Raw genomic sequence first — 57,671 nt, 5'->3', positions numbered from 1 at the left:
CAGTCCCATTAAACAAATGATGAAGCAAAAAATTGGAAGTGCTGCGATTAGAGCAGATAACCAAATATTGTTTAATGGGTCATAAATTTGTGTCCAAGTACTCATAATAATGACAACTCCTATCTATTTTATGTGAAGAAATTCACATTATTTGTGAAACTATTCACAATCAACTTACATGCTTAGTATATTCTCCTTCAACACTATTGTCAACGTAAAAAAGTATAATTATTCCATAATAGTGTTAAAAGAAATGCTTTGTTCATAAAGTAGACAAAAAGCCCACTCAAATCTATTTGAGTGGGTGAGATAAATGATTTGCATATTCTTTTCTTAGAGTTGTTTATACATTATTGATCTTACAGCTCTATAATAGAGACCGTCTTTGTTTTAAATATAGAGTTGCAGAATGTAGCGCTTGCCCTATTTGATCAAATTAGGAGTGGGACAGGAAATGTATTTAATAGGAAGTATTCCATCATAGTTCAAGCTAGTGAATATGAATTAAAAAGTAATAAGTTAATATTTAATGTTACGGCAGCTTTTTTTACTGAAAATTCCTTTTAGCGTAACAAAGAGGTTAAATATAACCCAAATACGTTACGATAGGTTATCAATTATAGACGGTATTTTACAATATCATTACTGCACATTGCAATGAGGTAAAAATATAACAAAAAGCCTGATAAAACAACGTTTGCAAGCAAAGTATTTGCAGCCCGTTGTTTTGCTTTTTCGTTATATCGTATAGTATAATATTCAAAATCAGCAAGGAATTTTTCCTGAGTCCTTTGCTGGTTAAGGTGGAAAAAATTTTCAGCTTTATAGGTTGATAAAGTTATGTCGTAACAGGAAATATAAGAACAGATATATAAATAAATAAAAAGAAAATAAAACGAAAATGAGGGGAACTTTATGAGCCAAAATCAATTCGAATGTCGTATTTCAGAAGAAGATGTACAAATGTTAAGAGCGTTAGCGCATCCGTTGCGTCTACGCCTAGTAATGGAACTAATGCAACGTGGAACATGTAATGTAACACAATTACAGGAAGTGTTAGAAATTCCGCAATCAACAGTTTCGCAACATTTAACGAAATTAAAACAAAATAAAGTAGTACGCTTTGAACGACGAGGACTAGAAGTGTATTATCAAATTCATAATGATAAAGTAAGTGAAGTAGTAAAAACATTATTTTCTTAAAATTTGAATATTATGGAAAAAGACGTATGGAACATGCGTCTTTTTTTATTTGTCAGAAAGGTAACATGAGGGAAAATGTTGGAATGTAAGGAAGAAAAGACTATTAATTAACATGCTGGCTATATGGAATATATTCTAAAGGGAAAAGAAAAGATAGAAAGGAGTGTAGCAAGTAAAAGGAGGAATGGTAGTATGGATGTAAAACGTGTGAAACAAATTTTATCTTCTTCAAGTAGAATTGACGTTACATATGAGGGCGTACCAGTATGGATTGAGAGCTGTGACGAGCAGAGTGGAGTTGCTCAAGTGTATGATGTATCTAATCCTGGAGAAAGCGTCCACGTGAACGTGACGGCTTTAGAGGAGAAGTAATAGAAAAGACGCTTCTAAATGTTTAGAAGCGTCTTTTTATTTCTTATTCCATCATATGTGCAATTTTCTTAGAGAACATAAGAAGTACTAATCCGAGTACGATTACGATAATACCGATACTTGCGAATACTTCTAAATATCCTAAAGATTGAGTGAAAGCAGCTAATTGTCCTGCTAGTAAGTTTGCAAAGCCAGTACCAGCTAACCATACACCCATTAATAATGATGCTAATTTAACAGGAGCGATTGCACTTACCATAGATAATCCGATTGGTGATAAGAATAATTCACCAATTGTATGGAACATGTAAGTGAATACAATGAATAGTAAGTTTGCTTTCATTGTAATGTTACCTTCGTCGCTACCAGTTTTTAATACAGCTAAAGTTAGAACTAAATATCCAATCCCTAGTAAAATCATACCAAATGCCATTTTTGTTGGGATTTTTAAATCACCATTTTTTGTTTTCGAAAGTTTAATCCATAATGCAGAAACAGGTAATGCTAGTAAGATAATGAATAGTGGGTTTACAGATTGGAACCAAGGTGTTGGAATTGTAAATCCACCAATTGTACGATCCACAAATTTATCTGTGTAAAGTGTTAAAGAACTACCTGCTTGCTCAAATCCTGCCCAGAAGAATACTACGAAACAAGTTAAAATTAAAATTGCAGCAGTACGTTTTTTCTCTTGTGTTGTTAAAGGTTTTTTCTCGATTGCTTTTGCGTTTTTTTCTTTAGATTTTTTCCCTACAACAGTTGTTCCGATAGAACCTAAGTAACGAGGTGCTAAGAAATTAAAGGCAAGTTGTCCAATAATCATACCGATACAAGCTGTTAAGAAACCGTATCTATAATCTGCGAAGTAACCGCAAATGAAAGGAGCGATAAGAGCACCTAAGTTAATTCCCATGTAGAAGATAGTGAAGGCACTATCACGACGAGAATCGTTTTCGCTATATAATTGACCTAATAAAGTCGAAATATTTGGTTTGAAGAATCCGTTACCAATAACTAATAATCCTAATCCTAAAAATAGTCCAGTTTTTGTGTTCATTGAGAATAGTACAAAGTTACCAATTGCCATGATAATACCACCAATAGTAATGGCATGGCGCTTCGTAATGAAATGGTCAGTTAACCAACCACCGATAATCGGTGTGAAGTATACTAACATTGTGAAAATACCGTAAATTTGAACTGCAACTGCTTTATCAAATCCTAAACCGCCGCTTACTAAGCTCGTTGTTAAATAAAGAACTAATAAGCCACGCATTCCGTAATAACTAAATCTTTCCCATGCTTCTGTAAAGAACAACAAGTATAACCCTGGTGGATGTTTTTTTGGTGATTGTTGCTCTCCAGCTTTGTCTAATTTTAAAGCTGCATCCATTTTTGTTTCCCCCTAATCCTGTATAACGGATATTTATGTAATCATTTTAATTTACAAAATATTTAGAAGTCAATAGAATTATATGGAAATAGAAAGAAAATTTCTAAAAAAGTTCTATTTTACTTCGGCCGTTACTGTATTTTGCCCTGAAAACAAGATGATAAGCGTTTTCAAATGTAATAATTGAATTCTAAAAGAAAATAAAATAGTGATTAATCAGAAAATTTAGATTAAAATATTTATTCTGATATAGAGAAAATATATTCTATTTACTTTTATAATATAACATATTGGGAATAAAAATACAAAACGAAATAATGTGACATTTAAGTGAATTGAAAAATAACCAGCTCCACAGAATGGGAGCTGGTTAAGGAAATACTATTTAACAAAGCGTTTTTCGATATCATCTAATAGTAAGTTAGCAGCCATTACGCCACCAGCTGTATTCCAAATCACATCATCAACTTTGTATGCTTTACCATTTTTCACTGCATTTAAGTTTTTAAATAGTGGATCATTGATATATTCTTTTTCTAATTCAGAGCCTTTTTTCTCGTTTCCTTTATCGAATGTGAAGTAGAACAATACATCGCCATCCATTGCAGAAATACGTTCTTTAGATACGTTACGCTCTGCGAAGTCATCTTTATTTTGATCGCCAGGACGTTTAAATCCAAGTTCTTTTAAAATAACACCAGAGAATGTATCACCATGATAAATACGAACATCACCAGGCATGAAGCGAACCATAGAGATTTCTTGATTTACTTTATCACCTAGTTTGGCTTTTAAATCTTTCATACGTTTATCGTAATTAGCTAAAACCTTTTCGCCTTCTTTTTCTTTATTTAATGCTTTCGCATAAAACTTGAAGTTATCTTTCCATTCACCGCGTAATGTTTCAGAAAACACAGTAGGTGCAATTGCTTTTAGTTGCTCGTACACTTTTTCGTGACGCATTTTGTTACCGATAATTAAGTCTGGTTTTAAAGAAGCGATAGTTTCTACGTTCACTTGTCCTTCATCACCAACAACTTTTACATCTTTCATTTTATCTTTAATATGTGGATACCACGGATCACCAGTCCAAGATTTTACAGCCCCAACTGGTTTAACACCTAATTCAAGTAAAGCTTCAGTACCTTCATTTGTTAAAATGACTACACGTTTTGGATTAGCAGGAACTTCTGTTTTACCCATTGCATGTTCCACAGGAATCATTTCTTTTTTCGTATCTTCTTTTGTTTCTTCTTTCGTATTTGATTTTCCACAAGCACTTAAAAGTAGTGAAAATGCTAATAAAAATACAAATACTGTAAACGATTTCTTTCGCATGAATTTCATTATGTACCCCCTACATATTGAGAAGTTTTTTCAATAGCAAGCATGATATTAAGCCTTTATCTTCTGATTGTCAATACATATGGTTGAAAATAATTCTCATTTCCGTTGACAATGCGAATTAAGTTGAAATACACTTACAACGTATCATTATACATTGAAGGGGAAACGCTGCATGTTATTAAAAACAAATCGAGCAAAATGGATTGGATTATTTGTTGGGATCATTGCAGTCATTACTTGTATTTGGGGAAGTATTATTTTCGGATATACAAATACGAGTTGGAAATTAGCGTTAGATGCTTTTTTCCATTTTAATGGGTCCAATGAACATATTATTATTCAAAATGTGCGTCTACCAAGGGCATTAATTGCAGCGAGTGTTGGTGCTAGTTTAGCCATTGCAGGTTGTCTTATGCAAACTTTAACGAAAAATCCACTTGCTTCTCCAGATTTTATTGGATTAAATTCAGGTGCTGCTTTCTTCATAGTTGTAGCAATTGTTATTTTTTCCGTGACATCATTATCAGCTTTCACGTGGATTGCCTTCTTAGGTGCAGCAATTGCAGCTGTACTTGTATTTGCTTCTAGCTCTTTAGGAAAAGAGGGGACAACGCCTCTTAAATTAACGTTAGCAGGGGTGGCAATTAGTGCGTTATTTTCATCATTAACACAAGGATTACTTGTTTTAAATGAAAAGGCGCTTGAAGAAGTATTATTTTGGCTTGCCGGATCTGTGCAAGGAAGAAAGTTAGAAATTTTACAATCAGTATTCCCGTATTTATTAATAGGCTGGATTGCATCTATTATGATGGCAGGGAAAGTAAATACATTGATGATGGGGGAAGACGTTGCAAAAGGACTTGGTCAAAGAACGATTTTAATGAAATCATTCGTACTACTTATTATTGTCCTGTTATCCGGTGGTTCAGTTGCGGTCGCTGGTCCGATTGGGTTTATTGGTATTGTTACTCCGCATTTTGCCAGATTTCTTGTTGGGGTCGATCACAGATGGAGAGTACCGTATAGTGGTTTGTTAGGTGCAATACTATTGATTTTAGCTGATATAGCAGCAAGATATGTCATTATGCCACAAGAAGTACCAGTAGGGGTTATGACAGCATTTATTGGGGCCCCATTCTTTATTTATATTGCACGTAAGAGAGGGCTTAGCAAATGAAGAAGTATATTCCGTTTCGTATAGGAAAAGGCGGGCTCTCGTTTTTAATGTACAAACGAGCTTGTCTCGTCTTATTCAGTTTACTAGTTGTTTTAATAGGATTGTTTTTTGCGAGTGCAGGTATGGGAGACATGAAAATTGCTCCTTATGATGTATGGCAAGCGATTACTGGAAATGGCGATGCGATGTCCAATATGGTTGTAAATAAGTTTCGTATGCCTCGTATTTTAATTGCTATCCTTGTAGGAATCGCACTTGCTGTAGCAGGATGTATTTTACAAGGCCTCGTTCGAAATCCACTTGCTTCACCTGATATCATCGGGATTACAGGTGGTGCAAGTGTTGCAGTTGTATTATTTTTAGCTCTATTTAGCGATAAAAATAACGCGCTAACTGTAAGCATTCATTATATGCCGTTAGCAGCCTTTGCTGGGGCAACGATTGTAGCGCTTTTTGTATATTTATTTGCATGGAGAAATGATGGGTTATCACCGATTAGCCTTGTTTTAATTGGTGTTGGGTTTTGGGCATTAACGAAAGCAGCAACGACTTTGTTTATGTTGTTAGCACCAATTTATCAAGCGAGTCAAGCGAATGTATGGATTACAGGTACTGTGTACGGTTCTTCATGGCAAAATGTTATGGTACTTGCGCCGTGGGTTCTCATCTTAACGGTAATATCATTTATAGTTGCTAGACATTTAAATGCGCAAGAGCTAGGGGATGATATTGCGGTAGGACTTGGTGTTCCTTTAACGAAATCACGAGTATTCATGTTATTACTTAGTACAGCTTTAATTGGTGGAGCAGTTGCCTTTGCCGGAGGAATTGGATTTGTCGGTTTAATGGCACCTCATATTTCACGAAGACTAGTTGGTTCTTTATACGGTGCATTACTCCCAGTTGCGGCGATCGTTGGTGCAATTTTAGTACTTGCTGCAGATTTAATTGGGCGTACAGTTTTCACGCCACTTGAAATTCCAGCAGGGGTATTTACATCAGCAATTGGTGCACCTTATTTTATTTATTTACTTTATAAAAGTCGGAATTCATAAAGGGAGATGAATATGCAAAAAGCATTGGAGACGAAACGTTTGACGTTGTCTTATGGTGAAACAATTATTATTGATGAGTTGAATTTAGAAATTCCAAAAGGCGAAATTACAATCTTTATCGGTTCTAACGGCTGCGGGAAATCAACTTTATTACGTTCGCTAGCTAGATTATTAAAACCAACAACTGGTGACATTTTGTTAGATAATCAAGCCATTCAAAGTATGCAAACGAAGCAAATTGCTCGCCAAATGGCAATTTTACCGCAAGGACCGCAAGCGCCAGAAGGGCTTACAGTATTGCAACTTGTAAAGCAAGGACGTTATCCGTATCAAACTTGGTTGAAACAATGGTCAGAAAAAGATGAGGAAATGGTACAAAAAGCACTTGCTGCAACAGGTATGACAGAATTTGCTGAGCGTGATGTGCATGCTCTTTCAGGTGGACAACGTCAACGTGCTTGGATTGCAATGACGCTTGCACAAGATACAGATATTATTTTACTGGATGAGCCTACTACCTATTTAGATATGACTCACCAAATTGAAGTGCTAGATTTATTATTCGAATTAAATGAAACAGAACAAAGAACAATTGTTATGGTACTACACGATTTAAATTTAGCATGCCGTTATGCAGATAATATTGTAGCCATTCAAGATAAACAAATATATGCACAAGGTAAGCCAGAAGAAGTAGTGGATGAGAAACTAGTACGTGATGTATTCCGAATGGAATGTCAAATTAGTACGGATCCGTTATTTGGGACGCCACTTTGTATCCCGCATGGAAAAGGAAGACGTGTACGTAAAGAAGTTGCTCATGCAATGAGATAATGAAAAAGACGATGAGAGGTTCATCGTCTTTTTATTTTCGGCAAGAGAATAAGAGGAAGAGGGGAATACGTAAACGTCGTTCATATTCTTCCGTATTTTGAAAATAAGTTTGGTTTGGTGTAGCTTCTTTTATGTTTGTAATCGTAAATCCAGTTTGTTGTAATAATGAGAAATATTCTTCCATTGTACGATGATATTTAATAACTTCTTGATTAATCCAAGGTTCAACGCGTTTACCCAGTTTAAAATAATCATCGACGAGCCAGTTCGTTCTTTTCTCGCTCGTTTGTAAGCTTTCAAATGAAGAGGTAATAATAGGATGTTGAACGCTAAAAGTAAAGGTTCCATTTGTTTTTAAAGTTTCGTACACATTTTGAAAAATGATAGGAAGATGTTCAATATAATGTAAGGCGAGTCTAGATGTTACTAAATCAAAAGTAGCAGGAGGGTATGTGTAGTCTTTGAGGTTTAAAAAATGGACGATCCCATTTTTATCTTCTAGTTGTTTTTTAGCTTTTTTATACATAAGTTCGGAGCCTTCAATACCAGTGTAAGAGTGGCAGTCTTTTTCTAATAATTCCTTGCCAAATTTTGCGTCACCGCAGCCTAAATCGAGAATTCGCTTTCCTTTCACATCACCAATGAGTTGAAAAAAGGCTGGCTTTTCAAGTGATTCATTTGGGCTATTTTCTCGGTATCTTCGTTTCATATATTGTTCAAAAAATGCTTCGTTATTATACACATCAGATTCAGTAAATGCCATGATTGAAGCCCCCTTACATATTTTTTTTATTCTACCAAATATGAAAAGTAAATGATAGATTTCTTGTAATGAATCATATATAATCTAGAATTGTAAGCGGTTACTTTAAACTATTTTTCTATAATAAATTCTGAAAACGTGTTAAGCTAGTAGAGGGATTATTAGAACTATTAAGACAATAATTCGCTTACATGAATGATGGGAGGCTTCACGATGTCTAGTAAAACACTTGCAAAATTTTTAGAAGAAAATTTAGAGGATTTAAAATCAAAGGGGCTTTATAACGTAATTGATCCGCTCGAAAGTTCAAATGGACCGATTATTACAATTGGCGGAAAAGAATATATTAACTTATCTTCAAACAACTATCTTGGATTAGCAACAGATAGCCGTTTGCAAGAAGCTGCAATTGGTGCAATTCATAAGTACGGCGTTGGAGCAGGAGCGGTTCGTACAATTAACGGTACTTTAGATTTGCATATTAAATTAGAAGAAACAATTGCAAAGTTTAAACATACAGAAGCAGCGATTGCTTATCAATCAGGATTTAATTGTAATATGGCAGCGATTTCAGCTGTTATGGATAAAAATGATGCGATTCTTTCAGACGAGTTAAACCATGCTTCTATTATTGATGGTAGTCGTCTATCAAAAGCAAAAATTATTGTTTATAAACATTCTGATATGGAAGATTTACGCCAAAAAGCAATCGCAGCGAAAGAATCAGGACTTTACAATAAATTAATGGTAATTACAGACGGTGTCTTTTCAATGGATGGAGATGTTGCAAAACTACCAGAAATTGTTGAGATTGCGGAAGAATTAGATTTAATGACATACGTAGACGATGCACACGGTTCAGGTGTACTTGGTAAAGGGGCAGGAACTGTAAAGCACTTCGGTCTGTCTGATAAAGTTGATTTCCAAATTGGTACATTATCAAAAGCAATTGGGGTAATTGGTGGATATGTAGCAGGGAAACAAAACTTAATTGACTGGTTAAAAGTTCGTTCACGTCCATTCTTATTCTCTACAGCATTAACACCAGCTGATGCTGCAGCTTGCATGAGATCAATTGAAATTTTAATGGAAAGCACAGAGTTGCACGATCGTTTATGGGAAAATGGTCGCTATTTAAAACAAGGGTTAAAAGAACTTGGCTTTAACATCGGAGAAAGTGAAACGCCAATTACACCTTGTATTATTGGTGACGAAGTATTAACACAAGAATTTAGTAAACGTCTAAATGAAGAAGGCGTATATGCAAAATCTATCGTGTTCCCAACTGTAGCTAAAGGAACAGGACGTGTTCGTAATATGCCAACAGCAGCTCATACGAAAGAAATGTTAGATGAAGCAATTCGTAAGTATGAAAAAGTAGGGAAAGAAATGGGCATCATTTAAGTAACGACATCTTTTGAATAGCTTGCAAATGAGGAGTGGGGAAAATGAAAAAAATTCTAGTAACCGGTTCTTTAGGGCAAATTGGTTCTGAACTAGTAATGAAACTTCGTGATGTATACGGCGCATCAAATGTTATTGCAACAGATATTCGTGAAACAGATAGTGAAGTAGTAACGTCTGGTCCATTTGAAACGTTAGATGTAACAGATGGACAAAAACTACATGATATCGCAAAGCGCAATGAAGTAGATACAATTATTCATTTAGCAGCTTTACTTTCAGCAACAGCAGAAAAAAATCCGTTATTTGCATGGAATTTAAATATGGGCGGACTTGTAAATGCATTAGAAGCAGCTCGTGAATTAAACTGTAAGTTTTTCACGCCAAGTTCTATCGGTGCATTCGGTCCATCAACACCGAAAGATAATACACCACAAGATACAATTCAACGTCCTACTACGATGTATGGGGTAAACAAAGTAGCAGGGGAATTACTATGTGATTATTATCATCAAAAATTTGGCGTTGATACGCGCGGTGTACGTTTCCCAGGTTTAATTTCTTACGTAGCTCCTCCAGGAGGCGGAACAACTGACTATGCAGTTGAAATTTACTATGAGGCGATTAAAAAAGGCACATACACCTCATACATTGCAGAAGGAACATACATGGATATGATGTACATGCCAGACGCTTTACAAGCGATTATTTCATTAATGGAAGCTGATCCAAGTAAGCTAGTGCATAGAAATGCATTTAATATTACAGCAATGAGCTTTGAGCCAGAGCAAATCGCAGCGTCAATTCGTAAACACATCCCGACGTTTACAATGGATTACGCTGTAGATCCAGCTCGTCAAACAATTGCTGATAGCTGGCCAAACTCTATTGATGCAACAGCGGCAATGAAAGAGTGGGGCTTTAAAGCAGAATATGATTTAGACAAAATGACAACGGACATGTTGGCTAAGTTAAAAAAAAAGCTCACAGCTGAGTTAGTGATGAATTAATAGGAAGGGTCGATTCTTAGGAATCGACCCTTTTAATTGAAGGAGGAAAGCAACATGCAAAGAGTTGACGTCGTATATGCACTAATACATGATGAAGAAACAGATAAAGTATTAATGGTACATAATGTAGAACAAAACGTTTGGTCATTGCCAGGTGGGGCTGTTGAAAAGGGTGAAACGTTAGGGGAAGCTCTAGTAAGGGAAGTAAAAGAAGAGACAGGTTTAACTGCCGCGCTTAGTGGACTTGTTGCGATCAATGAAAAATTCTTTGAAGAGTCAGGAAATCATGCGCTACTTTTTACATTCCGAGCAAATGTAGTAGCAGGTGAACTTATTGCAGAAGATGAAGGAGAAATTTCCGCAATAGAGTGGGTGGACAGAGCAATTGCAAATGAACGATTCCCATTCTACGATGGAGGATTCGATTCATTATTAGAAGTAGCCATTCCATACAAGTTTCAGCCAGAAACAAAGTGATTGAAATAAAAAAACAGGAGCGACAACGCTCCTGTTTTTCTATTCAATCGTCTTCAGTAATAATTTTTTCAATAGTGGTTTAATCTTCAGACGTAAATCTTCAGCGTGATTTGCAACTAAGAAGTGATGGTTATAAATGTTCTTCATTAATTGATAAGTTGCTTCTTTCGCTTCGCCTTCTTCGATGAAAATTCCGATTACTTCCATACCACTTTTACGAGCAAGTTTGACAGCTTCATGCGTATCTAAAATACCGTCTTGTTGGTAGTCTAGCGCAGAAGGTTCACCGTCTGTGAAGACAAGTAAGAATTTATGTTTTTCTGGTCTTTTTGCAAGCTTTTCAGAAACGATACGAATAATATATCCGTCGCGGTTATCTTCTTCTTCGCGAAGCTGCATAATTTCTGGACCAACGTTTGGTAACGTTGAGTTTTTATACGTTACAACTTCATGGATAACGTTCGGCTTATCTTCAGGTTTAGCACTAGAAGCATCTTCCCAAAATCCGCTAATAGCGTGCGGGATTTTTAAAGATTTCAACGCTTCATGGAATAGGACCACACTCTTTTTCGTTTCTTCCATTTTGTTATACATAGAACCAGAGCAGTCTACTAATAGTTGGAATGCAACGTCGAGCTCTTGCGATTCTTGCCCTTTTTTATAAAACATGCGAGGCTGCTTTTCAGTATAAATACGAAGGAATTTCTTACGAAGTCTTCCGTAATATTTATCACTATTTGCATTCGTTTTATTTTCAATCGTTTTTTCGATAATTTTCTTTAATTCTTTTACATCTTTATTAACGACTGATTTGATAGCTTGGTAATCCTTTTTCTCATCAGGATTTGGTTTACGTGCTTCTTTAAATGTATGAGAAGCGCCAGTGTTATATTTACCATATGCACCATCATTTTGACTAGAAGCGTGAGAAGCTCTTGCTTCTTTTGTGTCAGCACCATCAAAGTTAGATTGTGTACTTTTTTGAGAAGTACCTTGTACAGAGCCAAGTGCTTGGTCGCCATCTTCTGATTCGCGAGCAGTGTCACCCATCATATTTGTTTTTGTTCCGCTTTCTAATTCAAAGCGTAAAAAGTTCTCGTTTTCATTGTTTTTATTTTCACGGTGCCATGTTGAGAAGCTTTCATCCATTTTGTTTTTATTTTCATCGTCATCTATGAGCTGCGTATCATCGTTTGCTAAATCTTCGACGCGACAGTTTTTTTCATCTGCAATGACAGATAAATAAAGCGGTGCATGCCCGAAATAGTTGTTCAGCATATCACTTTCAAGAAGCTCCTCTAAGCGATAGCGAATTTTCTCAACGATATACATAATATCTTCCGTATTACGAGCTTGGAATGTTTCATGCAAAATAGCTTCAATTTGCTCGAAATATTCATTATTAAACATTTCATATTTATCGCTCGTTAATGAAAGATAGCATAGACAAAATAGACGATCACCGTGATAGTTACGAACGCGATTGATTTCATTTTGTGAGCTAAAGTAATTGCGATACATTTCTTTTCTTCTTTTAAAAACATGCTTTGTGCCAGGGCGTAAGTTTTTTACGATTTCCTCAACACGTAAATCTTCTAATAGAACAAATAATTGTGTTAAAAACTTTTTTAAGGGTGATTCTTGCAATTCAATTGCATAAGAACGAATTAAAGTCATGTCCGAGTAATGTTTATTACCAAGTGCTTTTAAAAACACTTCGCTTTTTAATCCGATTACTGTATCCTCTTCTTTTCGATCATCCCAAAAGTGACTAATGACAACCTTTTTTTCAATTTCGTCGTAGTATGCTTTATAGCCATACTCAAGGTAGGCATCATCTTCTTTGAGAAGGGCATACATTAAGTTTTCCATTTGTAGAAACAGCGACGCATCAATTTTTTTGTCACTAAAAATTTGTCTCATGAATTATCCCTCAAAGAAATAACTTTCTGCTAATTCACGGACAGTCATTTGTTCTGTTTCATCGTTTAATTTTGCGATAATACTACGTTCAATTGCACGCATAACGGGAATATATACACCTAAATCACATGCATCGATAATGCCACGAATACTTGCTGCTTCTTCACTTACGCGGCCATCACGAGCTAAAGGCATAAGATCGCTTGCAAATGCAACAAACTTTTCAATTGTTGCAACATCTTTTAATTTTGATTCTGCTAATAATAATTCTTTTAATGTATCACCTTGAATGTAAGGAACTTCAATAATAACGAAACGGTTTTTTAACGCTTCGTTTAGTTCACTTGTACCAACGTAACCTTCATTAATTGCAGCGATTACGCGATATTCGTCATCACCGTATACAACTTCTTGTGTAAACGGGTTTGTAATCATTTTACGGTAATCTAATGCACCGTGAAGAAGTGGTAACGTTTCAGGTTTTGCCATATTGATTTCATCAATATATAGGAAATGACCGTTCTTCATTGCTTTCATAAGAGGACCGTTAACGAATGCAACTTCAGATGCGCCATCTTTCGTTTGTAGTGTGTTGTATCCTAAAATACCTTCTACATCTAGGTCGACAGAACAGTTAATGCTATGCATTGGTTTTTGGAATAAAGAAGAAAGCGTTTCAGCTAGTACTGTTTTACCACTACCAGTCGGTCCTTTTAATAGAATGTTTTTACCAAGAAGAAGTGCTGTAATGGCATCTTCTATAATGCTATTATCAGATGCTTTATATATTTTTGTACCGATTAAATGTGCATTTTCACCAGCTTCTTGCTTATTCTTTTCGTGAATTGTAGAGAGCTGTTGTTTTAAATCAGCATGTATATGAAATTGTTCTAACATGTATGTCCCACCTAACATTATTTTCATAAAGTAATACATCTTATGATAACTTGTTTTAATATGGTATGCAAAGAAAAGGGGAGGGGACAAATATAAAAGAAAAAGCAATCAATTGTACATTGATTGCTTATAGTAAAGGAGAAATGAGCCTCATAAAAGACTCTAATATTCGTTTTTTGATACTTCTTTTTTGGAAAGCGTTCCATTTAATTTCAGTGGAATGCTTAAAGTCTTCTTCAAAATCACGTTTAATATCATGAACAGTTTCTGATTCATACAGTACGCTAATAATTTCATAATTCAATTCAAAGCTTCGTACATCCATATTTGCTGTTCCGATTGTTGCAATTTTATCATCAACAAGTACAAGTTTTGCATGCATAAAGCCATCTTTATAACTATAAATGGAGGCACCAGCTTTTAAAAGTGGAGTGAAGTAGGACTGGGATGCTTGATCACTAATAATACTATCACTTTTACCAGGATATAAAATGCGTACATCTATGCCAGATATTGCACTTAAACGTAATAATGTTAAAGTTTCTTGATCTGGAATAAAATATGGTGTAGCAATCCAAATAGATTTTTTTGCAGAACCCATAATAGCTAATAACGTATTACGAATGCTCTTATCATCTGAGCTTGGCCCGCTCGCTACAATTTGCACGGCACCTTTTGCACTTGAAATTTCTTTACCTGGGAAGTATTGTCTATTCATAAATTGATCCCAAGAATAGGTTTTCAAACCACTAGATGCATAGAGCCAGTCCTCTAGAAAAATTGCTTGTAATTTATATAACGCTTTTCCTTCGATTTTTAAATGACTATCACGCCAAACGGGAAACTTTTTTGAACGGCCAAGATATTCATCACCGACGTTAAGTCCTCCAGTAAAACCGATTTCTCCATCTACAATGACGATTTTACGGTGGTTACGATAATTGACGGTTTCAAGTAACCAAGCTGAAAAAATAGGATCAAATTCAACAATTTCAATCCCAGCTTCTTTCATAGGTTTTAAAAAGCGTCTTCTTAACGTATTACTTCCTAATCCATCATAAAGGAAGCGTACAATAACACCAGCTTTTGCTTTGTTTATTAAAGCATCCCGGACTTTTGTACCAATCTCATCAGATTTATAAATATAGTATTGAATATGTATATGATGTTTTGCTTGCTCGATAGCTTGCAAAATTGCTGAAAATGTTTGAGCTCCGTTTGTTAAAAGTTTTGTAGTTGTTCTATCTGCGGCAGGCCCGCCTCCAAATTTTTGTACAACTTCTGTTAAATGGGTAGAGCGTTCATTTAATGGGACTTTGAGTGATAACTCTAGTCGTCTTCCTTCTAATATTTCACGGAATAATTTTCTTTGTTCTTCTGAACGATGGAGATGCTTTTTTCTTCTCCAACGGCTACGCCCGAAAATAGAGTATAAAAGTACACCTACAACGGGAAGAAGTGCTAATACTAAAAACCATGCTAAGGTGCTTTGTGGAGATCTATTTTCGATAAAAATAACGAAAGATATTCCTATGATTGTAAGAGACCATAATACACCGAAAAAGGTATATAGTGAGAGGATAGACGTATCTAAAAGTAAGAGTACGATAGATACAATTATAAATATCAATAATAATTGAACGATAGGCTTCTTCATTGCTATAAAATTCCTCTAATCTTTCTTAAATATAGACTTCTCATATAAGAATGTACAATCCGACATTCTTATTATAAAGTGTTTTGTTTTTTTTACAAAATATAGACATTTTCCCCATGCTTTCCGCATTTGTCCTACATATAGTATATTGTTACGTTATTAGCTCGCTATTTGCTGGTTAATAAACAGTGTAGGAGGGAGAAAATCCTTGCCCCTTATATAGGAAAGGGGATAACCATATTACATGGATTCTTCCTATTATATAGGTTACCAACAAGGTCCGTACTATTCATACAATATCTATTAAGATGAGAAAATGGAAAAGGAGCGGGGAAACATGAATTATATAGAAAATAACGGATTGTATTATCGTAATCATCATCATGGAGGGCACAATTATAACGGTGGGCATCACCACCATGGAGGACACAATCACCATGATCATCACCACCATCACGGAGGTGGATGGGGCTGGGGTGGCGGCTCATGGGGCGGTGGATTTTTTCCTGGAAGTTTTGCTGGAGGTGTTTTAGGGGGACTTACAGCTGGCGCGTTAACGGGTGCAGCAGGTGGAGGCTACTATCCAGCACCGTATCCAGTAACTTATCCAGCGCCATACCCAACGCCATATCCGGGTTATCAGCAAATAACTTATCCATATTAAACTAAAAAAAGAGGCTTTCCTCTTTTTTTAGTTTAATAAAGTATTTATGAAATATTTCCAAAAAAATGGTGAAAATATGTTAATATTTTGTTATTGTAATTTTAAAACATATATACTAATTTTAATTTTTATATTCTTATTTAGGAATAGTTGTATAGTGTGCTCAAATGTCTATTTCGCTAGTAAAGTAAAAAGGTTAGATGTAAGTAGAATTAGTAGGAAACTAGGATTGTATAGAGCTAGTTATAAAGGTATGTAAAAGAATGAAGAGGTTATAATAAGGTAAGTTAAGTATAGCGATAAGAAACAACTATTTATAATCGAAACGGTATTATATTGCTTTTTATTACAAATAATATTATGTTATTTTAATCGACATATTTCAAAATGTGATTTATGTAAAGGACGATTATTAGGAAATGAAATATCTCTATTTCTATAAAAAGAAACAAGTTATGTTTTAGTCAGATAGGAAGCAAGGAGAGATGCGCATGCTAGAACAAAGAGGTCATGCATTATATGAATCTTCATTGCGAGATTTAAAGTTAGCGTTAGATGAGTCTTCAATTGTTGCGATTACAGACCGAAAGGGTCTTATTACATATGTAAATGATAAGTTTTGTGAAATATCCAAATATACACGGGAAGAGTTAATAGGGAAAGATCATCGTATTTTAAATTCAGGACATCATCCGAAAACATTTTTTCAAATGCTATGGAAGCGTATTTTGAGCGGAAAAGTATGGAGAGGTGAGATTCGAAATCAAGCAAAAGATGGTACATATTATTGGGTTAAAACAACAATTGTTCCATTTTTAAATGAAAAAGGAGAGCCATATCAATTTATTGCGATCCGAAATGATATTAGTAGTAGGAAAGAAGCAGAACAGAGGTTACGGTTAAGCGAAAGTCGTTATAGGGAGCTTGCGTATCATGATGCTTTAACGAGTTTGCCGAACCGACTACAGTTAATAACGACTGTCAACGAGATGATTGCAGGCAAAAAAGAATTTGGTATGATTTATTTTGATTTGGATCGTTTTAAATTTGTAAATGACACGTTAGGCCATATGATAGGGGATTTACTTTTAAGCGAAGTTGCTTCACGGTTGCATTATGTGCTAGGAGAGAAAGATGTTCTGGCTAGGCTGGGGGGCGACGAATTTGTGCTGTTAACAAAAAATCATACGCAAGATGAAATGAGGCAGCTGGCGACATCTGTGTTGTCGTGTTTTCAGGCACCATTCATGCTTGAAGGGCATGAAGTATACATTTCAGCTAGTCTAGGACTTTGCTCATATCCGCAAGACGGACAAGATGTGGAAACGCTATTGAAAAATTCGGATTTAGCTATGTACAGTGCGAAAGAACAAGGCAGAAATGCCGCATGTTTCTTTACAGATGAGTTACGTGCGAAAATAAATCGTAGAATGAAAATTGAATTTGCTTTGCAAAAGGCAATTCGTGATGAAGAGTTAGATGTGGCACTGCAGCCTATTATTGATTTGAAAACGAAGAAATATACTGGTATTGAAGCTTTAGCGCGTTGTTCGACAGAAGAAGGACCTATTTCACCAGGCGAATTTATCCCAGTAGCTGAAGAATCTGGACTTATTATAAAATTAGGAGACTGGGTATTAGAAAAGTCATGTCGCTTGTTTAAAACATTGCCAGAGTACGAAGAAGGACTAAAGTTATCTGTGAATTTATCCATACAACAATTAATGCAAAAGCGTTTTATTTTATCTGTACGTAGCATTTTAAGGAGAACTGGATTTCCACCGAATCGTTTAATTTTAGAAATAACGGAAAGCATTGCTGTTCGTCATTTTGATTATATTATTGCTACATTACAAGAATTAAGAAATATGGGTATTTTAATTGCTTTAGATGATTTCGGAACGGGTTATTCTTCCTTATATTATTTAAAACAACTACCGCTGGATATAGTAAAAATTGATCGTAATTTTATTCGTGAATTTCATTATGATCATGCACAGCCAGAGCGAACGATTGTAAAATCTGTTATTGAAATTGCCCATAGCTTACATTTAGCAGTAGTTGCTGAAGGGGTAGAGACAGTAGAGCAAGAAAGTTTATTACAATCTATGGGTTGTGATTATGTGCAAGGATTTTATTATGCGAAACCTTTATCTGTAGGAGAGTTAAAAGAAAAATTAACTACAGATTTCATATAAAAAAGAGAAGCGTAGCTTCTCTTTTTTAATTCATTTTTTGTGAGTTTTTCATTAGTATTGGATAGAGAATAAGACCTAATACGAACAATCCGATTCCTAAGAAGAACGTTTTTAAATCAGCAGTTCCCGTTTTGATAACCCAAATAGAATATATGAATGCTAATGTAGTAATGATGCCGTCCTTTATTCGAGAGCCAGGTATTATATCATACGTTTCTCCTGTAATAACTAATTTGAATTGGTACAGCGTAGAAACAAGGTATGGAATTAAATAAGCTAATGTTGCTACAACGATAGCGAAATTATAAGCTTCTGATACGGTACCAGAAATCGTTGAGAACAAGAAAATCTGCGTCATTACATTTGTAATCAATAATGATTTTGAAGGACTACCCTTTTTATTCGTTTTCGCGAAAAGCTTAGGGAAAAGTCCGTTCTTTGCAGCCTGGTAAGGTACTTCTGAACTAACAACAATCCAGCCCACTGTAGATCCAAATAAAGATACAAGTGCAAGTAGAGCCATGATATAGGCACCTTTATTGCCAATTGCTAAATTTAATGCGTCTACTAATGGTTTTTGAGACTCTTTTAAAGCATCTTGCGGGAGAGCGCCCATTGTAAGTAGAGTAATTGACATGTAAATAAGAAGAGCGATAATTAATCCAAAAATGGTAGCTTTTTTTACATCGCGCTGAGATTTTGCACGATTAGAAAGCATGACAGCCGATTCAATACCGATGAACGCCCAAAGTGTTGCAATAGCAGCTGAATTGATTTGTCCACCTAAAGAAATGGGTTGTCCTGCTTCATTCATAAATGTTTGCCCGTCTCCGAAATTAGAGGCGTTGAAAATGAATAATGTGATTACAATAAACATTGTAAATCCAATAATTTTTGCAATAGTAGCAAGAAGATTCATATTTCCAGCACGATCAATATTTTGAGAAAGAATATATTGAATTCCCCATAACATAAGGCTACATACGAGGAACGTTAATCCTTTTCCAAGTTCTAGTGAAAATCCGTTCGTTGAAAAGAGAATTTGCTTACTTTGTAAAACTGGAAAGAATGTTGATAAATATCCAGTAAAGGAAATAATAACAGATGCTGTTGCAGCCCAGTTCGCAGCCCAATATCCCCATGCCATACTATAGCCTGCAACTTTACCCGCTTTTTTTGAAGGGAACATCGCTTGAGCGTAACTTTGTGGCCCCGCTTTTAATTCTGGTTTTCGGATTGCTAAATTTCCAAATACGAGTGCAATCATAAATACGCCAAGTCCTGTAATACTCCATGCAAGTGTAGAACCCATTGGACCTGATACTTGTGCTAAATTTGCTGGGAGCATAAATACGCCACCGCCAACCATATTCCCGATAACAAAAGCTGTTAAAACCCATAATCCCCATTTTTTCGTTTCCATTTTTGTTAACTCCTTTGTAGTAAGATTTGCTTAAACATCATTTTTTACTAGCTTTTTGGCAATAAAAAAGAGCCATGTAGATAAAAAATACCTACATGGCTCTTCGCCTAACGTAGGTACAACGGGAATAACCCTTGTACCTACGCGTAATTTTTCCGCTAGGTTTCAAGGGTTACGTATGATGATGATGTTTTTGTGCAAATGTAACTACAATTGTTGTATAAGTAAGCATAGTTCTTTGCTCCCTTTCTCCTCTGATTTTGAAGTTAGTATACTACATGTTTTTTTGAATGAAAAGAAAAATATAAAAATTTTTATAAAAATACGTTTTAGAGATTAAATATTTACCTTTATTTTTCCTATACTGGAAAATAAGTGAGAGATTGGCAGAAGAGTGTAGCATGGTATAATACATATAGAATTAGAAGGTGACAAGGGGCTATTGTAGATGATGAGCAAGTATGAACAAATTTATACAGAAATCAGTAAGTCTATTGATAATAAACAATTAAAAGAGGGATGCAAAATCCCATCAGAAACTGAATTAATGAAACAGTATGAGGCAAGTCGAGGTACTGTAAGAAAAGCAGTGGATTTATTACAAGAGCGTGGATATGTTCAAAAGATACATGGAAAAGGTGTTTTTGTTTTAAAGCGAAAAAACATTGAATTCAACTTTGGTGGCATTGTAAGTTTCCAAGAAGAAAATGAACGTTTAGGACGCCATTGTATTACAGAAGTCGTGGAAATGGAGAAAGTAAAAGCGACAAAAGAGGTTGCAAAGCTATTAAATGTGAAAGAGAAAACAGAAATAGATCATATTAAACGCGTACGGAATATTGATGGAGAAAAAGTAATTTTGGATATTAATCATTTTGTATCGGAATATATTCCTGGATTAACGAGTGAAATTGCAGCGCAGTCCATTTATAAATACATTGAGAAAGAACTAGGTCTTCATATTAGTTATTCGCAGAGAGTAATTGAAGTACAGCCATGTACAGAGGACGATAGAAAGTATTTAGATTTAAATGGAACAGACTATGTTGTTGTCGTGAAAAACTTTACGCATTTTTATGATGGAAGTCAGTTCGAATATACAGAATCCCGCCACCGCTTAGATATTTTTCATTTTTCAGATGTGGCGCGGAGAAAATAAGGAGATGGAACGTAATAACGTTTCATCTCTTTTTTTATAAAAAAATCGCAAACTCGTATATACGAGTGTTGACTAACTTATATATACGAGTTAATATGTAATTGTAAACGGTATCAAAAAAAGAAAAGAGGGACGGGAATATGGGGAAAGACTATCGTAAAACAGCAGAGGAAGTGTTGCAGTATATTGGTGGGAAAGACAATATTGAACAAGCTGCACACTGTGTAACGAGACTCCGTATCGCTTTAAAAGATGAAAGTAAAATAGATAACGATAAATTACAATCTGTTTCATTAGTGAAGGGAGCGTTCCATAACGCTGGGGTATTTCAAATTGTAATCGGTCCAGGAGATGTTGATCGAGTATATGCTGAATTGATAACGCTTGCAGGTATGAAGGAAGCGACAGTAGCTGATGTAAAAGATTCTGGAAACCAAAAGTTAAATCCAGCTCAAAAGTTTGTAAAAGTATTTTCAGATGTATTTATGCCGATATTACCAGCAATCGTAACAGCTGGTTTACTAATGGGAATTAACAACCTATTAGGGGCGAAGGACTTATTTTTTGAAGGTAAAAATTTATTAGATGTGTATCCAAACTTAGGCGGGCTTTGGGATTTAATTAATATGATGGCCAATACAGCATTCGTATTCTTACCAGCACTTGTCGGTTGGTCAGCAACAAAACGCTTTGGTGGTAGTCCGATATTAGGGATTGTTATGGGATTAATGCTTGTGCATCCAGCATTATTAAACGCGTGGGATTACGGAAAAGCAGCAACTGGTTTAGATGGACAAAAGATTGAGTACTTCGATATTTTAGGATTATTTCAAATTGAAAAAGTAGGGTATCAAGGTCAAATCTTGCCGGTCTTAGTAGCAGCATTTGTATTAAGTAAAGTAGAAATCTTTTTAAAGAAACATGTACCAAATGCAATTCAATTATTAGTTGTACCAATTACAACAATCGTTGTGACAGGTGTATTAGCATTAGGAATTATCGGTCCGGTTACACGTCATATTGGAGATTTATTAACAGTAGGATTAGTAGGTGTATATGAAACAGTACCAGTAGTTGGAGCAGTATTGTTTGGAGCATTATATGCACCGCTTGTCATTACAGGTATGCATCATATGTTTATTGCTATCGATTTACAATTAATTGCGCAGCACGGTGGTACATTCATTTGGCCAATGATTGCCCTTTCTAACATTGCGCAAGGTAGTGCGGCACTTGCGATGTTCTGGATTTCTAAAAATCAAAATGATAAAAGCATGGCATCTACATCAGCAATCTCAGCATATTTCGGTATTACAGAACCAGCTATGTTTGGTGTAAACTTACGAAATAAATTCCCGTTCTATGCAGCGATTATAGGATCTGCTGTGGCGGCGATATTCATTACATTAAATGGTGTATTAGCACCTGCTATCGGAATTGGCGGATTACCAGCATTTATTTCTATCATTCCGAAATCGATTCCGATGTTTATTGTCGGAATGGTTATCGCAGTTGTCATCCCATTCACGTTAACGTGGTTATTTGCAAAACGAGTAAAACAGAAGTAGGAGGAAGTTAAACATGAAGGATTGGCATAAAAGTGTAGTTTATCAAATTTATCCGAAGAGCTTTAATAGCTATTACAATAAAGAAACCGGTGACATAAAAGGGGTTACAGAGAAACTAGATTATTTAAAAGAACTCGGAGTAGATTATATTTGGTTAACACCGATATACCAATCACCACAAAATGATAATGGATACGATGTAAGTGATTACTACAGCATTGATCCATCTTACGGGACAATGGAAGAGTTTGAAGAGCTTTTAGAAGAAGCAAAGGCACGTAACATTGAAATTATGCTCGATATCGTTGTAAATCATAGTTCGACGGAGCATAAGTGGTTTAAGGAAGCGAAGGAAGATAAAAATAGTCCATATCGTAATTACTATATTTGGCGTGATGAAAAGAACAATTGGCAATCTAAGTTTGGCGGGTCTGCTTGGAAATATGATGAGAAGACAGAGCAATATTTTTTACATCTATTTGATGAGACGCAAGCTGATTTAAATTGGGAAAATGAAAAACTTCGTGAAGAAGTGTATGAAATGATGCGCTTTTGGCTTGATAAAGGGGTAACTGGATTCCGATTAGATGTTATTAATTTAATTTCAAAAGATCAACAATTCTTAAATGATGATGGAAGTACGGCAACAAGCGATGGACGTAAATATTATACAGATGGCCCGCGTGTTCATGAATATTTACAAGAAATGAACCGAAATGTTTTTGAAGGGAAAGAGGTAATTACAGTTGGAGAAATGTCATCTACGACAATTGATAATTGTATTAAATATTCAAACCCTGAGCGTAATGAATTAAGTATGACGTTTAGTTTCCATCATTTAAAAGTAGATTATCCGAATGGTGATAAGTGGACGAAAGCGAATTTTGATTTCATTAAATTAAAAGAGATTATGTCTAATTGGCAAATTGAAATGCAAAAGGGCGGGGGATGGAATGCATTGTTCTGGTGTAATCATGACCAACCTCGTATTGTATCACGCTTCGGTAATGATGGAAAGTATAGAAATGAATCTGCAAAAATGTTAGCGACAGCTATGCATATGTTGCAGGGGACACCTTACATTTATCAAGGCGAAGAAATCGGTATGACAAATCCTAAATTCGAATCCATTGAGCAATATCGCGATGTGGAATCGTTAAATATATACGATATCAAGCGAGAAGAAGGACTATCAAAAGAAGAGATTATCGGGATTTTAAAACAAAAATCTCGTGACAACTCCCGTACGCCGATGCAGTGGAATGAAGAGATAAACAGTGGCTTTACAACAAGTACACCTTGGATTTCAGTGGCTGAAAACTTTAAAGAAATAAATGTAGAGAAGGCACTAGAAGATAAAGAGTCTGTATTTTATCATTATAAAAAACTAATCCAACTTAGAAAAACGTATGATGTAATTACAGAAGGAGAATATGCTATTTTAGATGAAAACCATCCTAACATTTGGGCATATACTCGCATTACAGAGAGTGAAGTGCTGCTTGTTATTAATAACTTCTATGGAGAAGAAATAACGTATTCAGTACCAGCGCACGTTCGATTAAATGGAATGAAACAAGAAGTACTACTTTCGAATTATAAGGATTGCAGCAAGGATATTGCAAAACTTAACTTAAGACCATATGAATCAATTGTATATCGATATACGAAATAAAAAGGTTGTATGCCTGCGTGGCATACAACCTTTTTACTTTAAGACACCACTATACAAAATATTTACGTCTACTTCTGGTTTAAACTTTACTTTTGCATAATCTTTATTCCAATTTTTTTTCTTCCATAAGTCAGGATGATAAGCGATAAGATGTCTTCCGATTCCGAAAGCATCACAATTTGCCTTTTGTAAATTTTTCGTTATTTTTTTAGCTTCTTTCGTAAGCTGTTTAGACAGTTCTTTATTTAGTTTTTTTCTTTCATCCATTTTGTAAAGATTATCTCTCGGAGCTTCAAGTGCTATAACTTTTAATTGAAGCTTAATGTGAGCATAAACATTTCCTTTTTTATCTGTTGTTATTTTCAAGTCTCGTTTTAACTTTCGATTGCTAATTTCCATTGTTAAATAATCAGATGTCTTTTCGGATTCATCGCTAGTAAGTTTTTGGGTTATACGGGCACTTGTTCCCATTTTTCCGGTTAATAACACGAATAAAACAGATTGTTTCAAAGGTAAATGCCCAGTTAATTTATCATTGTTAAATAAAGCTAACCCGTTTGTAACTACTTCTTTTCCTTTTATTTTTATAGAAGGGAGGGTAAAGTCTTTACCGGGATCTAACATTTTTGTAGCAGCTGTTTCTAAAGTTTCTTTTGGAAATACACTCATATCTTCTAAGCTTTTCACTTTTTTCTTTAAAAAATCTCCAATTAATAAATTTCCTACTTTCTTTTTTTCGAGTACCTCGGACGTTTCACCATCTACTGCAATAAGCTTTACTAAGGCAGTTGGGTTTGTTGGGTCCCGAAAGCTGACATCTAAATAAGGTAGTACCCCTTTTTTTAGAATTTTGGTTCCTAGTAATTGAACACCATATTTGAAATAACGAATGTTCCCGGTTACATTTTTTTTCAGTGCATCGCTCGTATCCCTTATGTTATGCCCGGTTGCTGAATGTATTTCATTCTCGAATGAAGATTGTTCTCCGTTTGAACTTTTTACGAGCTCGATTGTTTGTTGAAGTTTATTCTCTTCCGTAATATCAGATCCAATACTATAAGCTAACCTTGCCTCCCTTAATGGTTCTTGATCCCAACAGCCAGAAAGGAGGGAACTCGTACATAATATAAAAAGTAATTTAACTCTTTTTTGGAACATATTGTTCTCCTTTCTTCTTTCTTATTACTGAATAAAGTAGAAATAAAAGAGGGAGGACAACGATGAAAATATAGGTGAACTTATCAGTGAAAGTAGAAATTACTTTTAATTCTTCAGGTGTATCTATAAATAAGGCTACGCTAAAAGCAATAATACCAACGATTGGAACAGCTTTTTTATGATTAGCAAGGTTGAATATGTGTCCGATGCCGATAGAAGCAGCACAATAATAACTAGCAATAGAGGCAGCAACAGTTATCATCCAAATTGGTATGAAGATTAGGTCCGTTCGGTCTATAATTCCAATATGCAAGGAGCGTAATAAGTAAGCAACTGGCTCTGGAATAAGCTCAACTTGTTTTGGACTAAATACGATAAAGCAAATCCAAACGGTAAAAGTATAAAAAAGTGTTACAAATCCATTAGCGATAGAAATGGCCTTCAGTTTTGCCACAGAACTCCCGTTTACTTTTGGAAAGGCAATAAGAATAATTTCAAACCCATACATGGCTGTAATTGTTTCTTTCGATGCTTGAATAATATTCCACCACCCAGCCTCTGTAAGTGGGAAAATATAAGAAAAATCAGCTCGGGAAAACCCTAGGGCAATTAACAGGGCCATTGGAATAATGAGAATAGAGGCCATAACATAAAATCGTACGATGACTTTAAATGTATTATAAGCGACATAACAACAAGCTACTGTGCATAATATGAGAATTGCAGACCACGGAGTCGCTTGTAAAACCCATACTTTAATGACATTACAAGCATTTAACATAACCGTCATACCAATAAGGATAAAATAAAAAACATAAGCAAAACCTAATAGTTTTCCAAACTTATTACCAAATAGCATACAAACACTTTCATACATATTTGCATCAGGAAATCTTTTTAAGAAAAGCCACATCAGTAAAATAATAAGTTGAATTGCAAGACCAGCGATAAGAGCAGAAATCCATCCACCACCTTTTGCTATTAGGTGAAGACGGTTCGGTAGAGAAAGTATGCCCACTCCGATTTGGCATTGAATAACGAAAAAGGTAAATTGAACTAGCGAGATTTTACTTTGCGTGTTTGTCACCGTCCTCATCCTCTCTCGTTACATGTTGGCGTTGCATTTTTTTCGGCTTTGGATCATGTGGTCTTTCCCAAAATGACCAAATTGGTAGTCTTACGAAAGAATCTTTCATATCTTTTATCCGCATCGGGGCAACAGGAGAAAGATATGGTGTATGAAATGAATGTAGCTGACATAAATGAACGAAAGTTATAATGAGGCCAAATGATATTCCTAAATATCCGAATATAGCAGCAAGAATCATTAATGGAAAACGGAGAATTCGAACTGCTGAGCTCATATCATTTGATGGAACGAGAAAAGATGAAATTGCAGTTAAAGCTACAACGATAATCATTGTGTAAGAAACAAGGCCAGCTTTTACAATTGCATCACCAATTACTAAACCACCTACAATACCGATTGTTTGTCCCACTCGGCTCGGCAAGCGAATACCAGCTTCTCGTAATAATTCAAAGATTAATTCCATTAAGAGAGCTTCAAAAATAGGAGGAAGCGGTACTTTCTCTAATGAAGCTTTAATTGTATATACAAGTTCAAGCGGCAACACATCCGGATGAAAAGCGACAGTTGCAATATATAAAGCTGGCAAGAGAAAGGCAATTAAAAAACTTACTAAGCGAATCATTCGGACGAAAGAACCGACAATCCAGCGGTTATTATAATCATCTGGTGATTGATAAAAAGCGAATAACGTAACAGGTACGATGAGCGCTGTTGGATCTCCGTCAGATAAAATGGCAACCCGTCCTTCCATTAAATTAGCAGCGGTCCTATCTGGACGCTCTGTATTTAATTGCTGCGGAAATGGCGAGAAGGACGTATCCTCTATAAATTCTTGTATGTATCCTGGAGGCATAAGTGCATCTGTCTTAATTTTTTCTAACCTTCTTTTCACTTCTGCAACTAGATCGTCATTGGCTATATTTTGCATATAAGCAATTGCCACTTTCGTGTGCATCTCTTCACCGATTGTAAAATACTTAACAACTAAATTTGGACTCTTAATGAGTTTACGAATAGAGGTTAAATTTGTTGCTAGATCCTCTACAAAACCAGTATGTGGACCGCGCACAATTCCTTCATTATCAGGCTCTGCTATATCTCTCTTTAAAGATAAAGCTGTTTCGAAAATACAAAAACTATTGACATGTTCATGAAAATATAAGGTTTTACCTTGTAATAAAACCTGTACTCCATAATTTAAATTCGTTTCTTTTTTCATATTTAACGTAGAAAAAGCTTTATCTAAAGATAAATCCGACCGCGTTAATAATGGCTCAAGAGCTAATTGATGAATTAAATTTGGATCTGCTAAAGATTCAATATATATGATCGTTCCTTTTCCGTTTTGAAAAGGGACATCTAATTTTTTTATATCATCTGAGTGGCAGAGCTTATTTTCAATGTAATTCATATTTTCCGGAAGTGATGGAAACATATGCTTTTGGTTTTTACTCTCTTGCTGTTCTTTTTGCTCTGTCATAAATTCCACCTCTTTTAGAATAAAGTTACTTCTGTTAATTTTTGCTTTTTGTGAGAATTTTATGCTTGGGTTATATGAGAAAACAAATTCTATTTTATCGGCTATGATTGCCCACGCATTATTCAATTTCATAGCAGTACTTTTAACATTTGTGTCGAATTAAGAAGATATATAGGAGGGATACATATGGAAATAGCTGTAGAACGTGTTTTTACGAAAGAGATTGTAAAAAGAGCAGTGAATTTGTTTCATGTAACAGTGGACGAAAAGCCGCTTGGAGATTTTGAGAATTATATTTTTAAGGCGAAGGGTGATAATGATGAAGATTACGTATTACGTTTAACACATTCTTCTCATCGCTCTAAACAAGAGGTAGAGGCTGAACTAGATTTTTTACGATATGTTGCGGAGAATGGGGCAAAGGTAGCAGGACCTCTTTATTCAACGTCTCAAAATCTCGTAGAAGAAATCATAGCAGAGGATGGGACTTTCTTTTTTGCTTCTTTATTTACATATGCAAAAGGTGAGCAAGTAAAAGGTGAAGAATCACCCTATTGGGGCGATATTTATTTTGAAGCATGGGGAAAAGCGATTGGTCAACTGCATCGTTTAACAATGAACTATCCTAAAACGAATCATCGTGATACATGGGAAGAAGATGAGAGTGGGATTGTTAATGAATTAGAAGATGATCAAGTGAAAAAGATTGCTATTGTATTAATGGATGAGATAAAGGCTCTTCCCATTGAAAAAGAAACGTTCGGCCTTATGCACGGTGATATTCATCCAGGTAATTTTCATTATGATGGAAAAGAACTAACAATCTTTGATTTTGATGATGCAACCTATAATTACTTTATTCATGATTTGGCAATGGTTCTTTATTACTCCGTCCTTTTTACACCTTGGACAGCGGAGGAGAAGACTACATTCGCTCGTAAACAGTTACAGGTATTAAGAAAAGGATATGAATATGAACATTGTCTCGCAGATAGTTGGTATGAATCGTTACCGTTATTTTTACGTTTACGCGATATAGGTTTATATGGCACGATCCAAAAGAAGTTTAAAGGGAAAGATATGCCAGATAATTTCCGAAAGTTATCAGAAGAGCTATACGAAAGAATTATAAAAAAAGAAGCAATTGTGAATATATAATACATTCTGTTCAAAACAAAGTATATAAAACAAATATATACTTTGTTTTTTTATACAAAAATATGTTTGTTTTATTAAAATAATATTGTCATAGATTCGGTATACACTTATAATTTTTATATATTCTGAATATTCTTGATAAAAAGGAGGGGGAATATTGGAAGCTTTCGTAAATTGGTTAAATAATATTGTTTGGAGTCCAGCACTTGTTTATTTATGTTTAGGAGCAGGTTTATATTTTTCTATTCGAACGAGGTTTTTACAAGTAAGGCACGTAGGAGAAATGGTGAAGCTGACATTTCAAGGAGAAAAATCAGAGGCTGGTGTTTCTTCATTCCAAGCGTTAGCACTTTCATTATCAGGGCGCGTTGGGACAGGGAATATCGCTGGGGTAGCTACAGCGGTTGCCTTCGGTGGACCAGGGGCTGTATTTTGGATGTGGGCAGTAGCTTTTTTAGGAGCAGGATCAGCTTATGTAGAATCAACACTCGCGCAAATATATAAGACGAAACATCAAGGGCAGTTTCGTGGTGGACCTGCTTATTACATCGAAAAAGGTCTAGGAGTTAAATGGTATGCTTTAGTATTCGTTGCAGCGACAATTCTTGCAACTGGGCTTTTATTACCAGGTGTGCAAGCAAATAGTATTGCTGTAAGTTTAGAGACAGCTTTTGGAATTAACACTACATTATCAGGGGCTTTATTAGTTGTTGTATTAGCTCTTATCATCTTCGGTGGAGTAAAGCGAATTGTTAACGTTGCACAAGTTGTCGTACCGTTTATGGCTGTTGGGTATATTTTAGTAGCTTGCGTTATTGTTGCTATGAATATTGAAAAATTGCCAGAAGCATTTATGTTAATTATAAGAAGTGCATTTGCATTAGAAGCAGCATTTGGTGGTATTATCGGTTTAGCAATTTCTTGGGGAGTAAAACGTGGTATTTATTCTAATGAAGCAGGGCAAGGAACTGGGCCACATGCAGCGGCAGCAGCTGAAGTATCACATCCAGCTAAGCAAGGCTTAGTGCAAGCATTTTCCGTTTACATTGATACATTATTTGTTTGTTCAGCAACAGCATTTATGATGATTATTACAGGCATGTATAACGTATTTGATGCAAGCGGAAAAAACTTTATCGTAAATAAATTAAATGGTGCACAGCCAGGACCGGGATATACACAGGCAGCAGTAGAATCAGTTTTCCCTGGATTTGGAAACGGTTTCGTTGCAATCTCGTTACTATTCTTTGCATTTACAACAATTATGGCGTATTACTACATTGCAGAAACGAATATCGCGTACTTAAATCGTGATAAAGACCGTCCTTGGATGTCTATGGTATTAAAATTTGTATTTTTAGGAGCTGTATTCTACGGTTGTATAAAAACAGCAGCAACAGCTTGGGCTTTAGGTGATATCGGTGTAGGAATTATGGCGTGGGTAAATATCATTGCGATTTTACTGTTACAAAAACCTGCATTAGTCGCATTAAAGGATTATGAAAAGCAGAAAAAAGAAGGAAAAGATCCAGTATTCGATCCAGGGCCATTAGGCATTAAAAATGCTGATTTCTGGGAGCATGAATACAGAAAAGATAAGAAAGAAGAAGTATCTTAATAAAATAGAAATGAAAAAGCAAAGGGAAAATCCCTTTGCTTTTTTTATGGACAAAATGAGGCTGTAAGTTATTTTTTTGCCTATTTTTGAATATAAAAAGAATGTACATGCTTTGTTAGGGGAAGGGGGGAGTATGTTGATAGAGTTTCGTAACGTAAATAAATATTATGGCAACTTTCAAGTTTTAAAAGATATTAATGTGCAAGTGAAAAAAGGTGAAGTAGTAGTAGTTGTTGGGCCTTCAGGATCAGGAAAAAGCACGTTGCTTCGGTGTATAAATCAGCTAGAGTCAATTACAGATGGAGAGTTAATTGTACAAAATACAGAGGTACACAATGCGAAAACAGATATGAATGAATTACGCCGAAATATTGGAATGGTCTTTCAACATTTTTATTTATATCCACATAAAACTGTTCTTCAAAATATTACACTAGCACCTATTAAAGTAAATAAAATTTCAAAAGAGGAAGCTGAGAAAACGGCGATGTTTTATTTAGAGAAAGTAGGAATCCCTGAGAAGGCCAGTGTATATCCACATCAATTATCTGGTGGACAACAACAACGGGTGGCAATTGCTAGAGGACTTGCGATGCAGCCGGAAATTATGCTATTCGATGAGCCTACGTCTGCTCTTGATCCAGAGATGATCGGGGAAGTACTTGATGTTATGAAAACGCTAGCTAAAGAAGGGATGACGATGGTCGTTGTCACGCATGAAATGGGATTTGCACGGGAGGTAGCTGATCGGATTTTATTTATGGATGATGGCAAGATCATTGAGGATACAACACCGGCACAATTTTTTGCGAGCCCTGAACAAGAAAGAGCACGTTTATTTTTAAGTCGAGTGTTAAATCATTAAAGGAGGAATTTTATGCTTAAAATGAAAAAGTTGTTTACCTTAATTGTATTTTCATGTTTATTCGTACTTGTCGTTACTGGGTGCGGAAGTAAAAAAGATGAGGCAAAAGAAACGAATACGAAGCAAGGCGGGGCTGTTGAGCAAATTAAGAAGCGCGGGAAATTAATAGTTGGGGTGAAGAATGATACGAACTTATTTGGATTGAAAAACCCTTCAACAGGGCAAGTAGAAGGATTCGATGTTGATGTTGCAAAGGCGCTTGCGAAAAAAATTCTTGGTGATGAAAAGAAATTGGAGCTGAAGGAAGTAACGTCAAAAACACGTATTCCACTATTGAAAAACGGCGATATTGATGCAATTATCGCAACGATGACAATTACAGAAGAACGTAAAAAAGAAGTGGATTTTTCAGATGTATATTTTAAAGCAGGACAATCGTTACTTGTGAAAAAAGGGAGCGATATTAAGAGTATTGATGATGTGAAAAAGGGCGTGAAAGTGTTAGCTGTCAAAGGTTCAACGTCTACAAATAACATTCGCCAAAAATCACCGGAAGCGACTGTATTAGAATTTGAAAATTACAGTGAGGCATTTACGGCGTTAAAAGCAGGGAAAGGTGATGTGTTAACGACAGATAATGCAATTCTTTACGGCATGGCAAAACAAGATTCGAATTATGAAGTTGTAGGGAAAATTTTCACGGATGAGCCGTACGGAATTGCAGTTCAAAAAGGTGCAGATGATTTAACGAAAGAGATCAATAGCTTAATTAAAGACATGAAAGCAAGCGGAGAGTATGACAAATTATATGAGAAATGGATTGGGCAAAAACCAGAGAAGTAAAGTGATAAATAGTAAAAGTGAGAGGATGAGAGTACTCATCCTCTTCTTGTAAAGAAAGAGGGGAGAATATGTGCCTGATTTTTCTATATTAACGAATAACATTGATATGTATTTAGAAGGATTTAAATATACAGTGATGTCTAGTGTCATCGCATTAATAGGCAGTTTTATTTTAGGCATAATATTAGCGGTAATGCGTATTGCACCGATTCGCATTTTAAATTGGTTGGGAGCAACTTTTGTAGAATTTGTAAGAAATATTCCACTCGTATTAATTGCATTTATATTCTATTTCGCTTTACCTGTAGTAGGAATTACTTTAAATGGTTTTGTAGCAGGAACGGTTACCCTTACCGTATATACTGCAGCGTTTATTGCGGAAGTCATTCGCGCTGGTATTTTATCAGTCGCGAAAGGTCAGATGGAAGCAGCACGTTCTTCAGGATTGACGTATACGCAAGCAATGTACCATGTCGTTTTACCTCAAGCGATGAAAATCGTAATCCCTCCTCTAGGAAATCAATTTTTAAATTTAGTAAAAAACTCTTCCATACTCGGAATTATCGCTGGAGCTGATTTAATGTATCAAGGAGACTTAATTTCAACGAAGACATTTGTTACGTTCGATGTGTATATATTTGTCGGGATGTTTTATTTAATATTAACAATTCCGCTCAGTATGCTAGTGCGTTATTTAGAAAAACGCTTAGCAAAGGAGGCGGTGTAAATGGATTTTAAGGGAGCAATAACAGGTGATCATATTCTATTTTTATTAAAAGGATTACTTATAACGCTAGAGGTAGCACTCATAGCAATTGTACTTAGTTTTATTATTGGTAGTGTAATAGGGATATTGCGCTACATGAAAATCCCTATCGTCTCACAAATATTAGGAATTATCGTTGAAGTCATTCGAAACTTACCACTACTTTTAATTATATTTTTCACATATTTTGCACTTCCAGAAGCAGGCTTGAAATTAGAAATTATAACAGCTGTAATTGTTGCTTTAACAATATTTGAAGCAGCAATGATATCTGAAATTGTTCGAAGTGGTCTATTATCTATCGAAAAAGGGCAAATCGAAGCAGCGAGGTCTTCCGGATTAACGTATGTTCAAGCGCTGTGGCATATTATTTTGCCACAAGCATTAAGAAGAATGGTCCCGCCGCTTGTTAGTCAGTTTATTTCATTACTGAAAGATACGTCGCTCGCAGTTGCTATATCATTACCAGAGCTTATGCATAATGCTCAAATTATTAGCGGACAAAATGTAAATTATATGATTCCAACGTTTATAGTAGTAGCTTGTATGTACTTTATTGTAAACTATAGTTTATCAATTTTATCGAGAAGGTTAGAACTCCGTTGACTCTTACAATATATGTAAGGGTTTTTCCTTGTTTCTCCTTATTTTCCTCTAAATAGAATCTAAATCTTGCAATAATTCGATTTTTTATATTATTTTATCAGAAAAGTTTTAATTTTATATAGAAAATGTAATCGCTTTCGTGTATATTTTTATTATCAGAAAATTTTAACAAGATATAGGGGTATTTGTAGGGGGAGGATTTAGATGCAGCAACCAACGAATGAGAAATTACATCGTACGATGAAGAGTAGACATTTATTTATGATCGCACTAGGTGGTGTAATCGGGACTGGTTTTTTCTTAGGTTCAGGTTACACCATTAATCAGGCTGGACCAGGGGGAGCCATCCTTTCCTATTTAGTGGGCGGATTTATTATGTATTTAACAATGCTTTGTCTTGGAGAGTTAACGGTAGCGATGCCAGTTTCAGGTTCTTTCCAAAAGTATGCGACGAAGTTTATTGGACCAGGAACGGGCTTTATGATCGGCTGGCTATATTGGCTTGGTTGGGCAGTAACAGTAGGACTAGAATTAACGTCAATCGGTTTAATGATGAAAAGATGGTTTCCGAATGTTGATGTTTGGGTATGGTGTCTCGTATTCGGTGTTATTTTATATGCGTCAAACGCAATTTCGGCGAAAAGTTATGCTGAATTAGAATTTTGGTTTTCTAGTATTAAAGTAATTACAATTCTTGCATTTGTTGTTCTTGGTGGTAGTGCATTATTAGGGTTTATATCATATGACGGAAAAGAAGCAGCACCTCTATTTTCTAACTTTGTAAGCGATGGCGGATTATTCCCGAATGGACTAGCTGCCGTATTACTTACAATGATTACAGTGAACTTCTCGTTTCAAGGAACAGAGTTAATCGGGATTGCAGCGGGAGAAAGTGAAAATCCAGAAAAAACAATTCCACGCGCGATCCGTAATACAGTATGGCGCATTATGTTATTCTTCATTTTAACAATGACGATTTTAGTAGGATTAATTTCTTGGAAAGAAGCTGGCGTAATTGAAAGTCCGTTCGTAGTTGTATTTGATAAAATCGGTATTCCATATGCAGCTGATATTATGAACTTCGTTATTATTACAGCGTTACTATCTGTAGCGAATTCAGGGTTATATGCGGCAACTCGTATACTATGGTCACTTGCAAATGAAGGAATGGCACCAAAGTCTTTCCAAAAAGTAAATAAACGTGGTATTCCAATTACAGCGTTAGTTGTAACAATTGCTGTAGCTGCGTTATCTTTATTAACAAGCTTCCTTGCAGAAGATACAGTATACATGTACTTATTATCTATAGCTGGTTTATCAGCTGTTTCAAGTTGGATCATTATTGCCCTGTCGCAACTTCGCTTTAGAAGTCAGTATATAAAAGGCGGAGGAAAGTTAGAGGACTTAAAATATAGAACACCGTTATATCCAATTGTTCCTATTTTAGCTTTAATTACAAATAGTATCGTCGTTATTAGTTTAGCGTTTATTCCAGAACAAAGAATGGCGTTATATTGTGGTATTCCATTTATCATTTTCTGCTACATATATTATTATATAAATAAGAAACGGCAGAAACCGATGAAGGTGGAGACAACAAATGAAACTAACCATCAAACAAGATGATATTGAGGCAGACTTATCGTATGGTCAATTAGCGATTGGAAAAGAAAACGGATATTCACCATTACAATTACTCATTTCTTCTATCGCAGGATGTAGTGCAATTGTCTTTCGAACCATTTTAGAAAAGAAACGTATTCCATACGATACGTTTAAAATTGAAACGGAAATTGGTAGAAGTGAAGCTTTATCAAAACCAGTGGAAAGTGTTCATTTGCACTATAAAATTAAAGCACAAAACATTACAGAAGAGCAGTTGGATAAGGCACTGCAACTGGCAGTGAAAAATTGCACAATTGTTCAATCTGTAAAGGATAGTATAAAAGTTACGGAAACAATTGAGCTAATAAAGTAAAACAGAAAAACGTGAGAATACGGCTCTCACGTTTTTCTGTTTTAGAGAGAGGGGAAAGTATGATGGAATGTTTAGGATGTAAATTAGCAAATGAAGAGGAAAAAATATATAGAGTATATGAAGATGACTATGTAACATGTTTTTTAGATCATGAACCTTTCTATCCAGGTCATACTTTAATTGTGCCGAAGCGACATGTTATAGAAGTAGACGAATTGGATGATGTGGTAGCAAAATCAATTATGGATGCTTCTAAAATTATTGCAAAAGCGATTAAGTCATTATATAAACCTGACGGAGTTACGATTTGTCAAAATGGTGGAGTCTTTAATGAACTAACGCACTATCATATGCACGTTGTACCGAGATATAAAGAGCGTTCGTTTGCTGAGTTTTATACGGTGCAGCCAGGAGAACAGCAAAATCATAACTTTGAAGAGACAAAGAGTTTGTTAAAAGAAGCAATAGAGAAAATAATACATAGCGAAAAGGCGTAAGAGGGGTTTTCTTAAGGGGACAGTCAGGAAAATTCTAATATTAAAAAGCCAAATTTCTCAGTTAAAATAGAGAAATTTGGCTTTTCTTTATTCTATTATTTAATTTTATCTATTAAAGAATTCTGCAGTGTCACAAAGTATATCGCTCATTCGTTATATAGAATGAGAGGAGGTAATAACAGTAAATAAGAATCTATAAAAAACTATAAAAATTTACAATTACAGGTTTTGTGTTTTACATAATTTAACATATAATATTTTCAGGTGATGAAAAGGGGGAAAAGGATGAAAACAACACGTACTTGTAAAATCAATTCTATTACAAAAGAACAAACGGAAGATTTAATTACTTTGATCCGTACGTTCGAAAGTGCAAAACGATATAGTTTTAATCGTTTAATTGAGGGCGAAAACGAGAAAGAATTGATAAAAAAACTACAACCTAAATATTTGTTAAATAAACGTTTTTGTGAAGATGCGATTTTACAAGCGCAAACGATCCTTTTCTCTCAAAAAGAACTTCTTCCTGTTTACCTAGAAAACAATCAAAAAAAGTTAGAAAAGACGTTACAAAAAATAGATGATTATGAACGCAGCAAAAAAAGACCTAAACAAGTTTCATTAGAAACTTGTTTAATTGGTTTAAGAAAACGAAAACAAAAATTAGAACAAAAAATTGAAACGTATGCAAAACATATTAAAAATAAAACATTACCTCCTATTATTTTTGGTGGGCGGAAAAAATTCTATGAAAGAATGAAAAACAAGATATCCAATCAAGAATGGAAAGATTTGCGGACACGACAATTATATTCTCGCGGAGATAAAAGCAAAAAAGGGAATTTGAACATGCGCATTACAGTTGATGATTGTGGGCAAGGATGGTTAGAAATTGCAAATCCATTAGGACGAACAAATGGAAAAACAAAAAGCCCACGAATCAAAGTTCCGATTATCATTCCATATCCTTTTTATCATCAAATCACAAATGTCGTTATGGGAAAGCGAATCGGTGTAAATCCAAAAGGAAAACCGATTATAGAGCATCAAAAATATAGTGTAGAAATCATTCGTAAACAAAATGAATTTTATGTAAATATTACGTTTGATGAAACAGAAATAGGTCGTGTACTAGATTTCAAGGAAACACCACAATCAGATGTAATTGCAGGAATTGATGTAAATCCGGACCGCATTGCAGTTAGTTTATGTACAAAACAAGGTAATTTTAAAGGTTCAAAAATTTTTTATCTACACAATCTGAATACGTTTTCAACAAACAAACGCGCAACGATAATTGGACAAATCGCACAACAAATTAAAACATGGTTATTGGAAAACAATGTAGGTGGAATTGTTTTAGAAGATTTAAAGTTTCAACAATCTCATGATACTGATACATACAGTAATCGTAATTTCCATCAATTTACGTATAAAAAGATGTTGAACAGTTTAATTCGTATGGGTCTTCGTAACGGATTTTCTGTTAAAACAGTAAACCCCGCTTATACAAGTGTGATTGGAAAATTAAAATACAGTAAAAATTTCGGTATTAGCGTTCATGAAGCAGCCGCCTTCACGATTGCAAGACGTGGATTAGAATTGCAAGAACAAGTACCAAAAAAGATTATATTATTATTAAAAAACCAAATTACAACAAAACTGCGTATTCTTGTTGCTTCCATGGAAGAAAGTAAAAAGAATACGAAAAAAGTATATAAAAAATGGTTACAAACAATTCAAACGTGGAAGGAATATCACAATTGGAAATTGTGGAGCATTCTTCATAAAACTGTTTATATGAGCAATCAACAATTCGTATTTAAAATTTAAATGAGAAGGGGGGGACTGGTTTATTTCTTATAACCTCTTGCATACTACTGACTTGGATGAATGGTAGTATGCAAGGACAAATCGTTCCTAACAGGAACCTGCCGTCATTCTTTCACAATAGGTGGATGAAAAGGTCACAACCCTTACGGACAGGAAAAAGGTGAGATTCCTTTTCGGTAGTTGGCATTTGACTTGGTTCGCCAACGATTTATAGATTTTTATAAGAATTTTAAACCAGGAATTATATGAAAGTTACAAACAACGATTATGAAAAGATGGAAGAGCTATACGAGTTGTACGAACAAAAAATTTATTATGTAGCTTATTCTATTTTAAATAATATTCAACAGGCTGAAGATGCGGTTCAAGAGACGTTTATTACTCTTTATAAGAACTTGGAAAAGCTCCATAGCTTGGCTACTGAAGAGCTTAAACGATACATTTTGAGGGTTGCGAAAAACAAGGCGATTGATAGCTACCGGAAAAATAGACGACATGAAACATTTTTAGAAGAATATGAAAGAGAATCAATAGAAGCAGTAGATGAAAATATTGAAGAGTGGGAAAAACGTAAAATGTCTGAAGTTCAAATTGATGCATTACTAAAAGAGTTAAATGAATCTAACAGACAGGTGTTTAAGTACAAAGTCTTTTATAACTTAACGTATCAAGAAATTTCAAGTGTTATGGGGATAACGGAAGTCAATGTCCGTAAGCAGTTTGAACGGGCTCGAAAACGAGTCCAAAATATGATAGGAGGTATACAACATGACGAATTCAAAGAACTCCAAAGAAATATATGAACTTGCTGAAAAAATTGCTTTAGATGATTTTGATAAACTTGAAGAACAACATGAATTTTCACATACATATACGCGCAAAAAGAAATTGTTTTTGGAGGAAATGAAGCTGAAAGATGGACAACCGCAGAAAAAGCGTAAAAGACATCGTATGTTAATCGCTGCTGCTTGCTTATTGATTGGTATGCCGACAACCGTTTTTGGAGCAGTGAAAGTTTATAATATGATTGTTCAAAAACAAAATTATGAAGTAAATGTTTCAGTAACAAATAAAGACTCAAAAAAGGCTGATAAGTGGTATAAGCTGAAAATCGATAAATTACCAGAAAATATGGAAGCAATTGATGATAGTGCTATGAAATATTCATTTAAAGATAACTACGCAAAGGGTGGATTTTCATTCGCTCTTCGGAGAGTAGGTGAGAATACAGATTTTCAAACTCTGTACTCGAAAAGTTACGAAGAAAAAGAGATAAATGGTAGGAAAGCAGTAATTGTCCATAAAGAAACAGGAAACAACAATATAATGTTTGACAGAAAGGTCTTTCTCTTTTTTGAGAAAGAAGGGATTATGCTAGAAAGTTATATTGGATCCGATGTAAACGAAGAACAAATGATAGATGTGTTAGGGAGTATTTCACTTGAGCCTACGTCAAAAGAAAAGGCATCATATATAGCAGATTATGATGAAAATCGCTTTACCAAAGCAGCTGAACCGAAAGAAAATAAGGTGATTCCATTGAAAAAAGATAGCAAACGACTATTTCATATAGGGCAAAAGGTTCCAGTAACGATATCTATGGATAACAGCCAAATTGAATATGTGATAGAAAAAGTTGAAGTCTTTGATTCAATCAAAGATTTTAAACAAGAGAACTTTAATGAACTTGGCCTAGAAATATTAAGCAAGAATAAGGCTTTAGATCAGACGGGAAAATTACTATCGTATAGACGAGATGAATATAAATTAGGGAATGGTAAAGAGTCAATTGATACATTAGTAGATTCCAAATTAGTTAATGTTAAATTTGTCTATTTAACAACAACAGTGAAAAATATTGGTAAAAAGTCGACAGAAGAAATCTATATGCATCCATCTATAAAACAGCTTAAATTTGAAGGGAATGCATGGAACTACGCTAAAGAAGAAGGAATGGACGCAACGCGTATTATGACGGGTGAAGTTGATTACTTGGAACCTCACGGAGACGGAAAAAGCTTTTACAATATTGGTAGTATCCGACCAGGACAAACGGTAAATGTTAAGTTAGGTTATTTTGTAGATGAGGATAAACTAGATTCCATCTTCCTTGATGCTTTCCATTACAGAGGGAATGGTGGCACTGAAAATATGAATGCGGAATATCGTTGGTGGATTGATATTCGTCAATAGTAACAAAGAGACTAAAAAGCTGCTTACATCTAGCAGCTTTTTAGTCTTCATACATATGTAAAATTTCTTTTGCACGTATACGTAAACCGTCTATCAATTCTTTCGGTTCTAAAACTCGTGCATCTTTCCCAAGTCTATAAAATAAAGGGATAATAAAGTTTATTTCACCTTTATCAATTGTTGAATGTATATATCCTGTCCCGTCTTCGTTTACTACTACGAATTCTTCAAGGTAAGGAACGCTTTTACATTGGCGTACACCTTCTGTTGTTAGTAAAACATGTAACTGAGTAGGACTATGTATTACGTTAGAGTTAGAGGCAAACCATTCTTCTAAATTCATGAACGTACTTTCATTTTCTTCTGTTGATAATATAGAAAGAATACGATCAATGCGATACAGTAATACTTTTTTTCTACTGAAGTCATAGGATGGTAAGTACCATAGCCCGTCATGCGCATATACACCGATAGGATGAACATGTTTTGTTTTTATCCCCGATTTAGATTCGTATTGAAAGTGTAAATTTTTATTTTCAATAGCCGCAGTTAGTACTTCGTTTAAAAGAGGTGTATTAATTGTTCTCTTCGGATTCCAAAAAGCGATATAAGAACGTATTTTATCAACTTTTGCTTTCGCATCATGCTGTAGAGAGCTATACAGTTTATGTGTAACGGAATTGATTTCTGTGTTAAAAGGCAAGTTTCTGTAGTAGCTTAAAGATTGAAATGCAAAAAAGATGGAGACTGCTTCTTCTTCCGTAAATAATATAGGGGGAATGACTCTATTTGTTAATACTTTATAGCCTCCATTACGACCTTGTTCAGCATAAATAGGTAATCCCATATCACTTAAATCTATAATGTATCTATGGACAGTACGAACGGAAATATTAAATTCGTCAGCTATTTCTTGCGCTGTAAATGTCTTTTTGGCAGAAGCAAATATAAGAATATCTAATAAGCGTTTAGCTTTTGACAAATGTATCACCTTTTTTCTTTTTAATATGACATAAAGTGTCATGTTTTATTGTTAGTATATTGTTTCTATCATAATGTTATCAAGATGAGATGCAAGGAGGAAAAGATATGTCACGTGAAATAGTTTTATTTATTGCGGCGAGCTTAGATGGATATATTGCGAAAGAAAATGATGATTTAGAGTGGTTAATGGAAACGGAAGGAGAGGGAGATAACGGTTATACAGAAATGTATGAAACAATTGATACAATAATTATGGGGAAAAGAACGTACGATTATGTAGTAGAGCATATAGAACCATTCCCGTATGTAGATAAAAAATGTTATGTTTTTTCTAACTCAGAAAAAGGTTCAAACGAACACGTGGAGTTTGTAAATGAAGATGTAGTGGAGTTTACAAAAAGGTTAAAAGCACAAGAAGGATCTAAAATATGGATGGTCGGTGGAGGGAGTCTCTTAAGAGAGTTCTTTAAGAATAATTTAATTGATGAATATGTTGTTACGATTACACCGCATATATTAGGTTCTGGAGTGCCGTTATTTCAAGACAAGAATCCAGAAATCCATTTAACTTTAACGGATACGAAACGTTTTGGGCAATTTGTAAATTTATATTATAAAGTAAAATGATAAAGTGAAACTTTAATCAGTGGGGGTTTTGTTCTTCCCCCACTGATTATTAGTTGAACCAATCGGGCTTTTACGGGCAGTTGATCCCCCACCTAACTTCTTTGCTTCCGCTGAACTTTGAGGTAGGGGTCTTACTGCCCGTTAATGCGGGATAAAGAAACACGACTACCATCAGTAGTCGTGTTTTTATATAGATGGCAATGAAATAATAAAGCAAGACCCGTGATCAACTGCGCTCGTTACAGTAATATTTCCGCCGTGTAGTTCTACAATTTCTTTCACGATAGATAGCCCTAAACCAGTCCCACCGGTAGCTCGTGATCTTGCTTTATCCACTCGATAAAAGCGATCGAAAATGTGAGGGAGATCTTCAGGAGGAATACCTTCGCCTTCATCTTCTATTGTAATGGTGATACGTTTATTTTCTTCTATAACAGAAATGCGGATATGAGAATGTTCTTTTGAATGTCTATAAGCGTTATTTAAAATGTTCACCACAACTTGTTCGAATCGTTGTTCATCTAAATTTACTAGCAGTGTAGGAGGACAAGAGAAAGAAACTGTAATGTATCTTTCTTTATACATGGCGTTTACTTTTTCAGATATGCGAGTAAGGAAGGTGTGTAAATGTACTTCCTTTACTTGAATAGAAAAGTTATGTTGTTCCATTTGTGCAAGTGAAAATAAATCTTGAACTAAGTTTGTAATGTAATCAGATTCGTCTTTTATAATCGATAAATATCGCAAACGTTGCTCGGAAGATGTGGTTTCTTTTAAAGCAATGTCAGCATAGCCTCTTACGTATGTTAACGGCGTTCGTAATTCGTGAGCAACACTTGCTAGAAATTCACTTCGCTCTGTTTTCATATAATGTAAATCATTAGCAAGCGTTTGAATAGACGATGCTAGTTCACCAATTTCATCATTTCGAGTAGTCGTTAACGAAACTGATAAATCACCTTTACTCATTTTTTCAGTGGCATGTTTCATGTGTAACAATGGTTTTGTTAATAAGCGTGATAAGAGAAAGATGGTGATGGCTGTTAATAGAAATGTGATAGCACCAGCAATAATGAATTGTTTTGTTAGCCCATTCACCATCTTTTCAATGGATTCTGTCCCAAGAAACATGTACACATAGCCTTCATGTTCTCCATCTACTACAATGGGGCTAACTGTACATATATAATTAGATGTTTTCCAATGATTCTCTATAATTGCGCCTTCATGATCTGTCCGTGTTTGCATCTTTTCAATATGCTTTTTTATAGTAGTATTTATTTCGTTGGATTTAGCTAGTACATCCTTATTTGCATTTGTAATAACAACAGTCGTTTCGGCTTCGGATTCCATTAGTGCAACATGGGAGATTGTTTGCTTATCAAAATACTTTTCAAGCACATCTCTGTGACTATTTCCGCGCTTTAATAAAGCTGTCATTTCTTCATTTACTCTATTGTTGACAAGGCTATAATAAAGCAAGACAAATAGAACACTTTCGATTAAAAGTGTAACAATTAAAAAATAAAATCCGAGTTGAATAGATATTCGCTTCATCGTTTTGCTCCTTAATCTAAAGTATCAATCCACCGATACCCGACTCCATAAACTGTTTTTAAATGGTGATCAATAGGGAAATTTACTTTTCGTAATTTATCACGCAAATTACGAATATGTGAATCGACTGTTCTATCTTCTGTATTTGTATTTAATCCCCAAATTCGTTCAATGAGCTGATCACGGCTTAATACGTAGTTCACATGACGTAAAAATAATCCGAGTAAAGAGAATTCAATTGGTGTAAGAAGAAGTTCTTCGTTATAGACAGAAACGAAATGCTTTGCCTCATCCCATAAAATGCCGTGATATTGGATTTGCGTCCGTTGATTCGTTCGCCTTAAAATAGCTTCAATTCTCGCGAAAAGCTCTTCTTCATGGAAAGGTTTCGTTACGTAATCATCTGCTCCGATTTTTAATCCTTGGACGACATCTACCGTTTGATCACGAGCTGTTACCATAATGATAGGAACGTTACTAAATGAGCGGATTTTTTTACACGTTTCCCATCCGTCCATCTTTGGCATCATAATATCCAGTAAAATAAATTTAAAGTTTTGATTTTCTATATGTGAAATCGCTTCTTCTCCGGATCGTGCACATATGCAGTTATATCCAATTGGAGTAAGATAAAGCGTTAATAATTCAAGCATTCTCGGTTCATCGTCTACGAGCAGTATATCAATCATAGAGAGCCCTCCATATATAATCTTTACTTAAATTGTAATGCAAAATCATGAAGAAATGGTGCAGATTGTAATGCGTCTGCATAATTTCTTCAGAATTGCTTGTTATTGTAAAAATGAAATTCCATTTTAGGTAATGATATTGGCTCGAAAATGATTTATACGGAGGCGGTATAGTGAAAAAAATGACCCGAGTTTTTGGGATAACAATAATTACAGCAGTTGGTCTTGCGGCATGTGGACAAACAAATACAGATCATAAAAATCATGAATCTAAAGAAGAGAAGAAAACAGAGCAAAAGGAAATGAAAATGAATCAGGAAGTAACTGCGCCGAAAGAAATGAACAAAGGGGCATCGAATGATTTATTAACGACAAGTTTAAAAAATGTAACGAGATTAAACACAAATGATCCTCTGCAAATGGCAGTATTAACTTCGCAAACGATATGGCCAGCAACGCATAAAGAGAATCAACCCGGTGCTATTATTTTAGTACCAGTAAATGAGTGGCAATTAGGTATTGCAAGTGCAGACCTTATTCATCATCCGAATAACGGACCGATTCTATTTATAGAAAAAGAAAAGGTACCCGAAATGACATTAAAAGAAATAAAACGATTAAATCCGCTCGGAACGAAAGATGGAACACAAATTATGGTGATGGGGGATGTTGATGCATCTATCCTTGAGCAATTAAAAGAGTATAAAGTAAAGCAAATAAAAGAAACGGATCCAGCTACATTTGCAAAAGATGTTGATAAAGAATATGCCGATATAACAGGAAGCTACCCGAATAGTGTTATTATCGGTTCGTCTGAAGAAGAAGGACGTTTATATACAACACCAGCTGTAAATTGGATCTCTCATATGCCAGAACCGCTTTTATATACAGAGAAAGATAAGGTGCCAGAAGCAACGATAGAGGCATTAAAGATGAGAAAAGATAAAGCGAATATATATGTATTAGGACCAGAAAAAGTTGTTTCAAAAGAAGTGGAAAAAGAGTTAAGCAAATATGGAAAAGTAACGCGTATTAGTGGAGAGAATCCGATAGAGAATTCTATTGCATTTGCGAAATTTAAAGATGAAAGAACAAAATTTGGATGGGGGTTCACGAAACCAGGCCATGGTGTATCATTTGTTTCAAACAAAACACCAGACTTGGCAGTTGCAGGAGCACCATTTTCACATATGGGTAAACATGCACCTGTTATCTTATTAGAGGAAGGAAAAGCTTCACAACCAGTGTATGACTTCCTTGCAAGTATTCAGCCGAAGTTTAAAGATGACCCAACGCTTGGACCGTATAATCACGGCTTCTTATTAGGTAGTACGAGTGATATTTCATTTGAAACACAAGGAATATTAGATGAGAGATTAGAGATTGTGCAAGAAAGTGGTCAAGGTCACGGTGGACATTAATGAAATGAGAGAAGACGCTATGAAGGTAGCGTCTTTTTTTAGGAAACTTTTACATAGCGCAAAATCCTCTACTCGTTATATAATAGCCTTCGTGCAGTCGGCTTAGATTTTCTTATGGAGAAAATCAAATGAGAAAAGAGTAGAGGAGTGGTATTTTGTTTCAAACGATAAAAAATGATTGGTTCTCCAACGTGAAAGGAGATGTGCTATCAGGAATTGTCGTTGCTTTAGCGTTAATTCCTGAAGCGATTGCTTTCTCAGTTATTGCAGGCGTAGATCCGACCGTTGGGTTATACGCAGCCTTTTGTATTGCTGTTACCATTTCATTTGTTGGTGGAAGAACTGGGATGATTTCAGCTGCAACAGGTGCAATGGCATTATTAATGGTAACGCTCGTTAAAGATCATGGTTTGCAATATTTATTTGCTACCACAATATTAACAGGTATTGTCCAAATTATTTTTGGCGTGTTCAAACTGAGCTCATTCATGAAGTTTGTTCCGAAATCTGTTATGAGTGGTTTTTTAAATTCACTTGGGATTTTAGTTTTTACAGCGCAATTGCCGCATTTTAAAAATGCAACTTGGCAAATGTATGCACTTGTCGCATTAGGACTTGTCATTATATATGTATTTCCACGTATTGCGACAGCTGTCCCATCGACACTTATTTCCATTATTATTGTGACAAGTATTGCAATTATGAGCGGATTACAGTTAAAAACAGTAGGGGATATGGGAAGCTTGCCGAAAGAATTACCGTTCTTTAGCATGCCTGATGTGCCTTTTACACTTGAGACATTGGGGATTATTTTACCGTACGCAGTTATGCTTGCAATTATCGGTTTACTAGAGTCATTATTAACAGCTTCAGTTTTAGATGATATGACGCATACGGAAAGTAATAAACATAAAGAAGCACGTGGGCAAGGTATTGCAAACATTGTCGCTGGTTTCTTCGGAGGAATGGCAGGATGCGCAATGATTGGACAATCTGTTATTAATATTAAATCAGGTGGACGCGGACGATTATCGACGTTTGTAGCGGGCGGATTTTTAATCATATTACTATTTGTTTTAGGCGATTATGTCGTTCATATTCCGATGGCAGCTTTAGTTGCAGTTATGATTATGGTTTCAATTGGAACATTTGATTGGAACTCTGTAACAACGATTCATAAAGTGCCAAAAGGGAATGCATTTGTTATGATTGTAACAGTTGTGATTGTCTTAATTACACATAATTTAGCATTAGGTGTAATTATCGGAACAGTAATTAGTGCGGTTTTATTTGCATTCAATATGGCAAAGATTCACGTGAAACATTTATATATTGAAAATAAGAAAATATACGAAATTCATGGCCAACTTTTCTTCGCATCTACGGCAGATCTTATCAATAATTTTTCATTTGAGGAAGATGTAAAAGAAATTGAGTTGAATTTTTCTCACGCACACATATGGGATGATTCAGCAGTGGCATCCATTGATAAAGTTATTATGAAGTATGAACAAAGTGGCGTGAAAGTAAGTATAACGGGATTAAATGAACGTAGTGCAAAACTTGTTACTAATTTAGCTACTTATAATAAAAGAATTGCTAGTTAGAAGCCTCCTTTTTAGGGGGCTTTATTATATAATACGAGTAGGATAACGAAAAGGGGATTCAGCATATGTATAAACAAATTATATTAGCATGTGACGGCTCTGAACATGCGCTTCGAGCAGCGGAACATGCAACATATATTGCGAAATGTAGCGAAGAAACAAATGTTGAAGTTGTGTACGTAGTAGATAATAGAACGGCAAAATCAGATATTATACAAGGCCAAACAGATTTAGAAACAATATCGGCTAGTCGAAAAGATAAATTAAAAGAGATTGAAGGTTTATTAAAGCAAGAGAACATTCCCTATACAATTACGATATTACATGGTGATCCTGGAGATACAATTGTTCAATATGTAAATACAGGGGATATAGATCTTGTTATAGCTGGAAGTAGAGGGTTAAATACACTGCAAGAGATGGTGCTTGGTAGTGTAAGTCATAAAATAGCAAAACGTGTGAAATGTCCGGTGATGATTATAAAGTAAATTGAATAAAATGTAAAAAGGGCCTTGGGATAGCAAGGTCTTTTTTATGTATAAATGCCTTGCATTTGTGGAAATACTAGATATATAAGTTGAGATGTTAACTTACAAATTTGTAAGTTTGTTGTTAGTGAAATCGATGTTATGAACATTATTCCATTGGTAAAATAAAAATAACGAAGGGGAGAGAGGAAGGATGAAAAAGATGAAAGCATTTCAAGATTTGTCATATAGTCAAGGTGTCGGTCTTATTTGTTTAGGGGGATTTGCTGCATCTGTTACGTTAGCTGTTGTAATAAAGATGATTCATCAAATCTTTTAATAGTAGAGTCGGGAAGGAATTGGTTGTTATTAATAGTAAGAAAAGGATAGTAAATAAAAAATAGCTCTTAGCAGTAAGTAAATGCTAAGAGCTATTTTTATGATTATTTTTCTACTTCTGGCTTTTCACTTGTTACAGTAACGTCTTTCCAATGTGAAGTTATTTGATTCACTTCAGTGTTGACATCATAATTTTTTACACGCTTATTAACACCTGTTAAATCAAATGTGTAATGAATTGGAATCATCGGTGCTTCGTCATGAATTAATTTTTGCCATTTATCGTATACTTCTTTACGATATTTTTCATCAGTAGCTTTTTCTGATAATCCTGCGTCTAATAACTTCGTATTTTCATCATTTACCCAGCGCTGATAGTTAAATCCAGCATTTTTGCCCCATAGGCCAGAAAGGTCAGGGTCAGAGCCAGTGTTCCAAGCACCAGAGAAAATATCAACTTTCGGATCATCTTTTTTAATCATATCACGCATAGCATTAAATTCATGTAAGCGTCCATCAACAAGTTCTACTTTTAAGCCGATATCTTTCCAAGATTGAATATAGAATTTAGCCAGTGGTTCACTTGTTTCACTACCGTTACTAGCTAGGAAGTTAATTTTAAATTCATTACCTTTTGGATCCTCGCGGAATCCATCACCATTTTTATCTTTATAGCCAGCTTCATCTAATAGTTTTTTCGCTTTATTTACATCTAAGTTATATGCGCCAACATTGTTATTATGATACTTTGGCATAGATGGTGGAATTGGAGAGTTAGCTGGAACACGAAGTCCGTGATATACTTTTTCTCCTAATTTTTCTCTATCAATTGCATACGCCATTGCTTGACGTAAACGAACGTCTTTGAACTTATCGTTATCCATTACAGCTTCATTCTTTGCTTTGTCCATATGTCCAAATTTAAATCCGATATAAGTGTAAGCAAGGTCAGTTTTACCAATTAGTTGTGTGTTTTTTAATTTACTTACGTTCGGATATTGATCAGCAGTAATTGCTGCAATATCAATATCACCTTTTTTCAGAGATGCACTAACAATAGATGGATTTACAACCTTTAGCGTTATATTTTTTAGTTTAGGTTTGCCACCCCAATAATCATCGAAGCGCTCATACTCAACTGATTCACCAGGGACGATTTTCTTCACCTTAAATGGTCCGAATCCAATTGGATTTTGACGGATTTTATCTGATTCAGCTAGTTTTTCAATTGGTACATCACCTAAATATTTTTTTGGTGTAGGATATGTCCAAATACCAGTTTTCAGTGAAGGGTTTACTTCTTTATAAGTAATGGAAATTGTTTTTGGATCGACTACTTTAATACCAGAAATTTTGTCAGCTTTTCCAGCGTGATATTCTTCCATACCTTCAATCATTTGCATTTGTGTATCGTAACGAATACCTGTATATTTGCTATTCCCAATAATTAAGTAAGAATATTCTAAATCCTCAGCTGTTAAAGGGTTACCATCGTGCCATTTTACATTATCTTTAATCTTAATTGTAATTGTTTTTTTATCTTCAGAAATTGTATACGTTGCAGCACCATCATTTGTAATTTCCCAGTTTTTATCTGTAGCTAATAATTGTTCATCAAAGAAATCCATAATTTCTGAATCTGGAGCAACTTCATACAATACTCTACTTAAAACACCAGCGAAAGGTGAATTTGAAACGAGTCCATAAGTTAATGATCCGTCTTTAATTTCTTTACCATCATTTTTTACAGCAGCACTAAATTTATTTGTTTCTACTTTTTTCGTATTTGCTTTTTTGCTACCGCTATCAGCACCCCCACATGCAGATAGTAATAATGTTGAAGCAGCAAGTGTACTTAATACTTTGTACAATTTTGGTTTGTTCATAACTTCTCCACCCCTTAACCTTTTCTTTGTCTCGCATCAGCCGCACGCTTTAACGCTTGACCAATAAAATTTATACACAGCATCAACACTAAAATCATGATTGATGCGGGTAACCAAATCCACCATTTTTCTTGCAATACATCTGGGTTTGTTGCATAACTTACAAGTGTACCAAGACTTGGTGTACTTTCTGGTAGACCAAATCCTAAGTAAGTCAAACTAGATTCAATCCCGATGTTACCAGCAAGATTTAATGTAATATTTACGATAATAATAGAACTTAAATTAGGTAATATTTGCTGGAAGATAATCTTCCAATTTGGTGTTCCTAATGTTTTAGATGCAGATACGTAATCAAGTTCTTTCTCCGTTAATACTTTAGAGCGTATAAGTCTTGCTTTTCCGACCCATAAGAAAGCAGTCATTATGAGAATAAATGTAGTAATATTGAAAGTTGGAACGAGTGAGATAAATACGATAACAATCATTAAGAATGGTAAAATCATCATAAAATCGATAAAACGCATGATGATGTTATCGACAACTCCTCCAAAATAGCCAGCAATTAGTCCCATCGTAAGACCGATAAGAGTTGATAAAAGAGTAATGGCTAAACCAACTGTAAAGGAATTACGTGTACCAATAATTAATTGTCCGAAAATATCACGGCCTCCATAATCAGTTCCTAGCCAATGTTCAGCGGAAGGAGGATCATAAATGGCGAACAGATCAACTCGAACGATATCTTCTTGTTTCATAATAAATGAAGTTGCGTAAACGGCTATTAATATTAAAGTTAAAAAGAATAGGGAAAACATTGCTAGTTTATCTTTACGAAATTCGCGCCACATAATGGAGAAACCAGAAGGGCTCTTTTCGTAATGAATGACTTCAGTTTGTTTTTCAGGATTTGCTAACATAACGTTTCTTCACCTCCATTAATCAATACGAATACGTGGATCAACGATGCTTAGAATAATATCGGAAAGAAGAGTCCCGAGTAGCGTTGCGAATCCAGTAAATAATACAAGAGCAGTTACGACACTGAAATCACGTTGAGTGATAGATTGGAAAAATAGTTGTCCAATTCCTGGGTAGCCGAAAATATTTTCTAGAATAATAGAGCCACCAACTAAACCTGTAATTTCATATCCTAAAAATGCTGCAATTGGTAAAAATGAATTTCGTAAAATATGTCTGGAATATACTTTAGATTCTGGTACACCTTTTGCTTTTACTGTGCGTACAAAATCTTTATGTTTCGTATCAATAATTTCACTTCGTAAATATTGTACAGTTCCTACAGTGCCAATTAATGCCCCAGATAAAGCTGGTAAAATCATATGATTTAATTTACTTAAATAGTAATCAAATGATCCGGCTGCCACTTGTGGATCAACGCTACCACTTGTAGGGAAGATCGGGTATAAAAAGCCGAATAAGAATAACATTACTAATCCGAAAATAAATAGGGGTGTACCAAATCCTAAAAAGTTATAGAGTGTAATGAGTCGATCAGCCCACGTATCATTCCAACGCCCACTTATAACGCCAAGTGGAATGGCGATTAAATAAGTAAGAATAAGAATTAGAAGAGCTAACAGCACTGTATTACCAAGGCGTTCCCCAATAATATCTGTTACTTGTATTTTATGTGCGTAAGAAATGCCGAAATCCCCTTGTACGGCATTTGAAATCCACCTTACATATTGTGTGGGAATAGGATCATTTAACCCAAGTTTCTCACGTTGTTCTTCAATTACTTTTGGATCTGCTTTTGGATTTGCTAGTTCAGCGCCACTTAATGCATCACCTGGCATTGCTTTAGCAAGTGTAAAGACGAGTACGCTTAATATGAATAATTGCGGTATCATAACTAAAATCCGGCGTAATATAAATTTCCACATGTTTTATCACTCCCTTATGGTAATGCCACCCGGTGAGTTGGCGAGATTGGTTTTAAATCGTAAGCACGTCCATTTTCATTGAAATAATTTTCATATGATTTTTCGTACTCAGCGCTTACTTCACGACGCAATTTACGCTGTTGTTCACGGTTTTCTGGACGAATATCAGGAATAGCTGATATTAGGCGCTTCGTATAGATGTGCTGTGGATTGTTATAAATTTCATCACTAGTTGCTTCTTCCACAATGCGTCCGCGATACATAACACCAATACGGTCACACATATGGCGAATTACACCTAAATCATGACTAATAAATAAGTACGTTAGTCCGAGTTCAGATTGTAAATCTTGTAAGAAGTTTAAAACTTGGGCTTGTACAGAAACATCCAGTGCTGATACAGGTTCATCAGCGATAATAAGCTTTGGCTTTAATGTAAGAGCGCGTGCAATACCAATCCGCTGTCTTTGCCCACCGGAAAATTCATGTGGATATTTATAGATAGACTCCGGATTTAAGCCGACTTTATCAAGATAATCTTGAACAGCTCTACGTTCTTCGTCGGGTGAGAGTTTCTCAAAATTCCGAAGTGGTTCAGCGATAATATCCATAACACGTTTCTTCGGGTTTAAGGATGAATAAGGATCTTGAAAAATCATCTGAATATCTTTTCGTTGTTCTCTTAGTTCTGAGCGACTTAATTTTGTTAAATCTCTATTATTAAAATGAATGCTACCGCCTGTTGCTTTTGTTAAGTGCATAATTGCTTTTCCAGTTGTTGATTTGCCGCTCCCAGATTCCCCAACGATTCCGTACGTTTCGCCAGGTTGTAGTTCGAAGCTTACGCCATCAACAGCACGAACGTAATCTAATGTACGACCGAAAACACCACCTTTAATTGGAAAGTGTACTTTTAAATCTTCTACTTTAAGCAGTGCCATGAGTTACGTCATCTCCTTTCTTATCTTGGAAGTTGAAATGTTTGTAGCACGTACAACGTACCCAATGGTCTGGTTTTACTTCATGTAAAATTGGATTTTCCTCGTGTTGATCAGGCCTAATCCATGGAATTCGAGCTTGGAAGCGGCAACCTGTGCGAGGCATCTTCGCTAACGAAGGAACCACTCCTTGAATTACATGCAATTTTTCTTTTTCAGCATACGCAGATGGAATGGAGTTTAATAGAGAACGAGTATATGGGTGAAGAGGGTTGTTAAAAATTTCTTCAACTTTTCCTGTTTCTACAACTTGTCCAGCGTACATAACGACGATACGATCGGCTGTTTCTGCGACAACACTTAAATCGTGAGTAATTAAAATGATGCCCATTTTCGTTTGTTCTTGAATAGATTTTAGTAAGTCTAAAATTTGTGCTTGGATGGTTACGTCAAGAGCCGTTGTTGGCTCATCTGCAATAATAAGTGCTGGGTTACAAGCAATTGCAATTGCGATAACAATTCTTTGTCTCATTCCGCCAGATAATTCGTGTGGGTATTGTTTATATGTAAGTTCTGGTTTTGGAATACCAACTTGATGAAGTAGTTCTAAGGTGCGTTCTTTCTTTTCTAATTTCGAAAGATTTGTGTGGTAGTCTAAGTTTTCTTCGATTTGTTTTCCAACTGTCATAAGAGGATCGAGTGCTGTAAGAGGTTCTTGGAAAATCATACCGATGTTTGATCCGCGTACTTTATTCATCTCTGCGGCTGACATCGTTAGTAAGTCCTTATCTCTATAGTTAAGCTGCCCTTGTAATTTTGTATTTGCTTCATTATGCAGTCGCATAATGGAAAGGGCAAGTGCACTTTTTCCGCAACCTGATTCACCGACTATCGCGACAATTTCATTTTCATGGACAGTTAACGAAACATCATCAACTGCGGCATGATATTGATCTTGTATACGAAAGGAAGTCTGTAAGTTTTCAATACGAAGAAGTGGATTCTTCATGGCTATCCCTCCATCTTTTCTGAAAAGACTAAATATTTTGTATGTTATTGTTATTTTAATATAAATTGACAATGTTTGACAAGGGAAAGTTGAGAAAATATTCAAAAATCTTTTTATATAAAAATTGAATACAGTTGTAGTAGTGGTTGAAGTGTTTTGGAAACGCCAACATATATGTGAGAGGGAAATAAATCTTTTGTAAGAAAAGAGTATTATATGTAGAAAAAAGAGAGGTGTTCTGGAAAGAACAGTCTCTCTTTTTTTGATAAGAATAATATTAGTACTTAAGCTTGCTTTTGTTTTACAGATCCTGTCTTTAAAGTAAGAGCAAGGAAGAACATTGCAAGTACACAAGATGCAAGTAATAAGATGAATCCGCCATCCCATCCAAATGCATCGACGATAAAGCCCATAGCGGCACTAGCGAAAGCTGCTCCGCCTAAGTAACCGAAGAAGCCAGTTAATCCAGCTGCAGTTCCAGCCGCTTTCTTTGGTGCTAAGTCAAGAGCGTGTAGACCAATTAACATAACAGGTCCGTAAATTAAAAATCCAATTGCAACAAGTGCGATACTATCAACCATTGGATTACCAGGAGGGTTTAGCCAGTACACAAGAACGGCGATAAATACACCAACCATAAATAAAATACCAGCAGGTGCGCGGCGTCCTTTAAATAGTTTATCACTCATCCAGCCACAAAGAAGTGTACCTGGAATACCAGCCCATTCATATAGAGCATAGGCTGTACGTGAACTACTATGAGTAAAGCTTTTTTCTTCTACTAAATAAGTAGGAGCCCAGTCTACAACACCGTAACGTACGAAATAAACAAAAACGTTTGCAATAGCGATGTACCATAAAAATTTATTGTTTAATACGTATTTAAATAAAATTTCTTTTACCGAAAGTTCGCGTTCGCGATCTTGTACTTTTTCATCTGGTGGATATTCTCCAGTATGTTCTTCAATAGAAGGTAATCCGCAAGATTGAGGTGTATCTCTCATCGTAATTAATACATAAATACCAACTAAAATTGAAAGAATACCTGGGAAGTAAAAAATACTTTTCCAGTCATTTGCAAAGAAATATAACCCTAATGTTACAAGGGAAGGCATAAGTGCGCCACCGACATTATGAGCGACGTTCCAAATAGACATTTTTGTACCACGTTCACTAATAGAGAACCAGTGAACCATTGTACGACCACAAGGAGGCCATCCCATCCCTTGTACCCATCCATTTAAAAACTGAAGTACAAACATAAGTATAATGCTCGTTGTAATGAAAGAAAATGAGCCGAAAATAATATTAATGATACCTGATAAAAATAGTCCAGCTGCTAAAAAGTAGCGAGGATTACAACGATCGGATACGATACCCATAAGAAATTTACTTAATCCGTAAGCGATAGAAACTGCTGAAAGGATAACCCCAAGCTCCCCTTTACTAAAGCCTTGTTCAATTAAGTATGGCATTGCTAGTGAAAAGTTTTTTCGAACAAAGTAGTAACCTGCATAGCCGATGAAGATACCTAAAAATACTTGTAAACGTAATTTACGGTATTCACTATCAACGCGATCAGCTGGTAAGCGTTCCGCGTGGGGCGCAGGTTTAAAGAATTGTGTGAAAAACATAAAATGAAAATCCTCCCCAAATTAATTCGAAGTGTCGTAAGTCAGAGAGAATATAAAAAGGCCATGAAATATAAAAAAGTTTCCTTTTTTATGATTCATAGCCGTGTACTCCGATTCTCCGTGACTGTCAATATTAACTTCGTCGAAAATTATACAACTTTGTGACAAAAATGTAAACGTTTTTATAGATAAAAAGTGTTGACGGATTTTGTTCGTCGGATTAATATTTAAATACATTAAATATTTTATTGTTTAAATAAGAGGTGGATAACATGCCAAATGATATGACGCATATCGATAAAATTCAAGCTCTTGCCTTTTCGATTGGAAAGAAAATGCAGACAGAGTTATTAGAACAAATGCAAGCAACAGGACTTACACCACCGCAGTTTTATATTTTAAAGATTTTAGATCATTATGGAGCTTCAAGGGCGACAAAATTAGCAAAAAAGATGTATGTAAAGCCTAGTGCAATTACAGTGATGATCAATCGCTTAATTGACCAAGAGCTTGTAGAGCGTTATCACGACAAAGAGGACCGTCGTGTTGTCGTCATTGAGTTAACCAAAAAGGGGAAAGCTAGAGTAGAAGAGGCAATGACCGCTCGTAATGAGCACATTGCAAAATATTTCTCACATTTAGAATTACAAGAAAGAGAAGATTTGTTACGCCTCTTTGAGAAGTTAGAAACAATTATTTGCGGGACACAAGAGAAAAAAGAGAATAACTAAGAGGAATTGAGGAGATTACATGGAGCAACAAGAAAATATAAATAGAAAGTTGTTGTTAATCGGTTTAATCATTGCGATGCTATTTGCTGCCTTAGATGGAACAATCGTTGGTACAGCAATGCCACGTATCGTTGGTGAACTAGGTGGATTAAGCTTAATGACGTGGTTAACAACAGCTTATATGTTAACATCAACGACAGTTGTACCAATCGCAGGTAAATTAGCGGATTTACTTGGCCGTCGTAACGTATATATAACAGGGCTAGTTATCTTTATGGTTGGCTCAGCATTATGTGGTATGGCAAATGGTATGACAGAATTAATTATTTTCCGTGGTATTCAAGGTCTTGGCGGCGGTATTATGATGCCGATGGCTATGATTATTATTGGAGATATGTTCACGGGGAAAGAACGTGCGAAATGGCAAGGTATTTTTGGTGCGTTATACGGTCTTGCTTCTGTAATTGGACCACAAGTGGGTGGTTGGATTGTAGATGCAGTGAACTGGAGATGGGTATTCTACATTAACTTGCCAGTTGGTATTTTAGCAACAATCTTTATTGCAATGGGATTAAAATCACATAAACAAACAGGACCAATTAAAATTGATATCGCTGGGATCTTTACGATGATTCTCGGTGTTGTAAGTTTATTACTTGCATTAACGTTTGGTGGAAAAGATTACGCATGGGATTCTTGGCAAATTATCGGGTTATTTGCATTAGCTCTAATTGGTATAGTTAGCTTTGTTATCGTTGAAACGAAAGCAGAAGAACCCATTTTACCGATGCATTTCTTTAAAAATCGTACATTTACATTACTAAATGCGATTGGATTCTTTATGAGTATTGGAATGTTCGGTGCGATTATGTTCGTACCATTCTTTATGCAAGGAATTGTAGGAGTAAGTGCTGCTGAATCAGGAACAATTATGACGCCAATGATGATTACAATGATTGTGATGAGTATTATTGGCGGGCAACTTGTATTAAAAGTTGGCGTAAAACCACAAATTATTACAGGAATGCTTATAATGGCTGGAGGATTCTGGTTATTAACAACGATGGATATGCACACAACTAAATTGACTGCTACTTCTTATATGATGGTTATCGGTTTAGGAATGGGTCTTGTAATGCCGACATTAACATTAGCGTTACAAGAAAGCTTCCCGAAAAAAGATCTTGGTGTCGTAACATCATCAAGTCAGTTCTTCCGTCAAATCGGCGGAACATTTGGTATTACAATTTTAGGATCAATCATGAATAACACTTCAGGTACAACGTTAACAAAAAATTTAGTACCTGTATTAGATACATTCCCAAAAGAAGCGGGACAAATGGTAACGAAATTTAAAGATATGATTCATACAGATCCGCAAGGCTTATATTCAATGTTATTTAGTCCAGAGGCATTAAAACAAATGCCAGAAGCATTCGCTAATAGCATTGTACCAATTTTGAAAAACTCTTTAGTAGACTCACTTCATACTGTATTCTTAACAGGATTAGTATTTATCGTAGTAGGCGCTATCTTTACGATTTTCTTACAGAAGATTAAACTGTCAGATCGTAAAAAGGATGCTGAAGAG

52 protein-coding genes and 1 pseudogene (2 of these 53 cut by a window edge) are annotated in these 57,671 nt (G+C 35.3%); 33 read left to right on the top strand and 20 right to left on the bottom strand.

All coding sequences use genetic code 11. From position 1 onward, the window contains the following. On the bottom strand, positions 1–105 hold the start of the coding sequence (locus tag MR070_RS19080) for an L-lactate permease (RefSeq protein WP_242261811.1). It extends 1,515 nt beyond the left edge of the window; 105 of the gene's 1,620 nt are visible here — the first part of the coding sequence; the start codon lies at positions 103–105; the stop codon falls past the left edge of the window. A gap of 810 nt (positions 106–915) precedes the next feature. Here MR070_RS19080 and MR070_RS19075 point away from each other — a divergent pair. Further along, positions 916–1,203: an ArsR/SmtB family transcription factor gene (locus MR070_RS19075; RefSeq protein WP_000081429.1), complete on the top strand. Its 288-nt coding sequence runs from the start codon at positions 916–918 to the stop codon at positions 1,201–1,203. 192 nt (positions 1,204–1,395) lie between these two features. Further along, positions 1,396–1,575, top strand: coding sequence for an acid-soluble spore protein H (locus tag MR070_RS19070; protein ID WP_000382683.1), 180 nt, complete (start codon positions 1,396–1,398; stop codon positions 1,573–1,575). Positions 1,576–1,618: 43 nt separating this feature from the next. Here MR070_RS19070 and MR070_RS19065 read toward each other — a convergent pair whose 3' ends face one another. Continuing rightward, a complete protein-coding gene (locus MR070_RS19065) occupies positions 1,619–2,968 on the bottom strand; it encodes a peptide MFS transporter (RefSeq protein ID WP_000338308.1) in 1,350 nt (449 codons plus the stop codon). Positions 2,969–3,349: 381 nt separating this feature from the next. Then, positions 3,350–4,315: an ABC transporter substrate-binding protein gene (locus MR070_RS19060; RefSeq protein WP_242261810.1), complete on the bottom strand. Its 966-nt coding sequence runs from the start codon at positions 4,313–4,315 to the stop codon at positions 3,350–3,352. A gap of 172 nt (positions 4,316–4,487) precedes the next feature. On the opposite strand from MR070_RS19060, the gene MR070_RS19055 reads away from it, so the two are divergent. From MR070_RS19055 to MR070_RS19045, 3 genes are read left to right on the top strand one after another with little or no spacing between them, the layout of a single operon-like run. After that, complete coding sequence (locus tag MR070_RS19055; RefSeq protein WP_000925216.1) at positions 4,488–5,492, top strand: FecCD family ABC transporter permease; 1,005 nt, start codon at positions 4,488–4,490, stop codon at positions 5,490–5,492. Beyond that, a complete protein-coding gene (locus MR070_RS19050) occupies positions 5,489–6,547 on the top strand; it encodes a FecCD family ABC transporter permease (protein WP_242261809.1) in 1,059 nt (352 codons plus the stop codon). The genes MR070_RS19055 and MR070_RS19050 overlap by 4 nt, the downstream gene beginning before the upstream one ends. Before the next feature lie 12 nt (positions 6,548–6,559). After that, the gene (locus MR070_RS19045) at positions 6,560–7,381 is read left to right on the top strand and encodes an ABC transporter ATP-binding protein (RefSeq protein WP_001167959.1); all 822 of its coding nucleotides are present in this window, start codon (positions 6,560–6,562) and stop codon (positions 7,379–7,381) included. A gap of 31 nt (positions 7,382–7,412) precedes the next feature. Here the strand turns inward: MR070_RS19045 and MR070_RS19040 are convergent, their stop codons facing one another. Beyond that, on the bottom strand, positions 7,413–8,144 hold the full coding sequence (locus MR070_RS19040; RefSeq protein ID WP_000885950.1) for a class I SAM-dependent methyltransferase: 732 nt from the start codon (positions 8,142–8,144) through the stop codon (positions 7,413–7,415). Between the two features lie 213 nt (positions 8,145–8,357). On the opposite strand from MR070_RS19040, the gene MR070_RS19035 reads away from it, so the two are divergent. Genes MR070_RS19035 through MR070_RS19025 form a run of 3 tightly spaced genes read left to right on the top strand, consistent with a single transcriptional unit; the run spans position 8,358 to position 11,035 of the window. Next, the gene (locus tag MR070_RS19035) at positions 8,358–9,548 is read left to right on the top strand and encodes a glycine C-acetyltransferase (protein ID WP_000095906.1); all 1,191 of its coding nucleotides are present in this window, start codon (positions 8,358–8,360) and stop codon (positions 9,546–9,548) included. A 44-nt stretch (positions 9,549–9,592) separates the two neighbouring features. Then, positions 9,593–10,558, top strand: coding sequence for an L-threonine 3-dehydrogenase (locus MR070_RS19030; RefSeq protein WP_000723139.1), 966 nt, complete (start codon positions 9,593–9,595; stop codon positions 10,556–10,558). Between the two features lie 54 nt (positions 10,559–10,612). Beyond that, positions 10,613–11,035, top strand: a complete 423-nt coding sequence (locus tag MR070_RS19025; protein WP_242261808.1) for an NUDIX hydrolase — start codon at positions 10,613–10,615, stop codon at positions 11,033–11,035. A gap of 39 nt (positions 11,036–11,074) precedes the next feature. On the opposite strand, the gene MR070_RS19020 is transcribed toward MR070_RS19025, so the two are convergent. From MR070_RS19020 to MR070_RS19010, 3 genes are all read right to left on the bottom strand, one after another. Next, complete coding sequence (locus MR070_RS19020) at positions 11,075–12,958, bottom strand: vWA domain-containing protein (RefSeq protein WP_001248871.1); 1,884 nt, start codon at positions 12,956–12,958, stop codon at positions 11,075–11,077. Between the two features lie 3 nt (positions 12,959–12,961). Then, positions 12,962–13,855, bottom strand: coding sequence for an ATP-binding protein (locus tag MR070_RS19015; RefSeq protein ID WP_000892968.1), 894 nt, complete (start codon positions 13,853–13,855; stop codon positions 12,962–12,964). A 127-nt stretch (positions 13,856–13,982) separates the two neighbouring features. Further along, positions 13,983–15,512, bottom strand: coding sequence for a cardiolipin synthase (locus MR070_RS19010; RefSeq protein ID WP_242261807.1), 1,530 nt, complete (start codon positions 15,510–15,512; stop codon positions 13,983–13,985). Between the two features lie 337 nt (positions 15,513–15,849). On the opposite strand from MR070_RS19010, the gene MR070_RS19005 reads away from it, so the two are divergent. Further along, positions 15,850–16,176: a cobalt transporter gene (locus tag MR070_RS19005; protein WP_098668495.1), complete on the top strand. Its 327-nt coding sequence runs from the start codon at positions 15,850–15,852 to the stop codon at positions 16,174–16,176. A gap of 491 nt (positions 16,177–16,667) precedes the next feature. Further along, complete coding sequence (locus MR070_RS19000) at positions 16,668–18,374, top strand: putative bifunctional diguanylate cyclase/phosphodiesterase (RefSeq protein ID WP_242261806.1); 1,707 nt, start codon at positions 16,668–16,670, stop codon at positions 18,372–18,374. 25 nt (positions 18,375–18,399) lie between these two features. Here the strand turns inward: MR070_RS19000 and MR070_RS18995 are convergent, their stop codons facing one another. Continuing rightward, on the bottom strand, positions 18,400–19,797 hold the full coding sequence (locus MR070_RS18995) for an amino acid permease (RefSeq protein ID WP_242261805.1): 1,398 nt from the start codon (positions 19,795–19,797) through the stop codon (positions 18,400–18,402). Between the two features lie 448 nt (positions 19,798–20,245). Here MR070_RS18995 and treR point away from each other — a divergent pair, with 448 nt between their 5' ends. The 3 genes from treR to treC all read left to right on the top strand — a co-directional run bounded on the left by treR (position 20,246) and on the right by treC (position 24,199). After that, positions 20,246–20,956 (top strand): trehalose operon repressor, encoded by a 711-nt coding sequence (treR, locus tag MR070_RS18990; protein ID WP_001976171.1) that lies wholly within the window; start codon positions 20,246–20,248, stop codon positions 20,954–20,956. 140 nt (positions 20,957–21,096) lie between these two features. After that, positions 21,097–22,524 (top strand): PTS system trehalose-specific EIIBC component, encoded by a 1,428-nt coding sequence (gene treP, locus MR070_RS18985; protein WP_000513951.1) that lies wholly within the window; start codon positions 21,097–21,099, stop codon positions 22,522–22,524. A 13-nt stretch (positions 22,525–22,537) separates the two neighbouring features. After that, positions 22,538–24,199 (top strand): alpha,alpha-phosphotrehalase, encoded by a 1,662-nt coding sequence (treC, locus tag MR070_RS18980; protein ID WP_000656117.1) that lies wholly within the window; start codon positions 22,538–22,540, stop codon positions 24,197–24,199. A 33-nt stretch (positions 24,200–24,232) separates the two neighbouring features. Here the strand turns inward: treC and gerKC are convergent, their stop codons facing one another. From gerKC to gerKA, 3 genes are read right to left on the bottom strand one after another with little or no spacing between them, the layout of a single operon-like run. Beyond that, positions 24,233–25,357 carry a spore germination protein GerKC gene (gene gerKC / locus MR070_RS18975; protein ID WP_242261804.1) on the bottom strand — a complete coding sequence of 375 codons (1,125 nt, stop codon included), beginning with the start codon at positions 25,355–25,357 and terminating at the stop codon, positions 24,233–24,235. After that, the gene (locus MR070_RS18970; RefSeq protein ID WP_242261803.1) at positions 25,338–26,444 is read right to left on the bottom strand and encodes a GerAB/ArcD/ProY family transporter; all 1,107 of its coding nucleotides are present in this window, start codon (positions 26,442–26,444) and stop codon (positions 25,338–25,340) included. Before MR070_RS18970 ends, gerKC begins: the two co-directional genes overlap by 20 nt. Then, positions 26,425–27,927 (bottom strand): spore germination protein GerKA, encoded by a 1,503-nt coding sequence (gene gerKA, locus MR070_RS18965; RefSeq protein WP_242261802.1) that lies wholly within the window; start codon positions 27,925–27,927, stop codon positions 26,425–26,427. Before gerKA ends, MR070_RS18970 begins: the two co-directional genes overlap by 20 nt. A 70-nt stretch (positions 27,928–27,997) precedes the next feature. Here gerKA and MR070_RS18960 point away from each other — a divergent pair. The 13 genes and pseudogenes from MR070_RS18960 to MR070_RS18900 form a co-directional block, all read left to right on the top strand. Beyond that, positions 27,998–28,090: pseudogene (locus MR070_RS18960) on the top strand (CPBP family intramembrane glutamate endopeptidase); the annotation flags it as partial. 23 nt (positions 28,091–28,113) lie between these two features. Further along, complete coding sequence (locus tag MR070_RS18955; protein ID WP_242261801.1) at positions 28,114–29,085, top strand: phosphotransferase enzyme family protein; 972 nt, start codon at positions 28,114–28,116, stop codon at positions 29,083–29,085. Between the two features lie 157 nt (positions 29,086–29,242). Continuing rightward, positions 29,243–30,703, top strand: coding sequence for an alanine/glycine:cation symporter family protein (locus tag MR070_RS18950; RefSeq protein ID WP_242261800.1), 1,461 nt, complete (start codon positions 29,243–29,245; stop codon positions 30,701–30,703). Between the two features lie 136 nt (positions 30,704–30,839). Then, positions 30,840–31,568, top strand: coding sequence for an amino acid ABC transporter ATP-binding protein (locus tag MR070_RS18945; RefSeq protein WP_074564835.1), 729 nt, complete (start codon positions 30,840–30,842; stop codon positions 31,566–31,568). Between the two features lie 12 nt (positions 31,569–31,580). Continuing rightward, the gene (glnH, locus tag MR070_RS18940) at positions 31,581–32,411 is read left to right on the top strand and encodes a glutamine ABC transporter substrate-binding protein GlnH (protein WP_044791373.1); all 831 of its coding nucleotides are present in this window, start codon (positions 31,581–31,583) and stop codon (positions 32,409–32,411) included. Positions 32,412–32,481: 70 nt separating this feature from the next. Next, positions 32,482–33,138 (top strand): amino acid ABC transporter permease, encoded by a 657-nt coding sequence (locus MR070_RS18935; protein WP_001112662.1) that lies wholly within the window; start codon positions 32,482–32,484, stop codon positions 33,136–33,138. Next, positions 33,139–33,783, top strand: a complete 645-nt coding sequence (locus tag MR070_RS18930; protein ID WP_242261799.1) for an amino acid ABC transporter permease — start codon at positions 33,139–33,141, stop codon at positions 33,781–33,783. It begins immediately after the preceding gene. Positions 33,784–33,987: 204 nt separating this feature from the next. Then, positions 33,988–35,409 carry an amino acid permease gene (locus MR070_RS18925; RefSeq protein ID WP_001187091.1) on the top strand — a complete coding sequence of 474 codons (1,422 nt, stop codon included), beginning with the start codon at positions 33,988–33,990 and terminating at the stop codon, positions 35,407–35,409. Further along, a complete protein-coding gene (locus MR070_RS18920; RefSeq protein WP_242261798.1) occupies positions 35,384–35,761 on the top strand; it encodes an OsmC family protein in 378 nt (125 codons plus the stop codon). The genes MR070_RS18925 and MR070_RS18920 overlap by 26 nt, the downstream gene beginning before the upstream one ends. A gap of 11 nt (positions 35,762–35,772) precedes the next feature. Further along, complete coding sequence (locus tag MR070_RS18915; RefSeq protein WP_242261797.1) at positions 35,773–36,258, top strand: HIT family protein; 486 nt, start codon at positions 35,773–35,775, stop codon at positions 36,256–36,258. Positions 36,259–36,543: 285 nt separating this feature from the next. Beyond that, complete coding sequence (locus MR070_RS18910) at positions 36,544–38,091, top strand: IS200/IS605 family accessory protein TnpB-related protein (protein ID WP_242261796.1); 1,548 nt, start codon at positions 36,544–36,546, stop codon at positions 38,089–38,091. 245 nt (positions 38,092–38,336) lie between these two features. Next, positions 38,337–38,894: an RNA polymerase sigma factor gene (locus MR070_RS18905; protein WP_242261795.1), complete on the top strand. Its 558-nt coding sequence runs from the start codon at positions 38,337–38,339 to the stop codon at positions 38,892–38,894. Further along, positions 38,860–40,284 carry a DUF4367 domain-containing protein gene (locus tag MR070_RS18900; RefSeq protein ID WP_242261794.1) on the top strand — a complete coding sequence of 475 codons (1,425 nt, stop codon included), beginning with the start codon at positions 38,860–38,862 and terminating at the stop codon, positions 40,282–40,284. Before MR070_RS18905 ends, MR070_RS18900 begins: the two co-directional genes overlap by 35 nt. A 40-nt stretch (positions 40,285–40,324) precedes the next feature. On the opposite strand, the gene MR070_RS18895 is transcribed toward MR070_RS18900, so the two are convergent. Beyond that, positions 40,325–41,308 carry a helix-turn-helix transcriptional regulator gene (locus MR070_RS18895; RefSeq protein WP_242261793.1) on the bottom strand — a complete coding sequence of 328 codons (984 nt, stop codon included), beginning with the start codon at positions 41,306–41,308 and terminating at the stop codon, positions 40,325–40,327. Positions 41,309–41,373: 65 nt separating this feature from the next. On the opposite strand from MR070_RS18895, the gene MR070_RS18890 reads away from it, so the two are divergent. Next, positions 41,374–41,895 carry a dihydrofolate reductase family protein gene (locus tag MR070_RS18890; protein WP_242261792.1) on the top strand — a complete coding sequence of 174 codons (522 nt, stop codon included), beginning with the start codon at positions 41,374–41,376 and terminating at the stop codon, positions 41,893–41,895. A gap of 186 nt (positions 41,896–42,081) precedes the next feature. Here the strand turns inward: MR070_RS18890 and MR070_RS18885 are convergent, their stop codons facing one another. Further along, positions 42,082–43,452, bottom strand: coding sequence for a sensor histidine kinase (locus MR070_RS18885; protein WP_242261791.1), 1,371 nt, complete (start codon positions 43,450–43,452; stop codon positions 42,082–42,084). A gap of 11 nt (positions 43,453–43,463) precedes the next feature. After that, positions 43,464–44,141: a response regulator transcription factor gene (locus tag MR070_RS18880; protein WP_242261790.1), complete on the bottom strand. Its 678-nt coding sequence runs from the start codon at positions 44,139–44,141 to the stop codon at positions 43,464–43,466. A 173-nt stretch (positions 44,142–44,314) separates the two neighbouring features. Between MR070_RS18880 and MR070_RS18875 the strand changes: the two genes are divergently transcribed. The 4 genes from MR070_RS18875 (at position 44,315) to MR070_RS18860 (ending at position 47,976) form a co-directional block, all read left to right on the top strand. Next, positions 44,315–45,562, top strand: coding sequence for a cell wall-binding repeat-containing protein (locus tag MR070_RS18875; protein WP_242261789.1), 1,248 nt, complete (start codon positions 44,315–44,317; stop codon positions 45,560–45,562). Positions 45,563–45,717: 155 nt separating this feature from the next. Next, positions 45,718–47,169 (top strand): SulP family inorganic anion transporter, encoded by a 1,452-nt coding sequence (locus MR070_RS18870; RefSeq protein ID WP_242261788.1) that lies wholly within the window; start codon positions 45,718–45,720, stop codon positions 47,167–47,169. A gap of 65 nt (positions 47,170–47,234) precedes the next feature. Further along, positions 47,235–47,657, top strand: a complete 423-nt coding sequence (locus MR070_RS18865) for a universal stress protein (RefSeq protein WP_242261787.1) — start codon at positions 47,235–47,237, stop codon at positions 47,655–47,657. Positions 47,658–47,850: 193 nt separating this feature from the next. Further along, complete coding sequence (locus MR070_RS18860) at positions 47,851–47,976, top strand: DUF4027 family protein (protein ID WP_080776439.1); 126 nt, start codon at positions 47,851–47,853, stop codon at positions 47,974–47,976. A 103-nt stretch (positions 47,977–48,079) separates the two neighbouring features. Here the strand turns inward: MR070_RS18860 and opp4A are convergent, their stop codons facing one another. From opp4A to glpT, 6 genes are all read right to left on the bottom strand, one after another. After that, the gene (opp4A, locus tag MR070_RS18855; protein ID WP_001039726.1) at positions 48,080–49,861 is read right to left on the bottom strand and encodes an oligopeptide ABC transporter substrate-binding protein; all 1,782 of its coding nucleotides are present in this window, start codon (positions 49,859–49,861) and stop codon (positions 48,080–48,082) included. A gap of 14 nt (positions 49,862–49,875) precedes the next feature. Further along, positions 49,876–50,781: an ABC transporter permease gene (locus MR070_RS18850; RefSeq protein ID WP_242261786.1), complete on the bottom strand. Its 906-nt coding sequence runs from the start codon at positions 50,779–50,781 to the stop codon at positions 49,876–49,878. Positions 50,782–50,799: 18 nt separating this feature from the next. Then, positions 50,800–51,768 carry an oligopeptide ABC transporter permease gene (gene opp4B / locus MR070_RS18845; protein WP_000265441.1) on the bottom strand — a complete coding sequence of 323 codons (969 nt, stop codon included), beginning with the start codon at positions 51,766–51,768 and terminating at the stop codon, positions 50,800–50,802. Positions 51,769–51,782: 14 nt separating this feature from the next. Next, entirely contained in the window at positions 51,783–52,709 is a 927-nt protein-coding gene (locus MR070_RS18840; protein ID WP_139896143.1) for an ABC transporter ATP-binding protein, read from the bottom strand. Beyond that, entirely contained in the window at positions 52,696–53,715 is a 1,020-nt protein-coding gene (locus MR070_RS18835) for an ABC transporter ATP-binding protein (protein WP_242261785.1), read from the bottom strand. The genes MR070_RS18840 and MR070_RS18835 overlap by 14 nt, the downstream gene beginning before the upstream one ends. A gap of 284 nt (positions 53,716–53,999) precedes the next feature. Beyond that, the gene (gene glpT, locus MR070_RS18830; protein ID WP_000466369.1) at positions 54,000–55,349 is read right to left on the bottom strand and encodes a glycerol-3-phosphate transporter; all 1,350 of its coding nucleotides are present in this window, start codon (positions 55,347–55,349) and stop codon (positions 54,000–54,002) included. 272 nt (positions 55,350–55,621) lie between these two features. Here glpT and MR070_RS18825 point away from each other — a divergent pair, with 272 nt between their 5' ends. Beyond that, the gene (locus MR070_RS18825; protein ID WP_242261784.1) at positions 55,622–56,080 is read left to right on the top strand and encodes a MarR family winged helix-turn-helix transcriptional regulator; all 459 of its coding nucleotides are present in this window, start codon (positions 55,622–55,624) and stop codon (positions 56,078–56,080) included. 19 nt (positions 56,081–56,099) lie between these two features. Next, positions 56,100–57,671, top strand: partial view of an MDR family MFS transporter gene (locus MR070_RS18820; RefSeq protein ID WP_000437635.1) — the 5' portion only. 42 nt of this gene lie beyond the right edge of the window; only the first 1,572 of its 1,614 coding nucleotides appear in the window; its start codon is at positions 56,100–56,102; the stop codon falls past the right edge of the window.

This window comes from Bacillus cereus group sp. BfR-BA-01453 (assembly GCF_022662915.1).
Taxonomy (GTDB): domain Bacteria; phylum Bacillota; class Bacilli; order Bacillales; family Bacillaceae_G; genus Bacillus_A; species Bacillus_A paranthracis.
The sequence above is the reverse complement of the archived record's forward strand: the minus strand, read 5'-3'. Positions and strand labels throughout refer to the sequence as shown.

Bases quoted from the DNA above. Each gene is read 5' to 3' on its own strand.
- MR070_RS19040 (WP_000885950.1), bottom strand. From the start codon at position 8,144: ATGGCATTTACTGAATCTGATGTGTATAATAACGAAGCATTTTTTGAA.
- MR070_RS18890 (WP_242261792.1), top strand. From the start codon at position 41,374: ATGTCACGTGAAATAGTTTTATTTATTGCGGCGAGCTTAGATGGATAT.
- MR070_RS18880 (WP_242261790.1), bottom strand. From the start codon at position 44,141: ATGATTGATATACTGCTCGTAGACGATGAACCGAGAATGCTTGAATTA.
- MR070_RS18925 (WP_001187091.1), top strand. From the start codon at position 33,988: ATGCAGCAACCAACGAATGAGAAATTACATCGTACGATGAAGAGTAGA.
- MR070_RS18905 (WP_242261795.1), top strand. From the start codon at position 38,337: ATGAAAGTTACAAACAACGATTATGAAAAGATGGAAGAGCTATACGAG.
- MR070_RS19030 (WP_000723139.1), top strand. From the start codon at position 9,593: ATGAAAAAAATTCTAGTAACCGGTTCTTTAGGGCAAATTGGTTCTGAA.
- MR070_RS19065 (WP_000338308.1), bottom strand. From the start codon at position 2,968: ATGGATGCAGCTTTAAAATTAGACAAAGCTGGAGAGCAACAATCACCA.
- opp4B (WP_000265441.1), bottom strand. From the start codon at position 51,768: ATGTGGAAATTTATATTACGCCGGATTTTAGTTATGATACCGCAATTA.
- MR070_RS19010 (WP_242261807.1), bottom strand. From the start codon at position 15,512: ATGAAGAAGCCTATCGTTCAATTATTATTGATATTTATAATTGTATCT.
- MR070_RS19005 (WP_098668495.1), top strand. From the start codon at position 15,850: ATGAATTATATAGAAAATAACGGATTGTATTATCGTAATCATCATCAT.
- MR070_RS18865 (WP_242261787.1), top strand. From the start codon at position 47,235: ATGTATAAACAAATTATATTAGCATGTGACGGCTCTGAACATGCGCTT.
- glpT (WP_000466369.1), bottom strand. From the start codon at position 55,349: ATGTTTTTCACACAATTCTTTAAACCTGCGCCCCACGCGGAACGCTTA.
- MR070_RS18920 (WP_242261798.1), top strand. From the start codon at position 35,384: ATGAAACTAACCATCAAACAAGATGATATTGAGGCAGACTTATCGTAT.
- MR070_RS19020 (WP_001248871.1), bottom strand. From the start codon at position 12,958: ATGAGACAAATTTTTAGTGACAAAAAAATTGATGCGTCGCTGTTTCTA.
- treR (WP_001976171.1), top strand. From the start codon at position 20,246: ATGATGAGCAAGTATGAACAAATTTATACAGAAATCAGTAAGTCTATT.
- MR070_RS18930 (WP_242261799.1), top strand. From the start codon at position 33,139: ATGGATTTTAAGGGAGCAATAACAGGTGATCATATTCTATTTTTATTA.
- gerKC (WP_242261804.1), bottom strand. From the start codon at position 25,357: ATGTTCCAAAAAAGAGTTAAATTACTTTTTATATTATGTACGAGTTCC.
- MR070_RS18995 (WP_242261805.1), bottom strand. From the start codon at position 19,797: ATGGAAACGAAAAAATGGGGATTATGGGTTTTAACAGCTTTTGTTATC.
- MR070_RS19055 (WP_000925216.1), top strand. From the start codon at position 4,488: ATGTTATTAAAAACAAATCGAGCAAAATGGATTGGATTATTTGTTGGG.
- MR070_RS18910 (WP_242261796.1), top strand. From the start codon at position 36,544: ATGAAAACAACACGTACTTGTAAAATCAATTCTATTACAAAAGAACAA.
- MR070_RS18825 (WP_242261784.1), top strand. From the start codon at position 55,622: ATGCCAAATGATATGACGCATATCGATAAAATTCAAGCTCTTGCCTTT.
- MR070_RS19035 (WP_000095906.1), top strand. From the start codon at position 8,358: ATGTCTAGTAAAACACTTGCAAAATTTTTAGAAGAAAATTTAGAGGAT.
- MR070_RS19045 (WP_001167959.1), top strand. From the start codon at position 6,560: ATGCAAAAAGCATTGGAGACGAAACGTTTGACGTTGTCTTATGGTGAA.
- MR070_RS19015 (WP_000892968.1), bottom strand. From the start codon at position 13,855: ATGTTAGAACAATTTCATATACATGCTGATTTAAAACAACAGCTCTCT.
- MR070_RS18850 (WP_242261786.1), bottom strand. From the start codon at position 50,781: ATGTTAGCAAATCCTGAAAAACAAACTGAAGTCATTCATTACGAAAAG.
- MR070_RS19050 (WP_242261809.1), top strand. From the start codon at position 5,489: ATGAAGAAGTATATTCCGTTTCGTATAGGAAAAGGCGGGCTCTCGTTT.
- MR070_RS18900 (WP_242261794.1), top strand. From the start codon at position 38,860: ATGACGAATTCAAAGAACTCCAAAGAAATATATGAACTTGCTGAAAAA.
- MR070_RS19000 (WP_242261806.1), top strand. From the start codon at position 16,668: ATGCTAGAACAAAGAGGTCATGCATTATATGAATCTTCATTGCGAGAT.
- MR070_RS19070 (WP_000382683.1), top strand. From the start codon at position 1,396: ATGGATGTAAAACGTGTGAAACAAATTTTATCTTCTTCAAGTAGAATT.
- MR070_RS18860 (WP_080776439.1), top strand. From the start codon at position 47,851: ATGAAAAAGATGAAAGCATTTCAAGATTTGTCATATAGTCAAGGTGTC.
- MR070_RS18895 (WP_242261793.1), bottom strand. From the start codon at position 41,308: ATGACACTTTATGTCATATTAAAAAGAAAAAAGGTGATACATTTGTCA.
- glnH (WP_044791373.1), top strand. From the start codon at position 31,581: ATGCTTAAAATGAAAAAGTTGTTTACCTTAATTGTATTTTCATGTTTA.
- MR070_RS18885 (WP_242261791.1), bottom strand. From the start codon at position 43,452: ATGAAGCGAATATCTATTCAACTCGGATTTTATTTTTTAATTGTTACA.
- treP (WP_000513951.1), top strand. From the start codon at position 21,097: ATGGGGAAAGACTATCGTAAAACAGCAGAGGAAGTGTTGCAGTATATT.
- MR070_RS18835 (WP_242261785.1), bottom strand. From the start codon at position 53,715: ATGAAGAATCCACTTCTTCGTATTGAAAACTTACAGACTTCCTTTCGT.
- MR070_RS18840 (WP_139896143.1), bottom strand. From the start codon at position 52,709: ATGGCACTGCTTAAAGTAGAAGATTTAAAAGTACACTTTCCAATTAAA.
- MR070_RS19025 (WP_242261808.1), top strand. From the start codon at position 10,613: ATGCAAAGAGTTGACGTCGTATATGCACTAATACATGATGAAGAAACA.
- MR070_RS18955 (WP_242261801.1), top strand. From the start codon at position 28,114: ATGGAAATAGCTGTAGAACGTGTTTTTACGAAAGAGATTGTAAAAAGA.
- gerKA (WP_242261802.1), bottom strand. From the start codon at position 27,927: ATGACAGAGCAAAAAGAACAGCAAGAGAGTAAAAACCAAAAGCATATG.
- opp4A (WP_001039726.1), bottom strand. From the start codon at position 49,861: ATGAACAAACCAAAATTGTACAAAGTATTAAGTACACTTGCTGCTTCA.
- treC (WP_000656117.1), top strand. From the start codon at position 22,538: ATGAAGGATTGGCATAAAAGTGTAGTTTATCAAATTTATCCGAAGAGC.
- MR070_RS19075 (WP_000081429.1), top strand. From the start codon at position 916: ATGAGCCAAAATCAATTCGAATGTCGTATTTCAGAAGAAGATGTACAA.
- MR070_RS19060 (WP_242261810.1), bottom strand. From the start codon at position 4,315: ATGAAATTCATGCGAAAGAAATCGTTTACAGTATTTGTATTTTTATTA.